This is a genomic window from Chryseobacterium endophyticum, assembly GCF_056333165.1.
In genome coordinates this window covers 1-57,671 of record NZ_JBWGXE010000007.1, presented here as the reverse complement: position 1 = coordinate 57,671, position 57,671 = coordinate 1, and the positions used below count along the sequence as shown (strand labels likewise).

General features: G+C 39.0%; 48 protein-coding genes and 1 pseudogene (1 of these 49 running past the window's edge). 21 read left to right on the top strand and 28 right to left on the bottom strand.

Going from position 1 to position 57,671, the window contains the following annotated elements; translation table 11 throughout:
- The 3 genes from htpG to AC0N32_RS15380 form a co-directional block, all read right to left on the bottom strand.
- Positions 1-618, bottom strand: the 5' end (the start) of a protein-coding gene (htpG, locus tag AC0N32_RS15390) for a molecular chaperone HtpG (RefSeq protein ID WP_476394744.1). The gene continues 1,275 nt to the left of window position 1, outside the view; 618 of the gene's 1,893 nt are visible here — the first part of the coding sequence; the start codon lies at positions 616-618; the stop codon falls past the left edge of the window.
- 255 nt (positions 619-873) lie between these two features.
- On the bottom strand, positions 874-1,875 hold the full coding sequence (gene recA / locus AC0N32_RS15385) for a recombinase RecA (RefSeq protein ID WP_476394743.1): 1,002 nt from the start codon (positions 1,873-1,875) through the stop codon (positions 874-876).
- Positions 1,876-2,067: 192 nt separating this feature from the next.
- On the bottom strand, positions 2,068-3,264 hold the full coding sequence (locus tag AC0N32_RS15380; protein ID WP_476394742.1) for an oxygenase MpaB family protein: 1,197 nt from the start codon (positions 3,262-3,264) through the stop codon (positions 2,068-2,070).
- Positions 3,265-3,393: 129 nt separating this feature from the next.
- Between AC0N32_RS15380 and AC0N32_RS15375 the strand changes: the two genes are divergently transcribed.
- Both AC0N32_RS15375 and AC0N32_RS15370 read left to right on the top strand, forming a co-directional pair.
- A complete protein-coding gene (locus AC0N32_RS15375; protein ID WP_476394741.1) occupies positions 3,394-4,467 on the top strand; it encodes a hypothetical protein in 1,074 nt (357 codons plus the stop codon).
- A 28-nt stretch (positions 4,468-4,495) separates the two neighbouring features.
- The gene (locus AC0N32_RS15370) at positions 4,496-4,753 is read left to right on the top strand and encodes a hypothetical protein (RefSeq protein WP_476394740.1); all 258 of its coding nucleotides are present in this window, start codon (positions 4,496-4,498) and stop codon (positions 4,751-4,753) included.
- A 54-nt stretch (positions 4,754-4,807) separates the two neighbouring features.
- On the opposite strand, the gene gap is transcribed toward AC0N32_RS15370, so the two are convergent.
- The 5 genes from gap to AC0N32_RS15345 all read right to left on the bottom strand — a co-directional run bounded on the left by gap (position 4,808) and on the right by AC0N32_RS15345 (position 10,102).
- On the bottom strand, positions 4,808-5,812 hold the full coding sequence (gap, locus tag AC0N32_RS15365; RefSeq protein WP_476394739.1) for a type I glyceraldehyde-3-phosphate dehydrogenase: 1,005 nt from the start codon (positions 5,810-5,812) through the stop codon (positions 4,808-4,810).
- Positions 5,813-5,844: 32 nt separating this feature from the next.
- Complete coding sequence (pfkA, locus tag AC0N32_RS15360) at positions 5,845-6,831, bottom strand: 6-phosphofructokinase (RefSeq protein WP_476394738.1); 987 nt, start codon at positions 6,829-6,831, stop codon at positions 5,845-5,847.
- 83 nt (positions 6,832-6,914) lie between these two features.
- Positions 6,915-7,793 carry a DUF4846 domain-containing protein gene (locus AC0N32_RS15355; RefSeq protein WP_476394737.1) on the bottom strand — a complete coding sequence of 293 codons (879 nt, stop codon included), beginning with the start codon at positions 7,791-7,793 and terminating at the stop codon, positions 6,915-6,917.
- 60 nt (positions 7,794-7,853) lie between these two features.
- Positions 7,854-8,612 carry a TIGR03915 family putative DNA repair protein gene (locus tag AC0N32_RS15350; protein WP_476394736.1) on the bottom strand — a complete coding sequence of 253 codons (759 nt, stop codon included), beginning with the start codon at positions 8,610-8,612 and terminating at the stop codon, positions 7,854-7,856.
- 230 nt (positions 8,613-8,842) lie between these two features.
- Entirely contained in the window at positions 8,843-10,102 is a 1,260-nt protein-coding gene (locus tag AC0N32_RS15345; RefSeq protein ID WP_476394735.1) for a putative DNA modification/repair radical SAM protein, read from the bottom strand.
- A 146-nt stretch (positions 10,103-10,248) separates the two neighbouring features.
- Between AC0N32_RS15345 and AC0N32_RS15340 the strand changes: the two genes are divergently transcribed.
- Entirely contained in the window at positions 10,249-11,577 is a 1,329-nt protein-coding gene (locus AC0N32_RS15340) for a hydroxymethylglutaryl-CoA reductase, degradative (protein ID WP_476394734.1), read from the top strand.
- 151 nt (positions 11,578-11,728) lie between these two features.
- The gene (locus tag AC0N32_RS15335; RefSeq protein WP_476394733.1) at positions 11,729-12,118 is read left to right on the top strand and encodes a DUF423 domain-containing protein; all 390 of its coding nucleotides are present in this window, start codon (positions 11,729-11,731) and stop codon (positions 12,116-12,118) included.
- A 40-nt stretch (positions 12,119-12,158) separates the two neighbouring features.
- Here the strand turns inward: AC0N32_RS15335 and AC0N32_RS15330 are convergent, their stop codons facing one another.
- The 4 genes from AC0N32_RS15330 to AC0N32_RS15315 are packed head-to-tail and all read right to left on the bottom strand — an operon-like array spanning position 12,159 to position 17,229.
- Positions 12,159-13,565 carry a TolC family protein gene (locus tag AC0N32_RS15330; protein ID WP_476394732.1) on the bottom strand — a complete coding sequence of 469 codons (1,407 nt, stop codon included), beginning with the start codon at positions 13,563-13,565 and terminating at the stop codon, positions 12,159-12,161.
- Entirely contained in the window at positions 13,546-14,862 is a 1,317-nt protein-coding gene (locus AC0N32_RS15325) for an HlyD family secretion protein (protein ID WP_476394731.1), read from the bottom strand. The genes AC0N32_RS15330 and AC0N32_RS15325 overlap by 20 nt, the downstream gene beginning before the upstream one ends.
- A 5-nt stretch (positions 14,863-14,867) precedes the next feature.
- Positions 14,868-16,541, bottom strand: a complete 1,674-nt coding sequence (locus tag AC0N32_RS15320; RefSeq protein WP_476394730.1) for a peptidase domain-containing ABC transporter — start codon at positions 16,539-16,541, stop codon at positions 14,868-14,870.
- Positions 16,542-16,545: 4 nt separating this feature from the next.
- Positions 16,546-17,229, bottom strand: a complete 684-nt coding sequence (locus AC0N32_RS15315; RefSeq protein ID WP_476394729.1) for a TetR/AcrR family transcriptional regulator — start codon at positions 17,227-17,229, stop codon at positions 16,546-16,548.
- A 317-nt stretch (positions 17,230-17,546) separates the two neighbouring features.
- On the opposite strand from AC0N32_RS15315, the gene AC0N32_RS15310 reads away from it, so the two are divergent.
- The 3 genes from AC0N32_RS15310 (at position 17,547) to sucC (ending at position 21,234) form a co-directional block, all read left to right on the top strand.
- Positions 17,547-18,824, top strand: a complete 1,278-nt coding sequence (locus AC0N32_RS15310; RefSeq protein ID WP_476394728.1) for a chloride channel protein — start codon at positions 17,547-17,549, stop codon at positions 18,822-18,824.
- Positions 18,825-18,891: 67 nt separating this feature from the next.
- Positions 18,892-19,839: a hypothetical protein gene (locus AC0N32_RS15305; protein ID WP_476394727.1), complete on the top strand. Its 948-nt coding sequence runs from the start codon at positions 18,892-18,894 to the stop codon at positions 19,837-19,839.
- A 204-nt stretch (positions 19,840-20,043) separates the two neighbouring features.
- Positions 20,044-21,234 carry an ADP-forming succinate--CoA ligase subunit beta gene (gene sucC, locus AC0N32_RS15300; RefSeq protein WP_476394726.1) on the top strand — a complete coding sequence of 397 codons (1,191 nt, stop codon included), beginning with the start codon at positions 20,044-20,046 and terminating at the stop codon, positions 21,232-21,234.
- Between the two features lie 62 nt (positions 21,235-21,296).
- On the opposite strand, the gene AC0N32_RS15295 is transcribed toward sucC, so the two are convergent.
- Complete coding sequence (locus AC0N32_RS15295) at positions 21,297-22,196, bottom strand: mechanosensitive ion channel family protein (protein WP_476394725.1); 900 nt, start codon at positions 22,194-22,196, stop codon at positions 21,297-21,299.
- 95 nt (positions 22,197-22,291) lie between these two features.
- On the opposite strand from AC0N32_RS15295, the gene AC0N32_RS15290 reads away from it, so the two are divergent.
- Positions 22,292-22,927 carry a peroxiredoxin gene (locus AC0N32_RS15290; RefSeq protein ID WP_476394724.1) on the top strand — a complete coding sequence of 212 codons (636 nt, stop codon included), beginning with the start codon at positions 22,292-22,294 and terminating at the stop codon, positions 22,925-22,927.
- A gap of 107 nt (positions 22,928-23,034) precedes the next feature.
- On the opposite strand, the gene AC0N32_RS15285 is transcribed toward AC0N32_RS15290, so the two are convergent.
- The 3 genes from AC0N32_RS15285 to AC0N32_RS15275 all read right to left on the bottom strand — a co-directional run bounded on the left by AC0N32_RS15285 (position 23,035) and on the right by AC0N32_RS15275 (position 26,668).
- Positions 23,035-23,628 (bottom strand): hypothetical protein, encoded by a 594-nt coding sequence (locus tag AC0N32_RS15285; RefSeq protein ID WP_476394723.1) that lies wholly within the window; start codon positions 23,626-23,628, stop codon positions 23,035-23,037.
- A gap of 155 nt (positions 23,629-23,783) precedes the next feature.
- Positions 23,784-24,299: a hypothetical protein gene (locus tag AC0N32_RS15280; RefSeq protein WP_476394722.1), complete on the bottom strand. Its 516-nt coding sequence runs from the start codon at positions 24,297-24,299 to the stop codon at positions 23,784-23,786.
- Positions 24,300-24,385: 86 nt separating this feature from the next.
- Positions 24,386-26,668, bottom strand: a complete 2,283-nt coding sequence (locus AC0N32_RS15275) for a TonB-dependent siderophore receptor (protein ID WP_476394721.1) — start codon at positions 26,666-26,668, stop codon at positions 24,386-24,388.
- Between the two features lie 175 nt (positions 26,669-26,843).
- Here AC0N32_RS15275 and AC0N32_RS15270 point away from each other — a divergent pair, with 175 nt between their 5' ends.
- Complete coding sequence (locus AC0N32_RS15270) at positions 26,844-27,899, top strand: Gfo/Idh/MocA family oxidoreductase (protein ID WP_476394720.1); 1,056 nt, start codon at positions 26,844-26,846, stop codon at positions 27,897-27,899.
- Positions 27,900-28,030: 131 nt separating this feature from the next.
- Here AC0N32_RS15270 and AC0N32_RS15265 read toward each other — a convergent pair whose 3' ends face one another.
- A complete protein-coding gene (locus AC0N32_RS15265) occupies positions 28,031-29,932 on the bottom strand; it encodes an ABC-F family ATP-binding cassette domain-containing protein (RefSeq protein ID WP_476394719.1) in 1,902 nt (633 codons plus the stop codon).
- A 261-nt stretch (positions 29,933-30,193) separates the two neighbouring features.
- Between AC0N32_RS15265 and AC0N32_RS15260 the strand changes: the two genes are divergently transcribed.
- Together AC0N32_RS15260 and AC0N32_RS15255 are read left to right on the top strand one after the other, a co-directional pair.
- Positions 30,194-30,709, top strand: coding sequence for a DUF1761 domain-containing protein (locus AC0N32_RS15260; RefSeq protein ID WP_476394718.1), 516 nt, complete (start codon positions 30,194-30,196; stop codon positions 30,707-30,709).
- Positions 30,710-30,747: 38 nt separating this feature from the next.
- Complete coding sequence (locus AC0N32_RS15255; protein ID WP_476394717.1) at positions 30,748-31,896, top strand: 8-amino-7-oxononanoate synthase; 1,149 nt, start codon at positions 30,748-30,750, stop codon at positions 31,894-31,896.
- Positions 31,897-31,903: 7 nt separating this feature from the next.
- Here the strand turns inward: AC0N32_RS15255 and AC0N32_RS15250 are convergent, their stop codons facing one another.
- Complete coding sequence (locus AC0N32_RS15250) at positions 31,904-32,767, bottom strand: glycoside hydrolase family 25 protein (protein ID WP_476394716.1); 864 nt, start codon at positions 32,765-32,767, stop codon at positions 31,904-31,906.
- A gap of 66 nt (positions 32,768-32,833) precedes the next feature.
- On the opposite strand from AC0N32_RS15250, the gene AC0N32_RS15245 reads away from it, so the two are divergent.
- The 5 genes from AC0N32_RS15245 (at position 32,834) to deoC (ending at position 37,323) form a co-directional block, all read left to right on the top strand.
- Positions 32,834-34,096 (top strand): NAD(P)/FAD-dependent oxidoreductase, encoded by a 1,263-nt coding sequence (locus tag AC0N32_RS15245; protein ID WP_476394715.1) that lies wholly within the window; start codon positions 32,834-32,836, stop codon positions 34,094-34,096.
- Positions 34,093-34,764 (top strand): tRNA (guanosine(37)-N1)-methyltransferase TrmD, encoded by a 672-nt coding sequence (gene trmD, locus AC0N32_RS15240; RefSeq protein WP_476394714.1) that lies wholly within the window; start codon positions 34,093-34,095, stop codon positions 34,762-34,764. The genes AC0N32_RS15245 and trmD overlap by 4 nt, the downstream gene beginning before the upstream one ends.
- Before the next feature lie 376 nt (positions 34,765-35,140).
- Positions 35,141-36,070: an endonuclease/exonuclease/phosphatase family protein gene (locus AC0N32_RS15235; RefSeq protein WP_476394713.1), complete on the top strand. Its 930-nt coding sequence runs from the start codon at positions 35,141-35,143 to the stop codon at positions 36,068-36,070.
- Between the two features lie 34 nt (positions 36,071-36,104).
- Entirely contained in the window at positions 36,105-36,575 is a 471-nt protein-coding gene (locus tag AC0N32_RS15230; protein ID WP_476394712.1) for an Lrp/AsnC family transcriptional regulator, read from the top strand.
- A 4-nt stretch (positions 36,576-36,579) separates the two neighbouring features.
- Positions 36,580-37,323 carry a deoxyribose-phosphate aldolase gene (deoC, locus tag AC0N32_RS15225; RefSeq protein ID WP_476394711.1) on the top strand — a complete coding sequence of 248 codons (744 nt, stop codon included), beginning with the start codon at positions 36,580-36,582 and terminating at the stop codon, positions 37,321-37,323.
- A 39-nt stretch (positions 37,324-37,362) separates the two neighbouring features.
- Here deoC and dusB read toward each other — a convergent pair whose 3' ends face one another.
- Both dusB and AC0N32_RS15215 read right to left on the bottom strand, forming a co-directional pair.
- Positions 37,363-38,361, bottom strand: coding sequence for a tRNA dihydrouridine synthase DusB (gene dusB, locus AC0N32_RS15220; protein ID WP_476394710.1), 999 nt, complete (start codon positions 38,359-38,361; stop codon positions 37,363-37,365).
- A 122-nt stretch (positions 38,362-38,483) separates the two neighbouring features.
- A complete protein-coding gene (locus AC0N32_RS15215; protein WP_476394709.1) occupies positions 38,484-41,696 on the bottom strand; it encodes a hypothetical protein in 3,213 nt (1,070 codons plus the stop codon).
- Between the two features lie 184 nt (positions 41,697-41,880).
- On the opposite strand from AC0N32_RS15215, the gene AC0N32_RS15210 reads away from it, so the two are divergent.
- On the top strand, positions 41,881-42,621 hold the full coding sequence (locus AC0N32_RS15210) for a T9SS type A sorting domain-containing protein (RefSeq protein ID WP_476394708.1): 741 nt from the start codon (positions 41,881-41,883) through the stop codon (positions 42,619-42,621).
- Between the two features lie 61 nt (positions 42,622-42,682).
- Here AC0N32_RS15210 and AC0N32_RS15205 read toward each other — a convergent pair whose 3' ends face one another.
- The 8 genes from AC0N32_RS15205 to AC0N32_RS15170 all read right to left on the bottom strand — a co-directional run bounded on the left by AC0N32_RS15205 (position 42,683) and on the right by AC0N32_RS15170 (position 52,008).
- Positions 42,683-45,499, bottom strand: a complete 2,817-nt coding sequence (locus AC0N32_RS15205; protein ID WP_476394707.1) for a gluzincin family metallopeptidase — start codon at positions 45,497-45,499, stop codon at positions 42,683-42,685.
- 69 nt (positions 45,500-45,568) lie between these two features.
- A complete protein-coding gene (gene pyrF, locus AC0N32_RS15200) occupies positions 45,569-46,936 on the bottom strand; it encodes an orotidine-5'-phosphate decarboxylase (RefSeq protein ID WP_476394706.1) in 1,368 nt (455 codons plus the stop codon).
- Between the two features lie 159 nt (positions 46,937-47,095).
- Positions 47,096-47,443: a YkvA family protein gene (locus AC0N32_RS15195; RefSeq protein ID WP_476394705.1), complete on the bottom strand. Its 348-nt coding sequence runs from the start codon at positions 47,441-47,443 to the stop codon at positions 47,096-47,098.
- A gap of 78 nt (positions 47,444-47,521) precedes the next feature.
- A complete protein-coding gene (locus AC0N32_RS15190) occupies positions 47,522-48,061 on the bottom strand; it encodes a TlpA family protein disulfide reductase (RefSeq protein WP_476394704.1) in 540 nt (179 codons plus the stop codon).
- An 18-nt stretch (positions 48,062-48,079) separates the two neighbouring features.
- Positions 48,080-48,643, bottom strand: coding sequence for a thioredoxin family protein (locus tag AC0N32_RS15185; RefSeq protein ID WP_476394703.1), 564 nt, complete (start codon positions 48,641-48,643; stop codon positions 48,080-48,082).
- A gap of 17 nt (positions 48,644-48,660) precedes the next feature.
- Positions 48,661-49,731 carry a chorismate synthase gene (gene aroC, locus AC0N32_RS15180; RefSeq protein WP_476394702.1) on the bottom strand — a complete coding sequence of 357 codons (1,071 nt, stop codon included), beginning with the start codon at positions 49,729-49,731 and terminating at the stop codon, positions 48,661-48,663.
- Between the two features lie 41 nt (positions 49,732-49,772).
- Positions 49,773-51,413 carry an LIC_10190 family membrane protein gene (locus AC0N32_RS15175; protein ID WP_476394701.1) on the bottom strand — a complete coding sequence of 547 codons (1,641 nt, stop codon included), beginning with the start codon at positions 51,411-51,413 and terminating at the stop codon, positions 49,773-49,775.
- A 52-nt stretch (positions 51,414-51,465) separates the two neighbouring features.
- The gene (locus tag AC0N32_RS15170; RefSeq protein ID WP_476394700.1) at positions 51,466-52,008 is read right to left on the bottom strand and encodes a YMGG-like glycine zipper-containing protein; all 543 of its coding nucleotides are present in this window, start codon (positions 52,006-52,008) and stop codon (positions 51,466-51,468) included.
- Between the two features lie 388 nt (positions 52,009-52,396).
- Here AC0N32_RS15170 and AC0N32_RS15165 point away from each other — a divergent pair, with 388 nt between their 5' ends.
- The 4 genes and pseudogenes from AC0N32_RS15165 to AC0N32_RS15150 all read left to right on the top strand — a co-directional run.
- Positions 52,397-52,672, top strand: a complete 276-nt coding sequence (locus AC0N32_RS15165) for a hypothetical protein (protein ID WP_476394699.1) — start codon at positions 52,397-52,399, stop codon at positions 52,670-52,672.
- A 1,048-nt stretch (positions 52,673-53,720) separates the two neighbouring features.
- Complete coding sequence (locus tag AC0N32_RS15160; RefSeq protein WP_476394698.1) at positions 53,721-55,628, top strand: type VI secretion system Vgr family protein; 1,908 nt, start codon at positions 53,721-53,723, stop codon at positions 55,626-55,628.
- Positions 55,629-55,631: 3 nt separating this feature from the next.
- Entirely contained in the window at positions 55,632-57,248 is a 1,617-nt protein-coding gene (locus AC0N32_RS15155; RefSeq protein ID WP_476394697.1) for a phospholipase effector Tle1 domain-containing protein, read from the top strand.
- Positions 57,211-57,671 (top strand): annotated as a pseudogene (locus AC0N32_RS15150) (hypothetical protein); the annotation flags it as partial. The gene AC0N32_RS15155 and the pseudogene AC0N32_RS15150, both read left to right, overlap by 38 nt.

Sequence of the window (57,671 nt, the reverse complement as noted above, 5' to 3'; positions counted from 1 at the left end):
TGTGCCGAATTTAATTGGAACGGGCATGAACTTGTTGTATTTTAATAACAGCTCACGGATTTTTCCTTCTTCCAGGAATTCGGTAGAATCTTCGGCAATATGAAGGATTATTTCCGTTCCTCTCTCCGTTTTATCGTCCGTTTCTTCTAAAGTAAATTCCGGGCTGCCGTCGCAGATCCATCGTACTGCAGGATCGTCTTTATAAGATTTGGTTAAAATTTCAACTTTCTCAGCTACCATAAAGGCAGAGTAGAAACCCAATCCGAAATGTCCGATAATCCCCGAGTCTTTCGCTGTATCCTTATATTTTTCCAGGAATTCTTCAGCCCCGGAGAAGGCAACCTGATTGATGTATTTTTCCACCTCTTCACCGGTCATCCCGATTCCCTGATCGATAATGTGAAGTGTTTTATTTTCTTTATCAATTTTCACTTCAATCTTCGGATTTCCGTATTCCACTTTTGCTTCCCCGATGCTCGTCAGGTGCTTTAGTTTTAAAGTCGCGTCCGTCGCATTGGAAATTAATTCTCTTAAGAATATTTCGTGGTCACTGTAAAGAAATTTTTTAATTAGCGGGAAAATATTTTCCACTGATACATTAATATTTCCTTTAGTCATAATATTTAGTTTTGATTTTCCTTTTCCTGCTCAAAAAAAATACCGTTTGACATAAAGTGACATTTTGACATTTTTTTTATTAGAAATTAGAAATTAGAAATTAGAAATTAGAAATTAGAAATTAGAAATTAGAAATTGTTTTGATAAACAACCAATTCTTGATCTTTGAAAAACATAGAGACTATTTAGATGGAATTATAAATAAAAAAGACAGCCCTTTCAGACTGTCTCGAATATTTTACAAATTAAAAAAACTTATTTGTTTTTCAATTCTTCCTTGATTTTGTTTTCAAGCTCTTCCGCCAATTCAGGATTGTCTTTCAATACATCTTTTACCGCGTCACGGCCTTGTCCCAGTTTGGTTTCTTCGTAGCTGAACCAAGAACCGCTTTTTTTCACAATTCCCTGTTCAACAGCCTGGTCAAGGATTTCCCCTGTTTTGGAAACGCCTTCTCCGTACATAATATCAAATTCTGCCTGTTTGAAAGGTGGAGCTACTTTGTTTTTAACAATCTTCACTTTCACTCGGCTTCCGATGGCTTCATCGCCCTGTTTGATCGGTGCGCTGGCTTTTCTGATGTCTACTCTTACGGAAGCATAGAATTTCAGAGCGTTACCTCCGGTTGTGGTTTCAGGGTTTCCGAACATTACCCCGATTTTTTCTCTCAGCTGGTTGATGAAAATAACCGTACATTTTGTTCTTGAAATGGTGGCTGTCAGCTTTCTCAATGCCTGAGACATCAATCTTGCATGCAGACCCATTTTAGAGTCTCCCATTTCACCTTCGATTTCAGCTTTTGGGGTAAGAGCGGCTACTGAGTCAATTACCACGATGTCGATCGCTCCCGAACGGATCAGGTTGTCGGCAATTTCCAAAGCCTGCTCACCATTATCCGGCTGTGAAATGATCAGGTTTTCAAGATCGATTCCCAATTTTCCGGCATATCCTCTGTCGAAAGCGTGCTCTGCGTCGATAAATGCGGCAATTCCACCTGCTTTCTGAGCTTCTGCGATGGCATGAAGGGTTAAGGTTGTTTTACCGGAAGATTCCGGACCGTAGATTTCGATGATTCTTCCTCTCGGATATCCGCCTACTCCCAAAGCAATGTCCAGTCCTAATGATCCGGAAGGGATCACTTCAATGGTACTGTCTACAGCGCTGTCGCCCAAAGTCATTACTGTTCCTTTTCCGTATGTTTTATCTAGTTTGTCAAGCACCAGTGCCAGTGCTTTTTTCTTGTCGTCTATATTACTCATCTGTTGTTTAAATAATTTATCAAAAATACAAAAAATTACAGTGAAAAACTAATATTGTGTACCACTAAAACCTATTATTATAGTTAAAAAATTATAAAATTTGAAGCCTTGAATATTTGATTTTTATGAATGGTTAATGTTTTAGTAAAACAGCTTTTTAATTTTGTATCTGGAACATTATCAATGATTTATTTAATGGAAATTCGAATTATCTGTGACGCTTAAATATTGCATAAGTACTTTTGTCTGGTCTTTGTGTCCTTTCCTGATTCTTTGATCCCTGCTTACCAGATTGTCATATATCCTGTTGATGATTCTTTTGGTGAAAGGGAAAGCTTTTCTGTTGGCCACTTCAGGGATCTGAAGTCTTTTACAGATCTCGTCATCCAGTAAAAACCATGTGCAGCAGATATGTAGGTAACGGAGATTTTTTCTTTGAAATTTATACTTTAAAATTGGGTTTTCCAACGATTCATTCAGGAGAGAATGTGCCAAAAGAACGGAATCTTTATCCGCCGGCGGCTGAACGGAGGTCCACAGATAAAAAAACTCCGTGGCCTGCTTTTTATTTTCGGGCATCAGGTGTTCAGGAATTCCCAGGAGGTAGCCTACGTATTTCCAGAGATGGAAAAGACCGGCCTCTTCCTGCTCAGAAAAGGTATTTCCCAGTTTGTGAAGGCTATGGAGAAAAACCAGGCTGAACCCGATATAGGTTGCCATCATATCCCAGGAATTAATGGGCTCACCCCAGTTTTCGGTATCCCAGTTTTTATAATGTTTTCTGATCGAAAGCCTCGCATAGGAATGGATGAGTCTTGTTTTAATGGCAAATTCGTAGCCTTTATGATGAAGATTTAATGCATCATATCTCGTCACATTGACCCAAAAATCCAGCGTTTCCGAAAGCCTTTTTACCGCTCCTTTTTTCAGGGCTTCCGTTACAATGAGCGGTTTGTTGAGGTAAGCAAAGTCATAGCCTCCCATCAGGCAGTAGTCCCTCAGGGAAATCAGCGAATCAAGATTGGCTCTCATGCAAAGCTCGGCACCGCTTTTTAATAAATCATAATCCAGCCATCGGGGAATGGTCTCTGTCTGGGAAAACATTTTTCCGGCACTTGCCGGCGCATTTTCACTTTTGGAAATTCCCTGCCGGATATATCCTTCTATTTCTGCTGATGCCTCACGAAAGCCTTTCGTAAAATAAATCTCTTTTACAACGGCATCTCCTGTTTCATCCACATGGTAGAAATAGGGTGAGAATTTTTCAAAATCTCTGAAGCTTACTTCCGCGCCGGAAAATTCAATCAGTTTTTTACCGTTTCCTTTTGTCCAGAAGTCTTTGAAATGCGAAGAATCTTTAAAACGAGGCTGTAAAACTGTCTTTTCCATTGAATTAAATTTACAATTTTTGAGCCGAAAAAAGAAATGAGATTTGTCATGATCAAAATGTCAAAAATACTACAAACGGGTAATTTACTCCTGTTCATGGATTTTTAAAATTTGTATAAAAATTATGACATGAAAACAAAAATTTTATTATTAGTCTTTTTTTATTTAGCAGCATCTTCAATTATGCAAGCCCAATTTTCCTTTTCTAATCTTAAACAAGGCATGAGAAGTGATAATGAAGCTGTTCCTGAAAAACTATCGGATGAAATGAAAAAAGATATGGTTTCTCTAGTAGAGAAAAATAGCGTTTTAGAGAGTGCTTCAAAATCTGAACTTATTAAAGATGTGAAAAATGCAAATAGTTATGCTGATGTTGAGAATGCAATTGTTAAAAGTTCTTTGAAAGAAGAGGATAAAGATTCCTTGAAAGCACAAGCTTATGATATTTTATCTAAATATAAAGAGCAGAATAATGCTGAAGGTGATGTTTCTTTGAGAAGATTTTTTCCTGCAAGATTTAATGAGAACGGAAGTGTGGTTTCCACTTACTTTTTTGAAGGTAAAAGTGATTATACTCAGATATTTCAAAATAATAACGTTGTTTATAATCCAAATCTTAAAAACCTTTCCTTTAATTCTGAAGTTGTTAATGATTACTTGGGGCCCTTAAGAGTTGGAATCGGATTTCAATTCAGCAGTACCGTGAAAGATGATGATAGTATTGCTGCTGCGGATGTAAAGAAAGATAAGCTAATAGCGTCATTGCAAAACGGTGGAGGAAATTTATTTGTTAATATTCAGTATCCTTTCATTGCTATCGGAGAAGAGTCCGATTCTTTTGGCTTTAAATCTTTCTTTTACCATAACTCGGGGGTTGAGTTGACAAAGATAAATGAGGCTGACAATGATTTTGTTTTAACAAATAATACAGGGATAACTTTGGGGGCTTTTGGTAATGGAAAGAAAAGTAAAATATCTGCCTTTTTAATGGCCAAAGGATCTGTTCTTTACGGAAACTCTAAATACAATAAAATATTAGCAGCAGACGAAGATTTTAAAAAAGCTCTGCTCCTTTTTAATCTTGGCTTAGGAATAAATTTTTCCGATATGTATACTGTAAAAGCAGAATTTTATACAGGAGGAGAATATATAAAAAGAAATTTTCCGGCAACAATATCTTTTGTTATTGTGCCTAAAAAATAATATTGTTAAACTTTAAAATTACAAAATTATGTTACCATTAAACGCAATCGGATTTGCCATGAATTCTCCTCAATTTCATGACCTTATGCAACAAGGGGCTCTTGATCCTAATTATTGTTTGGGAATTAAGATGAGAAAAATTCGTGATGAAGCAGGAGGATTTTCTTATTTTGAAATGTACTTTGATTTTGGAAAACCGGATCTAAGTATTAAGGATGTTGTCGCTACGGTCAAAATTATCGGTCTGGGAGAATTTGAAGTTTTAGGCATGAAGTTTCTTAAATAGCTAAAAAAACCTTCCGATCAGGAAGGTTTTTCATTATTTATTACTCATTACTGATTACAAAGAAGCAGCATGTACCAACATATCCACCAACTTGTTAGAATAACCCATTTCATTATCATACCATGAAACAAGTTTTACGAAGTTTGGAGAAAGCATGATCCCGGCGTCTTTATCGAAGATTGAAGTTCTCTTATCTCCTACGAAATCCTGAGAAACCACCGCATCTTCAGTGTATCCTAAAATACCTTTTAATTCACCTTCGGAAGCAGCTTTGATTACGGCACAGATTTCTTCATAAGAAGCAGCCTTCTCGATTCTTACCGTTAAATCTACTACAGAAACGTCAACCGTCGGTACTCTGAAAGACATCCCTGTCAATTTTCCGTTTAATGAAGGAATTACTTTTCCTACTGCTTTTGCAGCACCGGTAGAAGAAGGGATAATGTTATTCAGAGCAGCTCTACCGCCTCTCCAGTCTTTCATGGAAGGACCGTCAACTGTTTTCTGCGTAGCTGTTGTAGCGTGTACTGTAGTCATTAATCCTTCTACGATCCCGAAGTTATCGTGGATTACTTTAGCCAAAGGTGCTAAACAGTTGGTTGTACAAGAAGCGTTTGATAAAATTTTGATATCGTCTGTAAGTTCAGTATGGTTTACCCCCATTACAAACATTGGTGTATCATCTTTGGAAGGTGCAGAAAGGATTACTTTCTTTGCGCCTGCATTGATGTGCTTTGCAGCATTTTCTTTATCTAAGAATAAACCTGTAGATTCAACGATGTAGTCAGCACCGATTTCGTTCCATTTTAGGTTATTAGGGTCTCTCTCTGCAGTTACTCTGATTCTTTTTCCGTTTACCACAAGATCATTTCCTTCTACAGAAACTTCTCCCGGGAAAATACCGTGTACAGAATCGTATTTTAACATGTAAGCCATGTATTCTGCGTTGATCAGGTCATTGATTCCAACCACTTCGATGTTATCTCTTTCAGTCATTGCTCTGAAAACAAGACGTCCGATTCTACCAAACCCGTTGATACCTACTTTGATTGTTGACATAATAGTTTGTTTTTAAATTATATTAAAAAATATTAGATTGCTAAAATTTCTGAAATCAGCAGAAGATCCTGGTTGATTTCATTGTGTTTTTTAATGGCCTCTTCAATAGGAGTGTACACAAGCTCATTCGAGCGCATTCCCGCCATGACGTTGGTTTGTCCTTCCATCAGCCCGGTTACAGCGCCATATCCTAGCCTGCTGGCCAGAACCCTGTCGGCGCAGCTCGGTGAGCCTCCTCTCTGCATGTGTCCCAAAATTGCCACACGGATATCATAATCCGGGAATTCCTGCTTGGTTTTTTCCGCCAGTTCGTAGACATTGGCCAGCTTTTCTCCTTCCGCGACAACTACGATGCTGGAAGCCTTTCCTGTTTTTTCAGCGTTTCTGAAATTGTTGAAAAGTTCATCGATGCTGTCTTTAGTCTCAGGAATCAAAATATCCAGTGCACCGGTAGCCAATCCGCTGTTGAGCGCAATAAAACCGGCATCACGTCCCATTACCTCCACAAAGAATACCCTGTTGTGTGAAGTCGCCGTATCACGGATTTTATCGATGGCCTCCATGGCTGTGTTCAGGGCTGTATCATAACCGATGGTGTTATCGGTGCCGAAGATATCATTGTCAATGGTTCCCGGTACGCCGATCACTCTGATTCCGAATTCTTCATTGAAGATTTTTGCCCCTGTAAAGGTTCCGTCTCCGCCTATGCAGACCAAACCTTCGATGCCAAGCCTTACACAGTTGTCGTAAGCTTTATGGCGGCCTTCTTTGGTTTTGAATTCCATGGATCTGGCAGATTTCAGAATGGTTCCGCCCTGGTTGATTATATTTTTTACGGAACGGGGACCCATTTTAAGAAAATCTCCGTTTATCAGACCGTTATAGCCTTCTCTTACTCCGTAGCATTCGATATTATAGTAATTTGCGGTTCTCACTACCGCTCTTAATGCTGCATTCATACCCGGGGAATCTCCTCCTGAGGTAAGAACTGCAATTTTTTTTACAGCACTCTCTTTCATCTAGTAAAAAATTTCGAACACAAATTTACAAAAACAAGTTCAGATAATGGCAGGAAGTTTATAAGAGTTTTGAATATAAATTATTAAAACTGTCTAAAATTTGTCGGTTTAAAAATATATCTCGCTGTAGAAGTCTGAAGAGCATCAACATCAAGACTGTACCACGGTGAGATTCTTTTTTGAAAGGGATTTGAAAGGATGTGTACAGACTGTGCCGGTGTAAAGCCTTCGCCCAAAAGATACAGTTTTTCTCCTTTATTATTCCTGCAGGTACTTGCAATAAAAACCACATGGCCGGGACTGCCGGGCGTAATCAGGATGTCTCCTGTTTTGAGTTTGCTGTTTTCCGTTACGGGTTGCGTTTCTTTATTTAGCGAGATCGTTCCTGCATAATTGAAAACCATATCCAGATAATTCCTGAAATTCTTATAGGAATCATCTGCCGGTGCCGTTTTCCTGAAATGAACCGTATTTCCGTTTACCAATGCCCTGATTCCTTTTTTATAGTCGTTCCACGTTGCCAGATCACCACTGGTAAAGTGGAATCTGATCTCGTCAAATTTCTTATTTTTAAATAAATATTCCGCACGTAACCTGATCACGGCATCTGCACATTGCTGAAGATCTCGGCTTCCTGTATCAAGATCGAAAACGGCGTCATGAAGATGTTGTGTGGAAATTGGCGTTCCATCATATTTCAGGATCGGACTTCCGTAAGGTTTCAATGGGAAATTTTCAATGAAATAACCGAAGGAACCGGGGTTTTCTTCAACACATTTATAACCTTCCGGGCTCGGAAAACGTTCTCTGACCGTGTTCTTGTCGGTGTTAATTTCTAATGGATTATTGAGGTTCTGTTTTGTGGTCTGATCGTTCCCGGATGATATTTTCTCCGAAGATGTTTCTTTATGGCAGGCCGAAACTAAGAGAAGGGTTATCATTCCGAAAATAATTTTTTTCATAAATTCCGTTTCATTAAAGATATAAATTCCGTTGGGAATTAGCATGCCATTTAAGGGAAACTACCACTTTTCGGTGAGGTATTTCCAGTATCTTCTTGGAACATGCTGAATGTGAAGCTTGATGTTTTTTCGCTCTACAATATTGGTTTTTGTAAAATAACGCTGCCACAGCGTCTGGTAGTTTTTTTCCTGGTCGTGGAATTTCTCCTCATATTTTTTAAGGTCAATTTTTTCATCAGGATAAAAAAAATCAGAGGTTTCCAGGTCATATAAAATTCCGTAATTCCTGCGTAAGTCGTAGATCATCCATTTCTGATCCTGATAGCGGTCGTGGAAATGTTTTCTGATCAGCGGAAGGACATTGAAATCGGGATCTATTTTAGCAAAAAAAACATCATCCTGCATTTTTTCAAAACGGACGAAAGCTGTCATCCGATGCCTTTCACGGCTTACGGATTTGCATATTTTAGAGATTTTTAAAATATCACCGTCCGCATAATTCTGAAGAATGTTTTCACCACGATATTTTATAGATTGCCTTACCGCTGATAAAATGAGCTGTTCCGCTTCGGGATCTTCTGATAAATATACTTTCAGCAGTTCATGAATGCCTTGTTTGCCAATGCTTTGCTCCAATTTGTTCAAAACCCTTTCCGCCTTGTCATGCTGTGTGATGACCTCATGGATATCTGCGAAAATATTCTCCTGATGAAATCTTTCACGGCTGACAATTTCCACATCTTTATACTTGTATTCAAAAACTTCGAATACTGCCGTGAAAAGTCCGTCGAAACTGCCGTCGTAGAGTAGGGTGGTCATGGATTAATGTAACAATTTATAAGTGGAACAGTGTAGCAATCTAGTAATTTGAAAATGTAATAATTTGAAAATTAGATCAAATCAATATTTAAAAATCCTCTAATTCAAATTTTTATTCTAATGTTAAATGGGTGCAAATAATTTCTTCGCTTCTGTTATAATTATTTTGAGATGAATATCTTACAATAATACAGACGTTCCAACAATCAATTAAATATAAATAAATGTTCTTAAAACAACGTCAGCTGCTGCGAAAACTGATTGTGGAATTTTGAGGAACTTCCGCCGATTAATAATTTTCTGAAGTTTTTATCTGTTAAATATTTCAGGTATGCATTTCCGGCATTAAAATCAATAAAATAACGGGCGCGGTTGACGGCGGCTCCCAACTTGCTGAGGTGATCCATGGTCAGAACCTGAAAGCGTCTTGCGCTGACGATCTTTTTCGCTGTTTTCACGCCGATTCCCGGGATTCTTAAGATCATCTGGTAATCGGCGGTCTGAAGATTTACAGGAAACTGATCCAGATGTCTGAGGGCCCAGCTCATTTTCGGGTCAACTTCAAGATCAAGGAACGGCATGTTCGGATCAAGAATTTCTTCAGCCTTAAACCCGTAAAACCTCATCAGCCAGTCCGACTGATACAAGCGGTTTTCCCGAAGCATCGGAACTTCCGTCGTTAAAGAAGGCAGTCTCTTATCTTCCAGAACCGGCACATATCCCGAATAATATACTCTTTTCAGACTAAAGTTTTTATAAAAATGATCCGCTACCTTAATAATCTGCAGATCGTTTTCATTAGTCGCCCCGACAATCATCTGGGTAGATTGTCCTGCAGGAGCAAACTTCGGAACTTTTCTGAATATCTTTTTTTCGTCTTTGTACTGGGCAATTCCGTTTTGTATATACTTCATCGGATTCAGCATATCCTGGCGGTTTTTTTCAGGGGCCAATAGTTTCAAACCGCTTTCCGTGGGTATTTCGAGATTAATGGATAATCTGTCCGCATACAGAGCTGCTTCCTGCATCAACTCATCACTCGCTCCGGGAATAGATTTTAAATGAATGTATCCGTTGAAGTTTTCTTCCAGACGAAGTTTTTTGGCAACACGTACCAAACGTTCCATGGTGGTGTCAGCATTCTTGAAGATTCCGGAACTCAGGAAAAGTCCTTCGATATAATTTCTCCGGTAAAAATTAATGGTAAGATCGACCACTTCTTCTACGGTAAAAGCGGCTCTTTTGATATCATTCGAACTCCTGGAAACGCAGTAAGCACAGTCGTAAATGCAATGATTGGTCAGTAAAATTTTGAGTAACGAAACGCATCGCCCGTCTTCCGTATAGGTATGGCAGATTCCGCTTGCCGAGCTGTCTCCCAAAGCACCTTTTTTGTTCTTTCTCGATCCTCCGCTTGAAGAGCACGAAACATCGTATTTCGCGGCATCAGCAAGGATTTCAAGTTTTTCTTTTAGACGGTCAAAATTCATTTTTCAGATTGATTATCTTTATTTTAGATAAGATTAATGTTCCAAAGTTAGTTCCTAAATTGATAAATATCAATCTTTTTTGATCGAAGTTATCAACAACTTAAAGTTACAAAATCACTATATTTACGCTTCTTTAAAGTTATACTATGAATCATCAACCGGTTGAAGGTTTTTCAAAACTTTCAAAGCAGCGAAAAATCGATTGGCTAATCTCGGAATATCTAAGTGACGACCGAAGTTATGAGCAGATATTACAGCAATACTGGAATAATAATGCAGAACTGCAGAAGCTTCACGAAGAGTTTTCTGAAAATACCATTTCCAACTTTTATATGCCTTACGGGATTGCACCCAATTTTCTGATCGACGGAAAATTGCTTGCCCTACCCATGGCTGTGGAAGAAAGTTCAGTAGTTGCTGCAGCTTCCAAAGCGGCTAAATTCTGGATCGACAAAGGAGGTTTTAAAACCACCATTATCAATACCGAGAAACTGGGACATACCCACTTTATATTCAACGTAGAATCCCATAAATTATTGCATTTTTTCAACTTCAGGCTGAAGAAAAAACTTCTTGAAGCAACGGAAGAGATTACGGCCAATATGAGAAAACGTGGCGGAGGAATTTTAGATATTAAGTTAATAGATAAAACTTCCGAGATGGCAGATTATTATCAGCTGAAGGCCAGCTTTGACACGGTAGATTCCATGGGAGCAAATTTTATCAATTCCTGCCTGGAACAGTTCGGGAAAACATTGAAACAGGAAGTTGCTGAAAATGCCGATTTTTCACAGGAAGAAAAAGATTCCCTGCAGATCGTTATGAATATTTTGTCAAATTTCACACCGGACTGTATCGTAAGGGCTGAGGTTTCCTGCAAAATTGAGGAGTTAAATGACGACAGCGGGATTTCCAATGAAGAATTTGCAAGGAAATTTAAGCAGGCTGTTACGATTGCTGAAATAGAACCTTTCCGTGCGACAACACACAATAAAGGAATTATGAACGGCGTAGATGCCGTAGTGATTGCCACCGGAAATGATTTCAGGGCAACAGAAGCCTGTGCCCACGCTTATGCGGCAAGAAACGGTAAATATTCTTCCCTGACGCACTGTACGACAGATAACGGCGTCTTCAGGTTCTGGATCGATCTGCCGATTTCCGTAGGGGTTGTAGGTGGTCTTACCAACCTTCATCCCTTGGTGAAATTCTCTCTGGCGCTTCTTGGAAAACCTTCCGCGCAGGAATTAATGAGTATTCTGGCGGTTTCCGGACTGGCACAGAATTTCGGAGCTTTGCGTTCTCTCATTACTACGGGAATTCAGAAAGGACACATGAAAATGCACTTGCTGAATATTCTCAATCAGATGGGGGCAACGGAAGAAGAAAAGCAATATTTCGTGAATTATTTCAAAGATAAAACGGTGAGCCACCACGAGGTGATTACTGAATTTAACAGGCTAAGAAAACAATAATGTTTGGAATCATTATAGCTGCATTTATGCTTGCTTTCGGAGTTTTTCTGAAACTGACTAAAAATCCGGGTTTTGCTCAAAATAAAAAATTTGCATGGATTTTTATTGGTATTGGACTCGTATCATTAATATTCAAGATTTTAAATTATAAATGAAAACAATAACATTAATTTTTGGTGCGGCTTACGGAATGCTTTCCGTTATTTTAGGAGCTTTCGGCGCGCACGCTTTGAAGAAAATATTGTCTGTGGAAAGGCTGGAAAGCTTTGAAACGGGCGTAAGATATCAGATGTATGCTGCCTTTTTTCTTTTAATTGCAGGATACATTTTAAAATTTGAAACCAAAACCGAAAACTGGATTTCCTGGCTGATGATTTTAGGAACCATGCTTTTCTCTTTCAGTATTTACGGTTTGAGTATGCAGGATTATTTCGGGATGAACCTGAAGTTCCTGGGGCCAATTACGCCACTTGGCGGCCTGTTGATGATCCTGAGTTGGGCCTTGCTGATTTTCTATTTCGTGAAAATGAAAGTTAATTAAAAATAAAAAGGAATTCTGCACCCGGAATTCCTTTTTCATTTTACCTTAGAAAATTCTCGTTCAGCCATTTCAGCTTGTTGTAGCTTTTCAGGAATTTGGCTTTCAGTTCGATATTCTTTTCCCGGGCATCCAGTAGTTTATTTTCCCTGGAATTGATCAGGAACAGTGAGCTTTCTCCGTTACTGAATCGTGTTTCTTCCGCATTCAGAAGTTTTTGGTAATTATTCAGATTGTTTGTGGAGATATTGATCTGTGTGACATAATTATTCATTTCATTTTTATACGTTTCAATTTTGGTGCTGAGTTCCCGGCTTTTCACTTGAGAATCCTGTCGGTTCTGTAAAATTTTCAGTTTGGCAATTTCATAATCTGCTTTTGCCTGCCTGAGAAAAATGGGGATCTCCAGTTTCAGTCCGTACTGGAAATTATTGTCAAACAAAGGGAGGAAGTCGGCGCGGTAATTTTCCTTGTTGAAAAAATTATAGGTAAAATCCAGTTTTGGAAGAAAACTTTGCCATTTCAGTCTTTTTTCACTTTCCAGGATATTTTGCTTTTGAAAATAATATTCAAGGAAAGCATGGTCCTGAAGCGGTTTTGATTCCAGATTCTGAACCAGGAATTCATAATCGGTATGTCCTGAATGTTCATCAAGACCGGATGCCGGGAAAATCAGCTGTGAAATTTCATAAAACTGCTGATTTTCTTTCCAGAGATACATCTGCAGTTCCTGGGTGCTCTTCACAAAATTAAGATAAGCATCTCTTTCCTGAAGCTCGAAGCTTTGCAGCTGCGATAAAGCCTCTACTGTGTCGATTGCCGGCCTTTCACCGAATTCATAAGTTTTTTTAGTCAGATCCAGTCTTTTTCTGTTGATTTCCACAGCAGACTTTTGCAGTTTGTAAACCTCATAATTCTTTACCCAGTCCCAATAGGTGTTTTCGGCATTCAAAAGCAGCTCATTGGTGAGAATGATTTGTTCGGCTTCCGTCATTTTCAGTCCGAATTTCGCCTGATCCAGCATAGCTCTTCTTTTGTCATACAAGAGATTTTTAGCCAATGGAACGGTGATTCCGAATTGGTATAATCCGCCCGGTGTTTCACTGCTGTTGAGTCTTTCTCCTTCAATATAATTATAACTTCCGGTAATGTCAACCCCGTACCATGTCGGAATTCCAAGCCCAACATTTCTCTGCTCGTAGTATTTTGTTCCGTCGATGTTTTTTTCTCCGAGTTTTCCTTCAATGACCGGATCAAAATTTCCCCTTGCCTTGGTAATTTCGGCGTTGGCGATTTTATTCTGAAGCTGGTATTTGAAAGCCAGCGGATGATAATTTTTTACAATATTCAGAAACTCCTGATGCGACAACTTAAGGGAATCCTGCGCATGAGACCACTGAATACAAATCAGAAGTAAGAAAAAACAGAATTTAGTTTTTAGACTTTCCATCTTTCGCAGATTTTTCGGTTTTTACTTCATAATAGTCCGGCGGGAATCCGTTGATATTTCGCCACAATTCGTACCAGACCGGTACATCATTCAGGATGGCAATTCCCTGAACGCCGGTTCCCATTTTGATCTTCGGAGGCCATTGTTTTTCGTTTTTATCCTGAACGACCAATGCTTTGAACATTCCGTTGGTGCTGATGTTGTTTTCTACGGCAATCACTTTTCCGGCAAAAGTTCCGTAGCTCGAGTTGGGCCATCCGGAAAAGACAATCGCCGGGAATCCGTCGAAAATACACATCACGCGCTGTCCTTCTTTTACCAAAGGCAAATCAACAGGTTTGATGTAAATTTCTACGGCATAGTCTACTTTTTCGGGAACGATGATTCCGATGCTTTCCCCGTCTTTCAGGATTTCCCCGATTCCGGCTTTATTGATCTGGACGACCTGGCCGTCCTGTGAAGCAATCACGAAATACAGACCTTGCCTCGCTTTGTAATTGGCCACCTGATTTTCAAGTTTGGCAATATCACCGTCGCTGCCTTCGATCTGTCCCATACTCTGGAATCGCTCGCCTTCCGTTTTACTCAGTTTTTCGTTGTAATCCTGAATCGTGGCATTTTGTTCGATGTTTACATTCACAATTTCCTGCCGGGTCTGGGCTAATTTATTCTCGGTGGCCGTTTTTTTAGCCAAAGCATTCTGGTAAGAAACGCTTCTCTGCTGAAACTGGGTGAGTGAAACCAGGCCTTCGTCGTACATCTTCTTTTGCCTTTCATATTGATCCGACGTCATCCTTAGCTCGTTTTTTGCCGCTTCCAGTTCCGCTTCTTCTCCTGCCAGTTTGTTGTTCAGCTGAATGATCTTTACCTTGAGCTGGTTTAATTTTAAATCTCTTGCCGAATTTAAAGCCTGCATCTGGCTGTTGGTGGTTCCTACTTTCGCTTCATAATAATCTCTTACGCCTTTTTTGGCTTCTACCTGCATTTCTGTCCTTTTCACCAAAAGCGGATCCAGGTAATCTTCTTTTACTTCGGAAAGCTGGAGAAGCGTATCTCCTTTTTTAACATAATCACCGTTTTTGACATACCATTTGATAATTCTTCCGGGAATTGGTGAATTAAGCTGTTGCGGACGTTGCTCCTGGTACAGTGTACTCACATTTCCGGTAACCTTTATATTTTGTGTCCACGGCAAAAATAAAACGATGATACCTCCGATAAAGATGAAAAGGAACCATCTTTTAACCCTTGATTTTTTGTGAATCTGATATATTTTATTCACTGACTGCAGTTCCATCTCTTTTAGTTTTTGTTAAATAATTTTTTCACATTTCCGTCTTCTACCTGAAGCTGCTGATCGGCTTCCATGATGAGCTTCTGGTCTTCCGAAACAATAATAATGGTGGTTTTTTCTTTTAGCTTTAAAAGATATTCCATCATTTTAGTTTTGAATTCATCGTTCATTCCGTCCAGCGGATCTTCGAGAATCAATAATCTTCTGTTGCCTGCCAAGGCTCTCAGGAGAAGGATTTTCTTTTTGGCGCTGAATGAAATTTCCGTATCGGTCTCACTGATGTTGGTGAAAAAACCATTGCTGAACTGGCTTGAAAAATCTTCGATGCCTATTTCCTCCGCAATTTCCAGAATATGCTCTGCGGATGTTTCATTCTGTCCCAGAACGATATTTTCGTAAACTGTCCCTTTGATGATGGTCATATCATCCAGATACATCCCGATCTGGCTTCTGAGGGAGATTTTATCAATGTTTTTTAACGGGATTTTATCAAAAAGGATACTTCCGGAAGCCGGTTCATAAAACCCGGTGATCATATTGAGCAATAAGGATTTTCCTGAGCCGAGCTGCCCTGAAATGACGGTTAATGTATTCTCAGGAATTTTGAAGTTGACGTTTTCCAAAATATTGTAATGGTCATTGAACGCAAAGCTTACGTCTTTAAATTCTACTTCAAAACCTTCAAGATGGCGGTCGAAATTGATGCTGCCTATCTTTTCTTCCGGAAGATCGGTCACCTTGTGAAGTTTTGCCAGTGATGCGATCACGTCGTAATAGCTTTCCAGGCTGATGATGAGCTTTTCAACGGCCGCCATAATGCTGAGTACCACGATTTCCGTAGCGATGAATGCCCCGATATTTAACTGCTGGTTTACCAAGAGATAGGTTCCGATCACCAGCATCACCAAAGTAATAATCACTTTAAAAGCAATAATGGTCTTGTACTGGAAAACCAAAACGCGGAAGTGTGATGTTCTGTGGTCCAGGTATTTTACCACTCTTTCGTCGGTACCGGAAAGATGGGCTTCTGTTTTGGAATTCAGCTTAAAAGTTTTGATGGAAGCGGCGATATCTTCGATCCATGAAGCGACTTCATATTTTTTATCGCTTTCTTCAATGCTTGATTTGATCCCGCTTTCCATGGTAAATCTGAAGATAATGACCACGCAGATTACCACCAAAGCCCCGAATACCAAAAACCAGGGGTGATAAAAGGAGAGGAGCAGGATTCCAAAGAGGATCTGGATCAGGGCCGTCGGGATTTCCAGTAATATTTTGGAAATTCCTTTCTGTAAATTCTGGGTATCGAAAAAACGGTTGACCAGCTCCGGGAGGTAATATTTTCTTGTTGCCGAAAGGTTGACTTTTGGAAGCTTTTCAGCAAATGCCAGAGAGAATTCAACAAAAATTTTCTGCTGAATTTTTTCGATGATCTGCATGACTTTCAGCCTGAAATATCCTACGAGCCAGGTTCCCAGAACAACAAAAGCGATCAGGATGTAAATGGATGTTGCCATCGTCGCCCCCATTACAAAGCTGACGATAGACTGTATCCCAAGCGGAACGCTCAGCTGTACAAGACCGTTCAGAATGGCGTAAAAGTAAATATTGGTAACATCTTTCTTTTCTTTGGTAATATACTTGAAAAGATTGTACCCGTGCTGTTTCGCAGTGGTTTCCATGGGTTTACTGTTGTTTTATAAGGTTGAAGGTGATAAAACGCAGATAATCCAAAACATACTTTTTATGATCTATCCTGTCGGTATGATTGTCGGTAAGTTTCGGAAGATGTTCGCTGAAAAACTGCTGGTCGTGTGCCGTTTCCAGGAGCGTGCTTGCAAATGACCTCGGATATGGAAAATCAGGTTTTGCCTGTGAAATAATTTCACCAAAAAAAGTACAGAGGCTTTTCAATGGGCTGAAAACCATTTCTTTATTAATTTCGTCCACTTCTTTCACCAGGTAAGATTTACTGCTTTCTGCAATAACGATGCTGTGAAGTTTTGTAAGGTCATAATCTTCAATTTTATCATCCGTTTCATCATGATGGGTAATGATTTCAAGAATCTTTTCCATTTTTTGCTGAGGTTCTTTTATTTCCTGCAGCCTCAGCTTGGAAATAAACTCGATGTAAGACCAGTACCAATTAAGAATATAGGTTAATAATTTATGTTTTGAAGGGAAATACCTGTACACCGTAGCTTCCGTAGAATTGATTTTCAGTGCCAGCTTTTTAAAGGTAAAACTTTCAAAACCGGTTTCGTAAATCAGTTCAATGGAATGTTTTACAATTGCGCGCCCGATCTCGCTGTTTTCAGGATCCTTTAGGTAAAGATGTTCGTTAACTTTAAATTTTACTTGAAATTCCATAAAGATTAAATAACTATACTTTATGAAAGCAAATCACATACCACAAAATGTATTTATATATTAAATAATAGTAATACTATCATTTTATTCTTTTAGATTTAATTAAAAAAATAAAAAGACGTTTATTTTTAACCTAAAATTTATCTTTGCACTAAATTTTCCACCAGTTTTTAAATAAATTGTTCTCCAGGAATTCATCTAAGTTTACATTTTTATAATGGATGAGGTTCATTTAAAAGGAAAATTAGGGTATTCCGGAAGAAAGAGTTTTTCAGCCTGACAGTTTTCTCTCATCCGCAAACTAAATTTATGAAATAATGAAAATCAACCGAAGAAGACGATTAATACGAACATTCAATCTTTTGGATCAGCCGATCAGGTTTAATCCTTTTGTATTCAGCCGTACTTTTTTCATGTGGGCTATTACCGGGCTGGTAGGGGGAATCATTGCCGGACTGTACTGGATTGTTCTAGAATATTTCATAGAGTTTTTAGCGGAGTTTCAGGGATGGATGGTCATTCCGACCATGGCGGTTTGCGGTTTGCTTGCCGGGCTGGTCATTCATCTTATCGGCGATCCCGGCGAAATTCATCTGATTGTTAACAACATCCGGTTTAATAAAGGAAAACTCGATCCTAAAAATAATCCCTCCATGATCTTGTCGTCACTGTTTTGTGTGGCCTCGGGAGGAAGTCTGGGGCCGGAAGCTCCTTTGGTGCAGGTTACGGGTTCTACGGGGACTTATCTTGGGAAATTATTCAGGTTAAAAGGTGAAGAATTGCGCTCGCTGAGTATTGCCGGGATGGCTTCGGGTTTTACCGCACTTTTCGGTGCACCGCTTGGAGGAAGTTTGTTTTCTCTGGAAATTTTGCACCACAAACACGCCGTAGAATATTATAAAGCGATCATTCCTGCATTAGTGGCAAGCTGCTTCAGTTATTTGATGTTTGCACTGATCATTCATTTAGGGATCGGGGCAACCTGGAACCTTAAGGCGTATCATTATACCGGCGTTTATGATTTTGCCTATGCAACAGCCTTTGGAATCGTCGGCACACTGTTCGGGTGGATTTTTATTTTCGTGGTAAAATTTTTCAAGAAAATTTTCGAGTACAGGAAATTTCCGATTTATATCAAAACACTCACAGGCGGAATTATTCTGGGGATCATCGCGTTTTATTTTCCACTGACCAGATATTTTGGCCACAACGAGATCAACCAGCTGATCAACGGAAATTTTGCCCTGGATTTTTTAGTGATTATTTTAATTTTTAAAATCTTAGCCATAGCCGTTACCGTAACTTCGGGATGGAGAGGTGGTTTTATCATCCCGCTTTTCTTCGTGGGAACAACGTTGGGATTGATTATTCATCAGCTGTTTCCCTCGGTCGATACTACACTGGCGATCGTGAGCTGTATGGCAGCCATTAATGCCTGCGTGACGAGAACTCCGATGAGCACGACGATTATTTTGGGAACATTAACGGGGTTTACCTATTTTGTGCCTATTCTTTTTGCCAGCCTGACAGGGTATTTCTTGGCGCCGAAGATTCCGTTTATCGGTTCGCAGTCAGAAAAACTGGAGGCGGAATAAATTTGAGGTCAATCTGTTTGATTATTGATAAAATAAATACATCTTTGAGGATTAAAAAATTAATCCCATGAGTTATAAAACCTACAATGTTATTGCAAGAATTAATCAGGAATCTGAAAAAGAACAGTTGAAAAACTTTTTGAGTGAAAGTTTTAAATTTTATAACATCAGGGAATTTCATACCCCTTTTATCGGTATTATCTGCCAGGCTAATGATAATTTTAAAAGGTACGAATTTGATAAATTTCCCGATAATTTTTTCAGAGACCAGGATGCAGTGGAAGACTATTATGCTTTTTCGGAAAATCATGTGATTGAATTTTCAAAACAGCACGGCGATCTGGATATTGCTTACATAGAAGTCGATTGTTTTGGTGGCCAATGCTCATCCAACGGCTTTGTGATCAGGAATGGCGTAAAAATATCGAACGAAGACGTTTCTCATTCAGCTCATATGAAATTGCTTCATGCGATTGATTCCAACTATGATTCCTGGCATTTTTATCCTTTTACCAGAAGCTTTTTTACGGATAAAGGCGGGATCAACGGAGAGATTCTCAACTTTACTTTTCTGGCACTGTTGATGGCGTTCAGTATGGAGGTGGAAAATAAACCGGATTATGAGTTGAATGCTGCCGAAAACGAGATGCAGATTCTTTATAAAGAACAATTTGAACTTTATCTGATGAACTTCGGACGGGAACGGGTGAAAGTATTAGGAAGGTTATTCGATACCAGTGCGGAAACAATTGATGAAATAAAAAGTCTTCTGAGCGAAGCATTAACAGGATTGGAATATTATGTTGAGATCGATAATTTTGAGAATGGGGAGAAAGATCTGGTTTCAAGTATTTCTAAAGAAAAATTCCAGAGCATTGCGCGAGTAAGTTATAGGGCACAGCCTTTTAATGAAAGAAAAATCGAGTTTTCGCCGGAGGTTGAAAATGCAGGAATGGCGCCTGAAAAAAAGGAAAGTTTTTTTGGCAAACTTTTTAAAAATATTTTTAGAAAGTAAACGCCGGTTATCACCATTTATCATATTTTCATAATGGCTGAAATGCAAATTGAATTTATCATCTGCGCTTAATTTTATATTTTATTAAACTGACAAAAAGCATCCTTACAAGCCAATGCTTTGTTTAAAATAAACGTTGGTATTTCATCTGTTTTTATTAAATTTGTCAACCTTTAAATATTAAAATAAAATAATAAAAATAATATGAATCTTCACGAGTATCAATCAAAAGAGATTTTATCAAAGTATGGAGTAGCTATCCAACGTGGTTTCGTTGCAAACAACGTAGATGAAGCTGTAGCTGCTGCTGAAAAGCTGACTGCTGAAACCGGAGCTCAGGCATGGGTTGTAAAAGCACAGATCCACGCGGGTGGTCGTGGTAAAGGTGGCGGTGTAAAGTTCTCTCCAAACATGGATAAGCTTAAAGAAAACGCTCAGAACATCATCGGAATGCAGTTGGTAACGCCACAGACTTCTGCTGAAGGTAAAAAAGTAAATTCTGTTTTGATTGCAGAAGATGTATATTATCCGGGAGAATCCGAAACAAAAGAATTCTATGTTTCTATTCTTTTAGACAGAGCTGAAGGTAAAAATACAATCGTATATTCTACGGAAGGTGGGATGGATATTGAGCACGTTGCGGAAGTGACTCCTCATTTGATCCACAACGAATTGATCGATCCGGCTTTGGGTCTTCAGGGGTTCCAGGCCAGAAAAATTGCTTTCAATTTAGGACTTGAAGGGAACGCTTTCAAAGAATTCACAAAATTCATCACTTCTCTATACAATGCTTATGTAGGAATTGATGCTTCTCTTTTTGAAATCAACCCTGTATTAAAGACTTCCGATAACAAAATTATTGCTGTTGATGCTAAAGTAACATTGGATGGCAACTCATTGTTCCGTCACAAAGATCTTGAAGCACTTAGAGATACAAGAGAAGAAGATCCTATCGATGTTGAAGCGGGTGAAGCTGGTCTTAACTTCGTGAAGCTTGATGGTAATGTTGCCTGTATGGTAAACGGTGCCGGTCTTGCGATGGCAACGATGGATATTATTAAATTATCCGGAGGTAATCCTGCCAACTTCCTTGACGTGGGTGGTACTGCCGATGCTCAGAGAGTACAGACAGCTTTCGGAATCATCTTAAGAGATCCGAATGTAAAAGCAATCCTGATCAATATCTTCGGAGGTATCGTAAGATGCGACAGAGTGGCTCAGGGTGTGGTTGATGCTTATAAAGCGATGGGAAGCCTTCCTGTTCCGTTGATCGTAAGATTACAGGGAACGAATGCTGTTGAAGCTAAGCAGTTAATTGATGACTCAGGTCTTCCTGTACATTCTGCTATTACGCTTGAAGAAGCTGCCAACAAAGTGAAAGAAGTTTTAGCTTAAGACTGAAATAAATAAAGTCAAAACCGTTGCCTGAAATTCTAGGGCAACGGTTTTTTTTGTGATTATATCTTGTCTTCTATATTGATTGCTTTATCAGGATTGATATTTTCTCCTCCTGTAATGCTTATGCTTGTAGGCGTCACCAGCTGTATGCCTTCTGAATCCAGGCGTTTTTTGATTTCAAGATAGGAAATGCTCTTCAGCAGCATCATGTCTGCGCCAACCACCATAGGAAATTTGGCCTGCAGATTGAAGATCCCCTGCTTAAGATCCGTGATAACTACGGTTGCTGTTTCCGGCCGGTCGACATTATCGAGTTTCTGTACCACTTCCAGAACGGCCTGTTGTGCTTTTTCTATATCCTGATCTGCGGGAATTTCAAAATTTAAATAAATTTTCCTTTGAGGAGATGCTGTAAAATTGTAGAATGGAGAATTGAAAATCACCTGATTGGGAATGTACACCTTTTTTCCATCATCACCGATTACTTTGGTGGTCAAAAATCCAATTTCTGATACCGTACCCGAATTGTTTCCTATCGTGACATAATCTCCCACTTTAAATGCTTTGTCGATGCCGATCAGCAATCCGGAAAAAATACTGGATACCAGATCTTTTAAAGCCACCCCGGCAATAACCCCGGCTACTCCTAAACTTCCGATAAATTTCCACAAAAACCCGCTGAAACCCATGATTTCCAGGGCGATGAACGTTCCCATTACCATGATCAGAAACCTGAATACACCAATAAGGGTTACCAGGGAGCTTTCTTTTTTGCTTTTCGGAAAGAGTTTGTGAAATATTTTTACTGAAATCTGACTCAGATATTTACTGGTAAAGAGGAAAAAAGAAAATACAATAATTCCGACAACAAGCTTCGGCGTGATTTGCGCAAACTTGATATACCAATTTTCCAGAACATTATAAACGACATCAACATAACTTAAACCATTTTTCAGCATGAATAAATTTTTAATAATTACTTATTTTTTTTAACAAAAATTTTGCCAGTTTCAAAAACTCTACTAAATTTGTAGACTAATAAGAACAAAATATTATGTCAATTAAACTAGGAGATTTAGCACCGGATTTTGAGGCGGACACGTCTTTGGGAAAAATCAGTTTTCACGAATACCTGGGGGATTCCTGGGGAATCCTGTTTTCCCATCCTGCAGATTATACACCGGTCTGCACCACAGAGCTTGGATTTACATCAAAGCTTAAATCTGAATTTGATAAAAGAGGAACCAAAGTCATTGCGCTGAGCGTGGATGGAGTAGAAGATCACAAAAACTGGATCAAAGATATCAATGAAACCCAGGATACTGATGTGCAGTTTCCCATCATTGCAGACAAAGATCGAAAAATTTCTGAGCTTTATGATTTTATACATCCTAATGCTTCAGCAACGGCTACCGTGCGTTCTTTACTCATCATTGATCCTGAAAAAAAAGTAAGGCTGATTATTACTTATCCGGCTTCAACAGGAAGAAATTTTAATGAAATTCTCCGAGTACTTGACTCTCTTCAGCTGGTTGACAATTATAAGATAGCCACTCCTGTGAACTGGAAGAACGGTGATGATGTGATCGTGCCTCCCGCTGTTTCTACGGAAGATGCAAGAAAGATATTTCCTAAAGGGGTAACGGAGGTAAAACCCTACCTGCGGTATACGCCACAACCGAATACATGATTTATTTGATTTTTTATAGTTTAGTTTTAATTTGTAAGAAAATCGCCGCAGAAATATTTCTGCGGCGATTTCGGTTTTACGTGTATATAATGTGTGTGAAGTGATTCTTATTGGGTAACATCATTCGCTACTTGCTTAGCTTTTGAAGTTGGAATATAAATGCTGAAACCTACGTTGAAAGTAATATTTGAGTTAAGTCCTTCGCTACCGAAACCTGCTCTGCCTCTGTATTTTACCAATCCTTCAAGACCGATATTCGGAGTGATGAAATAAGAGTAACCAGGACCAACGCCGAAATCCAGACCTGTTGTGGAATCTGCATTTTCAACAGATCTTCCGCCTACTCCTACATTTCCTTCAAGGAACCAACGTCCGTGATTCAATAGATTGTCAACACCTTTTTCTCCGGGTGAAACATAGTAACGTCCTAAAGCACCTACGCCATAAGTGAATTCTGTCGGACTTCCATTGGTTACCTTGTTGAATCCTAAATCAACATAGCCTCCCAATGCAACATTATCTTCAATGAAATATGCTCCTTTCGGCTGTATAGCAATATTGTAACCTCCTCCTGTGTTTAATCCGAAGTTACTTGAAATTAAACTACTTCCTACCAGCCAGTTTCCTTTTTGAATTTGAGCATTCATGGTTGTAGCTAAACCTGCTACCGCTAGTATTCCTGATAAAATTAGCTTTTTCATAATTTATTATTTTGATATTTAATGTTTATCATTTGTGGTTTCTGAAAAACAATAAATGTGCCATACTAATCAATGTTTAGTGAATTCGCCGGCGATACATACTATCGGAAAAACCTTGAAATTTGACTTTCAGGATCTAAACAAGGAAAATCTTATCAGATCAGCAATAATAGTATGGAGACAATGAGTCCGGCTACGGTAAATACCATACCTCGTTTAAAGGCTTTTGTTTTGGGATTGAACATCCAGAAACTTGAAATCACGAAAAAGAACAGCGAGATTCCGAAAAAGGTGTTCAGAGGTGATAAGGTGTCTTTCGATTGTGCCTTGTGCAGTTTCGTCATTTTATCCAGCAGGAAAGGGAGTTCCTTTTTAGTGTATTTCGCCTGCCCCGTCGCAGAATCGTAAGTCCCCTGTTTGAATTTCAGAACGGTACCTTCCGTTTCTTTTACTTCGAAATTTTTTATTTTTAATTCTTTACCAAGGGCTTTTTCATCCAGATTCTTGCCGATGACTTTATCGTAATTCTTTTCTTTTTTCAGAAAATCGGTGTCCCTGTAAATCAGGAGAACCCCACTCACTGCGTATATCGCCATCATACCGGCGAGAAAATAACCGAGATACCGGTGGGTGATTCTCATAAAACTTCTTGTGTCCTTAATCTTATCCATATTTATTATTGTTTTTAAATCTCAAAAGTGGAAACTGCAAAAATGCAATTCCCACTTTAAATGAAAAAATTATTGTTAAATTTTTTTTACAGTTTATAAGTTAACGTGAAATAGTAATTTCTTGGCGTAATCGGATTCACGGAATAATTTTCGTGAACATTATAATTGACGACATCAAACAGATTTCCCACTCTTCCCTGGATCATGAATTTTTTCCATTCGTAGCCAACAGACAATGAAACAGTTGTGTAGTCTTTCAGTTCAAACATTCTGCTGATGCCGTTTCTGGATGCTAAGCTGTTGCTACCTGTTTTAGTATCGTTCCATCCTGCTATTCTATTTCCGATATAATAAATTCCAGCTCCTACTTTTAGCCCCGGAATATATTTGGTGAATTTATAAAATACTGATGCATTTGCTGTTGTTGCAGGAGTTCTTACTAATCTTTGATTCTCCACATATCCGAAAAGTTCAGGAGTATCCAAGTATACAGAATTATTGTAAGAAAAACCTCCGATAATAGAAAGGTTTTCGGTTGGATTTCCTGTAATATCAAGTTCTACACCTCGACTTCTCATTTTTCCTGCAAAATCTTTGATCAATCCATTAGGATCAAGCTGCTGCCCTGCATCATTTAATGCGACCTGATAATAGTTTCGGTAAAGGATCTGATAGACTGTAAGATTTATAGCTAAAGCATTGTTCCAAATATTTTTCTTCGCTCCAATTTCGTATTGGTCAATATTAGTAGGATTTAAAGCTTCATTATCTCTGGATATTCCTGTATTCGCTACAAATGAATTTGTGTATGTTGCAAAAACGGACAAATTATCGTTTGGTGCATATATTAATCCTACTTTTGGTGATACGGCCTGATTAGCGGAAGAGCTGTTGTCGACAAGGCTCTTAGTGGTAGTAGAATTCATGTCAACAATTCCGTTTTTACTGGTCTTAAATTTTGTATTGATAGTAGGCATATTTTCAATATAAGACCATCTCAATCCTGCAATTACCTTAAGTTCTTTTGTAAGACTTACAAGATCCTGTGCGTATACACCAATTCTTCTCGTATTAATTCGGTTTTTTTCCAATCTTTGCGCATCAGGGATGCTGCCGCTGGCCCATGATGAGGGGCTGTCAAGATAAAGGATCCCATTGCTATTTCCATTGGTTCCATATAAATAGTTGTTTCCATACGCTAATTTATTGGCAGGATTATAATATGTATACGAATCTGCAGCACCATAATCTGCATCCGCACCTATTAATACTTTATGATTTATCTTGCCGGTATTGAATTCGCCATTCAGATTTATTTGTGCTGACGTGTAATTTTGTTCGTTGTACGTTCTGTTCAAAGGTCTTTTCCAGGTTAATCTATCACTTACATAACCCCACTGAACTCTTTCGGTTGAAAAATAATCTTTAGTGTAATTCTGGTAAGAAGCTGTTGCGTTTAAAGACCATCTTTGGTTAATCTGATGATTGAAAGTAACGTTTGTTGTGGCCTGTTGTGTATTCTGAAACTGCCAATCTGCACCTAAGAAAGAATTTCTCGAAAGAAGTTCGTTAAGTTGATAAGTGTAACCATCTTTCTGGGTTATTGAGCCAATCCCAAAATCCGGAGTAAAGTCATTTTTAAGATAATCCGCTTCTACAATCAATTGTGATCTGTCACTTAAATTAAATAAGAAAGATGGATTAAAGTAGTATTTTTCAGATTGTACAACATCCCTGAAACTCTCAGCATATTCATAGACTCCGTTTACCCGAAATGCGATGTTTTTTGATAATGGTCCATAAATGTCAACCATTGGTTTGTAAGAGTTCCAGCTTCCCGCATTCATTCCTACGCTTCCTCCAAAGTTGAACTTAGGCTTTTTCGTGATCATGTTAATGACCCCTCCTGCAGCAGTATTTCCGTAAAGCATGGCATTGGCGCCTTTTAAAACTTCAACTCTTTCCAGCCCGCTTACTTCTGGAAAGACACCACTGTTTATTCTGGAGCCGTTTTTGAAAATATTGTCATTTCCTAGTATAAAACCTCGTCCGCCAAAGCTATCTTGGGAATTTCCTCTTGATGAAGTGATATAGATTCCATTGACATTCTGAAGAACATCGCTCAACTGCTTTGCCTGCTGCTGCTCAATGATTTCATGGGTGACAATGGCGATCGGCTGTGGCGTTTCCATGATCGTCAGGTTTGATTTTGTAGATAATGGTCTCGCTTTATTAGGATTTCCCGTTTTATGAAGATTAACGTCTTCGATCGTCTGGATCTTAACGGTATCAGCTTCAGTATTTTTCATTTGTGCACCCAAGGAAATGGCTGTGAACAATAATCCTAAGGTTACTAGCTGTTTTTTCATGATAGCTTATGTTATTTAGAGTGGTTTTAAATAAGTGCAAAAGTATATTATTATTTAGAATTAATAAAAATTAAAATGTGATATTTATCATATTTAATATGGGTAAAAGCAAAAGTCTCCCGAGATTGGCTGTGATATTGCTGCTTTTATGAATAACTTTGATAAAAAATAAACTATGCAATTGATAAAAACAGGACTTTGTGCCTTCGGAATGAGTGGAAAAATATTTCATGCCCCTTTTTTAAAAGAACATCCGGGATTCTTCTTATCTGCCATTGTTGAAAGGAATAAAGAAGATTCTAAAGAGAAATATCCCGATGCAACCATCTACCGCTCGGTAGAAGAGATGCTCGAGCAGGCAGATATCGAACTTGTCGTTGTCAATACGCCTGTACAAACGCATTTTGAATATGTTAAAATGGCGATTGAAGCTGGTAAAAACGTCATCGTGGAAAAGCCTTTTACGGTAAATGTCGCTGAAGCGGAAGAGCTGGTACAGATGGCAGAGGAAAAAGGACTGTTTCTGAGCGTTTACCAGAATAGAAGATTTGACCGCGATTATCTCCAAGTACAGAAAGTAATTAATGAGGGAAAATTGGGAAATATAAAAGAAGTGGAAATCCGATTCGACAGATTCCGGACAGATCCCAGCGGGAAGGGTCATAAAGAAGATCCTGAAGCTACAGGTTCCGGATCGTTGCACGATCTGGGTTCTCATCTTATAGACCAGGCTACACAGTATTTTGGAACTCCTGAAAAACTGTTTGCCGATGTGTTTTCAATGAAAGGAAAAGAGTTTGCCAATGATTATTTTGAAATGATTTTATTTTACCAGAACAATCTCAGGGTAAGACTGAAATCTTCAGTATTCACAAAAGAAGCGCATTATGCCTACGCTGTTCACGGAGATAACGGAAGTTTTTTGCAGGAACGGACCGACAATCAGGAAAATGAACTGGCCGCAGGAGCCCTTCCTGAATATGGAAAAGATTGGGCGCAGCCTCTGCAACAACCTGATGGAATACTTAATTTCTTAAATCAAAATAAAGAAACAGAAAGAATTCTTACTTGCAGTGGACCCGGAAACTACATGAATTATTATCAGCAGATCTATGAATTCATCGTATTCGGATATGCCTTACCTTCTCCTGCCGGTGAAATTATAAGAAATATGAAAATCATTGACACTGCAATAGAAAGTTCCGCCGGAGAGAAAGTGGTTTATTTGTAGAGTCAGAAGGGTTTTAGAGTTTGAGGGTATAAGAGTATATGAGTATTAGAGTTTTAGATTAAATATTCATTTTAAATTACCCTCAAACCCTCAAACCCTCAAACTCTCAAACTCCCAAACCCTCCAACACCTTACGCTTCTCCGAGCATTTCCTGAAGTTCCAGCCAGCGCATTTCGTGGTTTTCCAGTTTTTCAGAGATCATTTCTAAGTCTGAGGATAATTTTGATATTTTTTCGTAGTCGCTTTCATTGTTCAGCTGATCCAGAATTTTAGCCCGTTGATCTTCCAGTTCTGGCATTTCTTTCTCAATGGTTTCCAGCTCTCTCTGTTCTTTGAATGAAAGTCGTTTCTTTTTAGCTGTATTTGGTGGAGTGACCGCAGCCGGAATGTTTTCTTTTACATTTTCGGTTTTTGGAGATGCAGACTTTCCTAATGCCTCCTCTTTGCTTTTTGCCTCGCGGTATTCTGAAAAATTGCCTACAAAATCCCTGATCTTTCCGTTGCCTTCAAAAGCAAGGGTATGGTCAATAATCCGGTCCATAAAATACCGGTCGTGCGAAACGATGATAAGCGATCCCTGGAATTGCTGCAAGAAGTTTTCAAGTACGGTTAGGGTAGGGAGATCAAGATCATTGGTAGGCTCGTCAAAAATCAGGAAGTTGGGGTTTTGATATAAGATGTACATCAGGTGTAATCTTCTTTTTTCACCACCCGAAAGTTTTGAAATAGGAGAGTACTGGGTCTGGTCATCAAATAAAAATAATCTCAAAAACTGTGAAGCCGAAAGACTTTTTCCGTTGGCAAGAGGGTAATATTCGGCCACCTCTTTGATGAAATCAATCACTCTTTCATCTTCTTTATAGGTAAGTCCTTTTTGTGAAAAATATCCGAAATGAATGGTTTCCCCGGTTTCAATTTCGCCGTTATCTGCTTTTTCAAATCCCTGGATGATATTCAATAGGGTCGATTTTCCGGCGCCGTTTTTTCCTACAATTCCTACTTTCTCGCCGCGTTGAAACTGATAACTGAAGTCTTTTAACAAAACATTATCTCCGAAGCTTTTATCAATATGTTTCAGTTCAAGAATTTTATTGCCCAGCCTTTTCATTTCAAAATCCAGTTCAAGGCCCTGTTTGCTGGTGTCGGTTTTGGCTACTTTTTCCGTTTCATAGAACGCATCAATTCTGGATTTTGATTTGGTGGTTCTCGCTTTCGGCTGCCGGCGCATCCATTCCAGTTCTTTTCTGTACAGGTTGTTGGCTTTGTCTATGGTGGCATTCATATTGTCTTCGCGGATCATCTTATTTTCAAGATAGGTGGCATAAGAACCGTTATGAACATACAGGTTTTTGTCTTCCATTTCCCAGATGATGTCACAAACACTGTCGAGGAAATATCGGTCGTGCGTCACAAGGAGAAGCGTAATTTTTGCTTTATTCAGATAGTTTTCCAGCCATTCTACCATTTCGACGTCGAGATGGTTGGTGGGTTCGTCCATAATTAATAGAGTATGCCGGTGTTCGGCTCTGGTTTCTGTCAGAAGTTTAGCCAGTGCCACACGTTTGATCTGGCCTCCGGAAAGGGTTCCCATTTTGGCATCAAGATCTGTGATTTTAAGCTGTGAAAGAATCTGTTTCATTTCATTTTCCAGATCCCAGGCCTTATGAGCTTCCATTCCGGCTAAAGCTTTTTCGATAAAATCGTTATCTGTAGAATGAAGAGACAGGTGATAATCCTTTAAAGCCCTGATCGGTGCGGAGTCCAGGGTCATCATGAATTCGTCGATGCTCAGCTGCTGGTCAAAATCAATTTCCTGGTCAAACAAAACAACCTGGATGTCTTTGTTGATGACTACGGTGCCGCTGTCTGCAATTTCTTTTCCCATTAAAATCTTGAGCAGGGTAGATTTTCCACTTCCGTTTTTGGCAACAATTGCAATTTTATCGCCTTCATTGACGTGGAAAGAAATGTTTTCAAACAAAACCTTGATGCCGTAAGATTTTGTGAGGTTTTCTGCAGAAACGTAATTCATGTGGAGTATTGCTTTGATTTAAACTTTGTCAGGCCGCAAAAGTACGAAATTGTAATAAGACATTCATGAAGCAACGAATATCATTTGTTTTGATAGAGATATTTACCTTTTTACAGCCAGAATATGGTTGTTTTAAATTATTAACCGTTTAATGGTGTAATGTTTAACATAATATAATTGATTTTGAATTTTTATTGTGATTTAATTATTCATTTTGATTTTTTTATTAATTTCATGTAGTTAACATTTAAACTTATAATTATGATGCAGATTAACTTTTGGGCTATTTTATTAGCAGCCCTTGTCCCATTGATGATGGGGTTTTTATGGTATCATCCTAAAGTTTTCGGAAAAGTGTGGATGCAGGAAGCTGATTTGTCTGAAGATAAAATGAAAGGACAAATGGTGGGTGTTTTTATATTTTCGGTGATTCTTTCCGTGTTCATCGCTCTTTTTCTTCAATTTGTCACTATTCACCAGTTTGGTGCGCTGGGGATGATAGGTGGCGACGAAATGAATGCAGGAACATCCTATTATGATTTTATGAGGGATTATGGTTCCGCTTATCGCTCTTTCGGACATGGTGCCTTTCATTCCTTTATGACCGGGTTTTTATTTGTTTTTCCTGTTGTTGCCATTAACGCCATGTTTGAAAGGAAATCCTGGAGGTACACAATGATCAACACAGGCTACTGGACACTTACCATCACCATTATGGGAGGGATCGTCTGTGGATGGTACGCTGCGGATAGCTTCAATTGGGTAACGCAGAAATAATTAATGAAAAGATAAGGCCGTTTTGATTGGTCTTTTGTATGTCATATCATCTGAAAATATACAGGTCAGCTTCCGATTTACCAGGAAACTGGGAATTAATAGTCGGAAGCCATCATGTCATGCTTTCCGGGAATTATTTTCATGCGCTTCAGGAGTCGAAGCCGCAAAATATGGAATGTTATCTGGTCGGATTTTTTCAGGAAAATGAATTGGTCGGAGGGGCTTTATTTCAATATCTTGATTTCATCGGGCATCAAAAGACTACTGATCATCACTTCAGAATGCGGATTAAAAATCTGGCGGCAGGAATGATTGTAAAAGACATCATGATTCTGGGGAATAATATGCTTACCGGCCAGAATGGGTTTTATTTCGATTTTTCTAAAATACAGTCAGAAGATGCTGTAAATCTATTACACAAAGCAATCCGCAAAATGCAGTGTGAAATCAGGAAAACGTCGCTGATCGTAGGTAAAGATTATCAAAAGGCTTTTGCAGGAAAGTTTTTCGGAAAACCGGAAGAAGGATATTTTCAATTCGCCGTTCAGCCTAATATGAAATTGGCAATCAGAGAAAGCTGGAAAACGTTTGAGGATTACACGGACAGCTTTTCAAAAAAATACCGGGCCAGGGCGAAAGCCGCCAAAAAGAAACTGCAGAATATTGAGAAGCTTGAATTGAATTTAGAATTAATCAGGAATTACCGTCTGGAAATGAAACGGCTTTATCAACATGTCGCCGAAAATGCCTCTTTCAACACATTTTTTCTTGCTGAAAACCATTTTGAGAAAATGAAGGAAAATTTAGGGGAACAATTTAAAGTGTTCGGATATTTTTCAGAAAAACAGATGATTGGTTTTTATACTTTAATGGTAAACAACACGGATGTTGATACCTACTTTTTAGGCTACGATAAAATACACCAGAAAGAAAAGCAGATCTACCTGAATATGTTGCTGGATATGGTAGAATTTGCTGTCAGCCATCAATTTAAAAGAGTGGTTTTCGGCAGAACGGCACTGGAAATAAAATCGACCGTCGGAGCTGAGCCTGTTGAGATTTATATATTTATGAAGCATACCAATAGCATACTGAATAAATTTACCGATAAGATTTTTGCATCATTTGCCCCAAAAACAGAATGGACACAGCGGAAACCTTTCAAAAAAAATCCGGATGAGCTTTAAATTAAATCTAATCTAAAGTTAATCTTTTTAGGGACCATAAGCTCCCGTTATAAATATCCAGGTCTACTTTGGCGTTGATTCCGTGAACGATCCCGTTTTCCGTAAACTGCCAGAAATCCCAGCCGGAATCCGGAGATGGCGCCGGAACGTCATTGTAATTGGCCAGCCAGAGCGGATAGTCATCAAACTCACCCTTCAGGAAGTCTTTATAATAATGATAATAGGTATAAATGATGGGCTTTTGTCCGTATGTTTCCTCCACGATGCGGCACCATACTTTAAGGTCTTCAATCAGTTTTTTGTTGGTCTTGCGCTTCGGAATTTTTTCGATATCTAAAATCGGAGGCAGGTCCCCACTCTCGAGTTTTACGTTTTCAAGGAAATTATTGGCCTGCATCACCGGATCTTCATCGGCCCTGTAAAAATGATAGGCCCCGCGGATCAGTTCCTGTTTCTTTGCCGTTTCCCAGAAATCATCAAAATGTTTGTCGGCATGGCGGTTTCCCATCGTGGCGCGCATAACGACAAATTCCAGAGGAATCGTTTTGTTGCCTATGCTCAGGCTGTCCCACTTTATGTCTTCCTTATTCTGGTAATGGGAAATATCGAAGCCATACGTTTTATCCAGGTTGTCTGTTATGATTTTCTGAATTCTATGGGTCTCCGTTTCGGTATTATGCAGTTTTTTATGTACAAATTTGTTAAAGTAAAGCGCGTAATAATAGCTTACCGTCTGTTTGAGGTAAAAGCCCGTGCCGATAAGCGCAATGAAAAGTATGGCCAGTACCACTTTACGTCGGAAAAAATAACTCTTCCGGCGGCTCTGATGAATCTTTTTGGCGGTTTTTTTGCTGTACTTTTTAGGTGGCATAAAGTTTTGCAAAACTAACTTTTTTCGCTGCCAAATGCTAAAATAAAATCAGTAAATTTGTGTACTATGGAAACACGCGAAAAGATCATCATTATAGGAGGAGGTTTTGCGGGGCTGCAACTTGCGAAAACATTAAACAACAAAAACAAGAAAGTAATTGTTTTAGACCGGGTAAACCATCATATGTTTCAGCCTCTTTTTTATCAGGTAGCGTGTGGACGAATTGAACCGTCCAACATTTCTTTCCCATTCAGAAAAATCTTTCAGCGTTCCCGGAATACGCAATTCAGGCTTACCGAAGTTAAAGAAATTGATACTGCAAATAACAAGGTGATTACCGATGAAGCGGAATTCAGTTATGATAAACTCGTGATTGCTACAGGCTGCAAAACCAATTTTTTCGGAAACAAAGATCTTGCAGGCAGAGCTTTCGGGATGAAAAACACGCAGGAAGCGATCGGTATCAGAAACCATGTGCTGATGACCTTTGAAAAACTGATTCTGGAAAAAAGCCGCAGTGACGACGGAAACTGGAACATTGTTATCGTAGGAAGCGGCCCGACCGGCGTAGAATTGGCCGGTGCGTTTGCCGAAATGAAAAAAGATATTCTTCCGAGGGACTATCCGTACATGAATTTTGATCACCTTCAGATCATATTGGTAAGTTCTACCGAAAAACCGCTTGCCGTGATGAGTACTGAAGCTCAGAATAAATCCGAGGAATACCTGAAGGATCTTGGTGTTACTTTCCTTAGCCAGGAATACGTCACCGACTACGATGGTGATAAAGTATTCATGAAGAGCGGTAAAACCATTCCGTCCAATAATGTCATCTGGGCTGCGGGCGTCATCGGAAATGTCGTAAACGGTTTTCCACAGGAAACACTGGTGAAAAACAGGTATAAAACAGACCGGTATAATAGAATAAAAGGCTACGAAAATATTTTTGCCATTGGCGATATTGCTTATATGGAAACCCCTAAGTATCCGCAGGGGCATCCGCAGGTGGCCAACGTAGCGATTAATCAGGCGAAAAATTTAGGCAAAAACCTCCTGAAGAAAAATCTGGCCGACTGGATAGAATATGAATATGAGGACAAAGGCTCGTTGGCGACTATTGGCAAGCACCGGGCGGTCGTCGATCTGCCATTCATCAAATTTCAGGGATTTTTAGCCTGGTATTTCTGGATGTTTCTGCATTTAATGTTAATTTTGAGCGTCCGAAACAAGCTTGCCGTATTCTTCAACTGGATGTGGAGCTATTTCAACAAAGATTCTTCTTTACGATTAATCATTTCGCCAAACAAAAAAAACGAAACTTTACAATGAGAATTGATATCATAAGCGTGCTTCCTGAGCTGATGGAAAGCCCATTCAGAACTTCTATTTTAAAAAGAGCAATGGATAAAGGGCTTGCCGAAGTACATTTTCATCATCTGAGAGACTGGGCCATCAACAAGCACCGACAAATTGATGATGAACCCTACGGTGGCGGCGCAGGCATGGTCATGATGGTGGAACCTTTGGATAAATGTATTTCCGAACTGAAAGACCAGAGGGAATACGATGAAATCATTTATTTGACGCCGGACGGGGTTACATTAAACCAGAAAATAGCCAATACGCTTTCCATTAAACAGAATCTTATTTTTTTGTGTGGCCATTACAAAGGCATCGACCAGCGTGTGAGGGATCTTCACATTACAAAAGAGATCTCGATCGGAGATTATGTACTTACCGGTGGTGAGCTTGCAGCATGCGTTCTTGCAGATGCGGTGATTCGTCTTCTTCCCGGGGTTTTAAATGACGAACAAAGTGCCCTTACGGACAGTTTTCAGGATGATCTTCTTTCTCCTCCGATCTACACAAGACCCGAAGTTTATAAAGGGCTTGAAGTTCCCAAAATACTGCTGAGTGGAAATTTTGCCAAAATTGAAGAATGGCGCCATGATGAAGCTTTAAGAATAACACAGGAAAAGCGCCCCGATTTACTTTAAAATAACCTAACAGGTGAAATGATTACCGTTTACAAATTTTATGTTTAATAAAATAAGTAAAATCGGAATAATAATTGTTATTTTGTATTTAATGGTTTAAAATTTTAACTATATTAGACTAATTTTAGTAATTTATTCTATAGAAATTTAGTTTTACTGATTAAATTATTTTTAATATTTTTCCTGTGACGTAATTATAATTTAAATTTTTAATATCGTTAATGGATTTAGTTTAAATTTTTCACCTGAAAGTTTTTATTTAAATTAAAAATTAAGGTAAAAAATTTGCGAAATAATTAATGATTTATTAAATAAAATAATAAATTTACATCCTGAAAATTAAAATGAAAGTTTTAATAATTAGAAAAGCGTGCTGATGGAGCTGTTGAGTTTTTACAATGTTGAAAATTTATTTCTGCCCGATCCTGAACCAAAACACAGGCTGGATCCTACAAATTCAGGGTTAATGAATTGGGACGAAAGAAAATATGAAAACAAGCTTCTCAAAATAGCAAATGTTTTTCAGATGATAAAGGAACAGAAAGGTATTCTTCCCTTTATTATCGGTCTTTCAGAGGTTTCCGGAAAGGAAGTTCTGGAGGAACTCATACAGATGCATCCGTTCAATTCTGAATACGGCATTGTACATTACAATTCTATGGATGAAAGAAAAGTAGACGTTGCCCTGCTGTATGATAAAAGGAAAGTTGACGTGATAGACTCAGAAGCTATTACATTCTTCTTTGAAATTAAAAATAAAAACACAGAAAATTACGATACAACGAGAGATGTACTTTATTCAAAACTGAGATATAAAGAAGAGATGATTCACGTCTTTGTTGCGCATCTTCCCTCTAAGCGCGAAAAAGATGTTAACCGTCCGAAAAGGCTTTTTATCCTTAATGAAATCCGGGAAAGGATTCTGAATATTGTAAATGATGACGGGCAGGTGATCTTGTGTGGTGATTTTAACGAAAACCCAGATGATGAAAATTTAGTAAAAATTCTCTATGGCAATTCGCAGGAAAAGATCTTGGAAAATCCTTTTCAGCAGTTGTTTTCTACAGGAAATTATTCTACTTTTCATTACAAGTCCGGATTGCTGTTTGATCAGATCATATTATCGGAATCTTTTTTTAATGAAGATCATATGCTTTCTTTTCAAAGTGCGGAGGTATTCAATGCTCCAAAAATCAGCAGCCGTGACAAAAGATTCGAGGGCAGGCCATTCCGTACGTACTCCGGAACACGGTATTTGGGTGGTTACAGCGACCATTTTCCGGTTTTTGTGACGCTCGGTAAGTAAAAAAACAAATGTGAAAACATAAATTAAGTAGAGAATGAAAAATTCAGACAACACGAGTTATCAGTTAGATTCGATCGACAAAGAAATTATTTACATGCTGATGGATAATTCCAAGACCTCTTTGGCACATATTTCCAAAGCGATAGGCATTTCTACCACCGCAGTGCACCAGCGGATAAAAAAACTCGAGCAGGCGGGAGTGATTGAAAATTCAATTTCGTTTCTTAATCCTAAAAAAATAGGATATAAAGTGATCTCATACATCGGTGTGTTTCTCGATAAACCCAGCCATTATCCCGATATGGTAAAGGCGCTGAAAGAAATTAATGAAGTCGTGGAAGCGCATTACACAACCGGAAATTATACGATTTTCCTGAAAGTACTCTGCAAGGATAATGATCACCTCATGCAGATTCTCAGCAAACTTCAGAAGCTGAAAGGGGTGACAAGAACAGAAACTTTCATATCTTTGGAACAGGGTATTTACCGACAACTGAAAGTATAAACTTATGAATATTGCGCAATATTTAGATTCAACCTATCTGAAAACTCCGGAACAGTCCGGAATGTCATCTGAAGAAACTTTGCAGAAAGATAAAGATCTTGCCCGGGAAGCAATCGATTACGGGATTTTTGCCGTTATGATAAGGCCTGATTATGTTTCTGAGATCAAAAAATATATTAAAGAACAGAATTCAAATGTTGCAGTAGGCACGGTCATCGGTTTTCATGAAGGTACTTATTCCACGGAAGAAAAACTGAATGAAGCGGAGAAAGCAATTGCCGACGGCGCGGATGAACTTGATTTCGTGATTAATTACAACGCTTACCTGAAAGGGGAATTGGATCTGGTGAAAAATGAGTTCATAGAATGCACCCAACTATGCATGCAGCATGATAAAATTGCAAAATGGATCATAGAAATTGCAGCACTGAATGATACGCAAATTGCAGACCTTACGAAGAATATATCGCAATGGGCTAAGGAATATTTTTCAGAAAATGAATGGCCTAAAATATTTGTGAAGTCATCTACCGGATTTTTCGAAACGGAAAACGGAAAGCCTAACGGAGCAACCTTTGAAGGAATCAAAATAATGCTCGACAACGCAGATGGGCTTCCTGTAAAAGCGGCCGGCGGTGTAAGAACTCCTGAAGATGCCGAAAAAATGATCAGCATGGGAGTAAAAAGGATCGGAACTTCCTCAGCCCTGGCTTTGATAAATAATAAGACTACACAAGAAGGATACTAAATATAAAACCATCAGAAATACACTGATGGTTTTTGTTTTTTAAGCCTGTGAAGCTAAATATTCCGAATAGAATTCTCTTGTCTCATGAATCAATGCATCCATTTCTTCCAGGGTGAAAACTTCTAAAAATTTCTTCCTGAAATCCTTGAAATGGGGAACACCACGGAAGTAATTGCTGTAGTGCTGTCTCATTTCAACCAATCCCAATCGCTCGCCTTTCCACTCTGCACTCCACTCTGCGTGCTGGCGGACAGCCAATAATCGGTCTTCTATCGTAGGCGCAGGTAAATGTTCGCCGGTCCTGAAGAAATGCTTAATCTCGTTAAATATCCATGGATACCCGATGGCTGCACGGCCAATCATGATGCCGTCGCAGGCATATTTCTGTTTATATTCCAAAGCTTTTTCGGGAGAATCGATGTCGCCGTTTCCAAAGATCGGAATTTCAATATTAGGATTTTGCTTGATTCTTGAAATATGCTCCCAGTCTGCCTCGCCCTTGTACATCTGTGCACGTGTTCTGGCATGAATCGTTAATGCTTTGATGCCTGTTTCCTGAAGACGCTCTGCAACTTCGTCTATATTGATCGAGGTGCTGTCCCAGCCAAGACGGGTTTTAACGGTTACCGGTAAGCTGGTAGAGCTTACGACCGCTTTTGTAAGGCGTACCATGAGATCGATATCTTTCAAAACTCCGGCACCGGCTCCTTTGCAGACCACTTTTTTTACTGGGCAACCGAAATTGATGTCTACCAGATCAGGGTTTACAGTTTCGACAATTCTCGCAGACATCGCCATTGCTTCCTCATCACCTCCGAAGATCTGGATTCCTACAGGTCTTTCATAGTCAAAAATATCCAGCTTTTTTCTGCTCTTGATCGCATCACGAATTAATCCTTCTGAAGAAATAAACTCAGAATACATTAAATCTGCGCCATGCATTTTGCATAACCTTCTGAAAGGCGGGTCGCTCACGTCTTCCATTGGTGCCAGTAAAAGCGGAAATTCCGGCAGTTCTATGTTGCCAATTTTTATCATGGCGCAAATTTACAAAATTCCGGCAACTTCAAAATATGATAGTATCTATTAACGTAAATGATGATTGTGCATAAGGGAAAAACATTTAACTTTAAACTCTAAAACTCTAAAACTCTAAAACCTTAAAAACTCGCCTTCACCTGCATACTTCCGATATGGATCGTGCGGTCTCCTGAATTTCGGCCTTCGTAATTTAAATTTAATTGAAGGAATGAATTGATCGCCTGCTGAATAAATACGCTCCAGACCTGGTTTTTTCCGGGCTTAAGTCCGTCGAGCATCTGGTTGCCGACAATGCTGAAATTGTTTCCCGTAAAATTGTTGTTGATAAATGAAAAGTTTCCCCTGATGGAAGTCTTTCTGCGTTCCCACTGAATGGTTCCCGTAATATCGAATGCCTTGAGAAGCTCTTCGCCGTCGATCCTGTCTTTTTGCCGGAAAGCAGAAGAAAGCTCAGCCTGGATCGCATCGGTAAATTTGTACGTGGCTTTGGGTTTTGTTTCAAAATTATTCAGGCGGTAATCCCTGGTGGTGAACAGCTGCGAAGAATTCCGGATGTCGTGAACGGAGTTTTCCCAGTCGATCCTGAATTCTTTATTAAACCAATACCCTATATTCAGAAAGTGTGAAATCTGCTCCCGTTCTTCATTACTGAAATTGGCATTGATGAGGTTGTCGTTTGAAATAAACCGGTAGTTACCGTTCCAGCCGGATTTTTCCGTCGGGCTGAATTGTGCGGATGCCAGAATGTTCTGATTTTTAAGAATCTGATCATCATTTTTTTCAAATGGATTTAAAACGAGAACTTTATCCTTTTTGTAGAACGAGTTTTGAGAATTTAATGAAACATTAAAATTCCAGCGCTTTAAAAATTTATTTTCCGAATTGAAAACGATCGAAGGATTGACAAACAAAGCCAGCTGAATTTTGTTTTTGTTGGAAGGAATATACCGTACGGAATTGGTGTAAATCCTGATGTATTGTGCCAGATCCGAGTATTCTGCGATTTCAAATTCGTCGAGCTGCTGAACACCGTCCCCGTTGTAATCGGTCCATTTGTAAATACCTTGCCCGTCCGTTACCTTTATATACTGGAATTCCCGTTGCGCTTCCTGCCCGTTTCCGAGTTCATAGAAAGCCTGAAGACGCATTCCGTTTCTGAAAAGCTGCTGGTTGTACAGAATATTCCCTACGACGAAATCATTGTTTCTGGAAGCATCGGCATCCTGATTCTGGTAAAAGAACTTACGGTAATGGAGCAGGGCATTCAGTGTCGTTTTTTCTGTTTTAATGATCTGGCTTTCCGCCATAAATCCCAGGATATTGTTCATGCTTTGAAGCCTGTTGTCGCGTACCGAATCATTGTCCCTCATATATACTTTGGTCAGTAGCTTTGTTCTCGCGCTGTCTCCGATCTTTTTCTGAACAAAAATTTCTCTCCAGCTAAAGCTGGTGACATCCATCAGCTGGGTATCGTTGTATTTTTTTTCGTTGTGTTCCATGCTTCCGCCGACTGCCCAACTTCCTTTTTTGCCGGTAAATTCAGTAGATACACCTCCGCGGATGAATTTTGTATCCTGGAGAACAGCATTGGTATTCAGGTAAGAAAGATTTCCTTTGGTAAAGAATTTTCCACTGATCCACCCGAAATCGAGATCATTCTTTATTCCCTTATAAGAGTCCTGTTCGTCAAGGTAATTGATCCTGTAATTTAAGGTTGATTTATTATTCCATTTATTTAAAAAGCTGAAAATAAACCTGTTCTGGGTTCTGCCGCTGAATTCCTGGGCGAGGTTGAAATCCCTGGAAAATTCTACATCGTTGATCCTGTCTAAAATATGAAACTGCCGGTCGATGTACTGGTATTCAAAATTCGGAGTACCTTTCCAGTTGTTTTTGGTGAATGTTTTATTTCCGAAAATGCGCCACGCATATCCGATGTTCTGGTCAGAATCTTTAGAGGAGAAAAGATTGACATCATAGTTGCTTAAGGAGATGTCTGCCCCTATTTTACCGTCCTTCAACGCATATTCGGAATTTAATGAGTACACCTGCGACTTTTCCGGCGAAGGAAGTTTCCGCACGGCCCGGTAATCTCCCATATTTGGCCCTGCATATTCGAAAACGCGGCCGTTATTCGTGGTTTGTGTAATTTTATAATCTCCCAGGTTGGCCCCAAAATAAGTAAAGGAAACGGTATATAAAGTCTGGGTAGCATCCGTTGAGAACTGATAATAATTCCCGGCCGGATCCTGAACCATCCTGTAAAGAATTTTATTGACATCATATTCCGTAACGACACCGGAAGGGGCGTACATCAGGTTGGGATTATTTCCTGCCTCTGCCAGAATCTGCTGATCTTCAGGGGAGAGATTCAGGGCCAACGGCGCATTTTTATTGTCGTTTTCCATAAACCAGTTGAGCCCGAGTTTCAGCTTTTCTCTTTTGTGCTCAACTTTTCCGGTGAATAGATATCTGGAATAATTCCGGTTGGTATAATTGTATGAAATCGTAATGAAATTCTGCTGGAAAATAGGTCGGAAACTGGTAAAGGTCACTTCACCCGTATTGTAATTGATGATGTAATCCTGGTTTTCTCCGCGCTTCATCAAAATTCCGTCAATGAAAACCTGTTCCGAACCTGAGATCAGGGTAATAAACTGTTCCCCGTTTTTTCCGGTAAGACGGTAAGGTCCCTGGTTTCCTTCAACCCCCTGGAAACGGATCCTGTGAAATTCACTTCGTGCCACTCCCATTGAGATATCGACGAATGTTTTATTCTCTTTCCCGAATTCGGTCTGGAACTCAAGCCCCATGCTTCTTCGCTGATATTTGGCAAAATAATTTTTGGCTTCCACGAGATCGAGATGGCCGGCTCTCAGGATCGATTTATCCTTAATATTGAGCTGCATATAGATCTTGTCGAATTCTTCAAGAGTTTGGGTATATCCGTCGGCTTGGATAGGTAAATTGTGATCTGAAATACTGGCCAGGATCGTTACGTCTTTAGATAGTCTCCCTGAGATTTGCAGATCCATGGAACTTTGTACCGACTGGCCCTGGTTGTTTCCAAAGGTAATTCCGCGGATGATGGATCCTTTGGAATTTAACTCTCCTAAAAATCTTTTTTTATCATTTTTGGCCAGAACTGCTTCGTCAACGATGATCCGGTTGCTGGTTTTCACAAAATCCATCGTGTCTTTTACGAAAATATCCTGCTCGAATTTTGCGGCCAGTATGCTATCCTGCCGGATGCTGTCCTGTCTGATGCTGTCCTGCGGAAGGTTCGGATTTTTCCACGTGAATATCTGAGCATTTCCGGAGAATATGCCCATAAAAATAAACACGAATATCAGGATGTAATTCCGCAAGCCTTTAGAAATAATCGGTAAAAATACTTAAAATTACTTAGATAATTTGTCTGAATGTGATTAACAAAAAATTAACGTATTTATTGCGTAATATTGAAAAATTAGTGTATTTTCGCAGTGAAAATTAATAATTATTAAATTTTAACACATGAAAAAAAGTTATTCTCTAATGGCCGTGGCAGTCACGGCTTTTCTATCCGCCCAGGGTTCCGAATCATTCACTAATTTATCAGCGACTTCTTCCTCGTATACCAGCGGCAGCTATAACGGTGACAATGCGGTAACCTGGACTTTTTCAGGAGCACGGAAAGTGACAAGTACCGACAATATCACAGCAACATCCGTCGGTTTCGGCGAAAGCGGAACAAGAAAAATCAGCGCAAATTCAGGGACAAATGGAGTAGGGAGTCTGACATATACCGTCAGATCGTATTTTACATCCGGGACAGCGTCCAACAGAACTTTAGAAGTCTATGTAAACGGCACCAATGTCGATACGTATACCCTTGCGGCTATGAATACGAACTATACCCGAACGGTCAATGTAGATGTCTCCGGTGATGTTCTTATTGAATTCCGGTCGGCAGGATCGAAACAGATTGTTCTGGATGATGTTTACTGGACGCAGTTCTCCGGGAGTCTGGCCGTCAGTAATTTAGCTAAAAATAAAGACTTTTTCGCGAAAAATTCATTCGTGAAAAATGGAGAAATTACATTCGGAGCCCAGGCTAAAGATGTGAAAGTATTCGACATGTACGGGCAAGTTGTAAAAACGGGTTCTGTAAAAGAAAACGAATCACTGGATGTTACTGAATTACAGAAAGGGAATTATATCGTAACGGCTACCGTAAACAATCGGCCGGTTTCTCAAAAAATACTCAAAGACTAATTTAACATTAAAAACGAAATGCCTCAGATCAATCAGCTTGAGGCATTTTTTTTGTTTTAATTTAATACCATCCTCTTCTGGCGGCATTGATAATAGAGCTCAGATTAAGGACCAATGTATACCGTATGCGTTTGGCATAGTCTTTAAAACCGGGCTCAAACCCAAGTGAGGATTGTACGGGAAAATAGATTTCAAGAAAATCAGGAATCACCCGTACTTTTATACCGCTGTCCCAGATAAATTTCGTAGGCTGATTTTTGTTGTCATAAATTCCGGCATCTGCATACACATGGAAAATTTTCCATACACTGGTGTCCACGTTTACTGAAGTGATCCATTTATTGACGGTTCCGGGGATAAAAGACTTAAACCCGCCGTCTGCGAGGATAAACTGCTGTGAAAGAATTCCGCCGGTTGCACTCTGTCCCAGGAGGTTGTAGGAAAAAGAGTAATCGGAAACCCTAGAAATCCCATAATCAAAAGTGCTGTTGCGCGTGTTGTTTTTCACAAAATATCCGGCAAAAAGACGCACACTGAGCTTTTGTCTGGGCGCAAACTCCCAGCGGTAAAAGCCCTCTGCCGTTACTTTATGGAAATCTTCCATCCATTGGGTGCTTACGCCGAGGCTTTTCTCATGGATGCTCTGGCTGTCATTATATCCGTAACCGATGCTCCACAGGCTGTATTTGTCATAATCGTTATTCGCTATCATCAGCGGACTGAGATCCCGTTCAAAATAATTGTACGAAACCCCGAGACTTCTGCCAACTGTGCTTCGCGGATTTTTCCTGAAGTTGAAATTCGAATATACGGAACCTTTGCGGTACGCCAGGTCATAATCATAATGAAAGTAAGATCCCGAAACACCGAAAGTCAGGCTTCTGAATATGCTTTCTGCGGGAAGGAAAGAGTAGGCGACTGCTCCTGAGCCGGTAAGCTGTCCCGTTCCGGTACTGTAGGTCGGCGTAAACGAGTACAAAAACTTCTGATCAAAAAAAGACTGGTTTTTAAAATTAAATCCGATCAGGAATTTATCGTAGGTGTTGTTGAAACGTACTCTGGGGCTTACATAGATTTCGTTGAACTCAGGGTTCGGAATATCTTTGATCAGCTTGAGCTTAATTTTTCTCATGTTGGAAAAAAATCCTTTGGCATACAGGAAGTTATCCCTGTAGTTTGCTTCCGGGAAAATATACTCGTCGTTCAGCGTAATTTTATGGGTGTTGAAATCCGGAATCGATATCACAGCATTCTTTTTATTTTCTTCCGTTTCTACCCAGTATTCTTTTTTCTCCCCTTCTTCCGATTCGGTTTCAAGTTTCACAGGAATGTTGGAAGGCGTGTTTTTCTGAATTCTTACCGTAAGCGAATCTCCTTCTTTTTTAAATCTTTTAAGCTTAAAATTTACCCTGTTCTTATGTTGTAAAAACTCTGACAGGTAAGCGGTTCTTTTGTCTTTTTCGGCTAATTCTTTTATGAAATCATTAGGGTCGGTTTCTTTGTCCGTGTGCTTTGCGATGAAACTCTGAACCAGCGCATCAAAATTTTCATAACCCATTTTATCCGCTGAGTAATTGAATAAAGTCCCTGTTTCAAAACTGCTGATGGCCATGTCGTTAAAATTGCTCAGGACCGCATATTTTTCAGTGATTTTCTGGTCAAGATTCTGCGACATGATATACTGGTAGGTAAGTCCGTATCGCTCAATGAGCTTTACTTCCGAGGCATGGAAGAGTTTTAAAGGCTTTACCCCGAAAATTTTAGTTTCCGGCAATGTGCCTAATAATTTGGTATCTGAATAAAATTTCTTTAAATACTGGATTTCCAGATAAGATTTTAATCCGTTTTTAAACCAGTGGTTATTCTGTTTGTCTGTAATGATGCTTTCATCCAAAACCTTTTTGGCCACAATGCCGAAATAATCCATATCAGTCTTCTGTTCATCCGTAAACAGCTGGAATCGGAATTTCCAGAACGTAATGTCATTGTTTCCGAAAAAATCTTCTTTCGCCCTGAATTTATCCGAAATAAAAATTCTTTCGGGAATCGTTCCGATCCTGTCTTTGATAAATTTCAGGTGAAGCGGGAGGTAAAATTCCAGATTTTGTTTTTCTTCCGGTTTCAGATTATAGCCGAACTTTATTTCGGTTTTTACATCCGCCGTGTTGATATTGATGGACGGATATTCATTCTGCGAGATGAGGAATTCGGGATCAGAATCAAGATATCCCTTAAAAGAATTCATCTGAAACTGCCGTAGATTACTTTCAATAAAAGAATTGACGGGAAGATCAAAATTTACCGTCCAGTATGTATTAAAGCTCACCGATTCTTCAATATCGTGGTAATCTCTTTTGGAAATATTGTCCGGATCAAAATGATCCGGAACAATAAAGAAATATTTTAAAGCAACGTTCGTATCGGAAGTTCCGTACCCGGTAAATTTTTTATCGGGAAGCTGGATTTCGTATTGCAGATTTAATTTTACCTGTTCGCCAGGTTTTAACACTTCTTTCAGCGGGATGAAAAAATTTTCATCTGAAGTACTGCTTACCGGAATTTCCTGGTCAGCGTTTTTTATATTTAAGTTTAATAATTTTCCAAGCTCGCTTTTTTCTGCAAAATGGAGATCTGTATTCCGGTCTTCGAGTTTTCGGTAGACCAGTGAAGTGCCTCTTTTTTGGTAGGCGGATACCCAATTCAAAAGCTTTACCGTATTAAGGTCGTGCTTTGAATTGTTATAATAAACCATTTCCTGGCTAACGCTGAGCCTTTTTTTGTCGGAAGACAGTTTTGCTTCAATATAAATGCTGTCTTTCTGTGCAGAAACTTCTGCAACACCCAAAAACAAAGCAAGACCAATACAAATATTTCTCAAGTAACTGTGATATGGTTCAAATATAACTTATTTTGCAGAAAGTTTGTTGAATTTTAAATTAACTCTGGGTTAGTTTTTTGGCAGAGAATTCAAATAGGCATTCCAGCCTTCGTTTTTGTACGTAACGGCAGCTTCAGCAGGATCTTCAGATTTGTAAATACCCCTTCCTACGATGATAAAGTCTGTATGCAGTGTTTTAAACACATGCTCAGGCGTGTTGTACTGCTGGCCTTTTCCGTCCCCCGAATCTGCAAGATTTACTCCCGGAGTGAATAACAGCATTTCTTCAGGAAGCGGATTCTGGGATACCCCTCCGATAACATTAGGATGTGAAGCTGCCACTTTCAGAGCCTCCTCTCTATACGCACTCGTCGTTAAAGTCCCTTTCGATGACATCCCGATAATGGCGACAACGCCTACATTTTTGAAGCAGTCTAACGATTCGAAGCCCCCGATAACCTGTGAGGTTACGAAATCTGCCCAGTCTGTAATTTTAAATACTCCGCTTGTAAACTGCAGTTCCTGGGTATTTCCGATGTCTGCAAATTTACGGTCTTCCATAAGGAGGAAATTATGTTTTGCGGCCAAAGCTTTTAGCGGCGTAATGGTCTTTTCGTATTCGAAATCAGAAATAATATCGATATGCGTCTTTAAAGCAATCACATGCGGACCCACTTTTTCAGCCAGATCAAGCAACTCCTGAGTGGTGGTAACATCGGCGGAAGCTATTAAATTCGATTGCTTAGCCAGTGCGGTTTCAAGAAGCTTTTTAGACACGGAATGCTGTCCTGCTGAAAGTTTTTGCTCATAAGATGCTCTTTTCTCCTCTTCAAACTGGATGTGATTTCCATGTAAAAAATCCTGGATTCTTTTCACTTCGTCGTCAGACAGTTCTCCGTTCTCCTGGAGAATAGTACATACTTCAGAGATGTTGAATAAGGTATGAACGCGATATCCTTTACTTTCGAGAAGTTCTTTTCCGCCCTGTTCGCGGTCTAGAACAACAACGATGTCAGCAACTTTGAGGTCTTCCTGTTCTACTTCTGCGATCGTTTCGATCAGAGATTTTCCTGATGTGATGACGTCTTCCACCAAAAGGCAGTTCTGTCCTTTCTGATAAATTCCTTCAATCAGTTTTTTCGTGCCGTAATTCTTGGCTTCTTTTCTTTTTATAATTAATGGAATATAGCTTTCAAGAGACATGGCTGTGGCCATCGGAAGGGCAGCGTAAGGAACTCCGCAGATCAGATCGAAATTATCCAGCGGAAGCATTTCCAGAAGGTAATTGGCCAGGTTTTTTAAAATTTTCGGATCTGAAGCCAAAGGTCTTAAGTCAACATAAAAAGGACTTTCGATGCCGCTTTTTAATGTAAATCTTCCAAATTTGATGATGCCCAGTTTATAGCACTCTAAAAAGAATTCTTTTTTACTTTCCATTATTTTTTATTAGATGTTGCAAATTTAAGGAAATGATGTTGAAAGTCAATTGCGAATTTTACTTCGTCAGTCAATTGTCAATTTTTTTGATGTTAAATTTTAAATTAAGCCATTGAGTTATTCATTATTCATAAAAAAACATCCCAAAGGATGTTTTTATTATTTTACAATTTCGGCATCGATCACTTTCGTATTGCCGTTACTGTATTTTCGTTCGGCCTCCCACAGCAGGAATTTGTCTACTTCCCTGATAAGCTTTGGAATGGTAATCGATAAAACAGCAAGATCATCCAAAACTCCGATCACCGGAACGGCGACTTCCGGCAGAAGGTCGATGGGAGAGATAATATATAAAACGCCCAGCAACGGAAGGATAATATCAATGGATCTCATCGGGTATTCTCCTTTTCTCCACATTCTTACCATTCTGAAAATGTCAGGGATTTTTCTGACAAAACCTTTATGATTGATGGCCTCTTTAGCGAGGCTTAACTTTGAATATTTCATTTTGTGCCTGATTTAATAATTCTTCAATGGTACTTATTTGACAAATTCCATACCAAGGGATTCTTATTAAAAGTTAAATTATTTAATGATATTATCAATAAACTGATGTACCGATTCTGTATTCCAGTCTCTTGAGGCATCTTCTTTAATGATGATTCTTCCGTCTTTGTCAAGCAGATACGTTGTCGGGAAAACTTTCGGCAGGATTTTCTCAGAAATCGGACTTTGGGCAATATAAACGGGAACGCTATAGTTATTTTCCTTCAGGAATTTTCTTACGGCATCTTCTTGGTCATTCATGGCGATCAGGACAAAATCGACATTGTCTTTGCGGGTATCATACAATTTTTGGATCGAGGGCCATTCTTTGCGGCACGGCGGACACCATGTTCCCCAGAAATTCAGGAATACGGCCTTGTCTTTAAAAGCTTTAAGATTGGTGCTGGGAACATTGATTCCCTGAAGGTCGATATCGTAATCTTCATCACTGACATGCACTGCATTTTCGATCGTTGCAATCGGGAAAAAGGTGTCCTGAAGTTTTTCCTTCACGCCCGGAACAAATGCAATGACTGCAATAACGGCGATCAATACAAGATAAATGAGATTTTTTTTCATTTTATTAAATGATTTAAACTATAGCAATTCCAAAATTTCCTGCACGGCATCTTTACCTCTGTTTTTGGCATAATAGATCTGCAGATCGTTGTAAAACATATCTTTAGTGTACGTTTCCGGATCGGCTTTGTACTTGCCCAGCAATTCTCTACCATATTCAGGACGCGGTCCCCATGAATTTTTTACCTTAAAATCTTTATCCAGGATAATCACTTTCGGAATAGATTCTGTTCCGTTGGTCAGGAATTGATTAATTAAGCTTTTATCACTGTCTCTGAGAAAGATCCTCACTTCATTTTTTCCTTCGAAAAACTTCACCAGAGCCGGCACGGTAGCACTTGCGTCACCACACCATACTTCCGAGATGATCAGGATTTTTCCGTCAAAGTTTTTTGCTTCAAGTTCTTTCAGCTGACTTTCATCGGGAATATATTTTTTCAACGTTCTGTCGATTCTTTGTAAGCCAAGCTCGTAGTATTGTTTATAGTCGGCCTCCTGTTGGCTGGCGGGATTTTCCAGTCTATTTTTTCCTGTTTTTACATACTCTTCGAAAGAGATCCCCTGTGCCCAGTAATTTTCCATTACTTTGAATGTTTGTATTAAAAATGATTGATATTTCTTGTTTTGTTAATGAGATAGAGATCCGCCAGCACAAACGCTGCAAGGCTTTCCACCACAGGTACCGCCCGCGGAAGGACACAAGGATCATGACGGCCTTTTCCTTCGACAATAACAGGGTTTCCTTCCTGGTCAATACTTTCCTGCGGTCTCAGAATAGTCGCCACAGGCTTAAATGCCACCCGGAAATAAATGTCCATTCCATTGGAAATACCGCCCTGGATTCCTCCTGATAAATTGGATTTTGTTGTAAAATCTTCATTAAAAAGATCGTTATGTTCCTTGCCGGTCATTTTGGCGCCACAGAATCCGCTTCCGTATTCAAAGCCTTTTGCGGCATTGATGTTCAGCATGGCTTTGGACAATTCTGCCTGCAGTTTTGAGAAAACAGGTTCCCCGATTCCCACCGGAACATTTTTGATAACACAGGTAATGGTCCCGCCGATCGTATTTCCTTCTTTTTTGATCTCTTTTATTCTTTCGATCATTTTCTCTGCTGTTTCAGAATCTGGACACCGTACTTCATTGCTTTCTGTTTTTGAAAAGTCAAGCGCCTGGTAGGGCTTTTCACAGAAAATGTCGCCGACGGAGGAAACGTAAGCATTGATTTCGATACCCGATAAAAGCTGCTTTGCCAAAGCTCCGGCAACCACCCAGTTCATCGTTTCGCGCGCTGATGATTTTCCGCCTCCGCGGTAATCCCTTAATCCGTACTTCTGGTCATAAGTGAAATCTGCATGGCTTGGGCGATACGACCCGGCAATATGATCGTAATCCTTTGATTTCTGATTTTCATTTTCGATGATGAAACCGATAGGCGTTCCGGTTGTTTTTCCTTCGAAAATACCTGAAAGAAACTGTACCGTATCGCTTTCTTTTCTCTGGGTGACGATGGCCGATTGTCCAGGTTTCCTGCGATTAAGCTCGTATTGTATTTTATCGAAATCCACCGTTAAACCTGCCGGAAAATTATTGATGATACCCCCATAAGCCGGGCCATGACTTTCTCCAAATGTTGTAAGACTGAGAAGATTACCTAAAGTATTTAACATGATACAAATTTACAGCTTTTTCTTCAGATAAAGAACGATGGTTATTTGTTCTGATGATAGCTATTTTCTATAGAATGAATGATTTTTTGAGCTTCTATTTTCTCTTTTGAATTCAATGTTTTCCAGACAAAACCTTGGTATATATTTTTTTCATCTGCCATCTGTGGGAAAATACCGGCTTTTACATCATCAAAAATATAGCTTTCGGAAATGGCAGGTAATTTAGTGTCGAAATTATAAGGATATTTTCTGGAGATATGGAATGATAAATTTCCTACTTTATATCGGCTGTATTCCTGGTCTTGATAATGGGAAGGCATATAAATCTGCTCTTTTTTCATCTGGCCCATAAAAATTCCCAACCTGAAGCTGGGAATATAATTTTGGAGAACAGCCGGTACAGAAAAGAACCCGACGATAATGATGCTTAAAACTGAAAATAAGGCAACGGCCCTTGTTCTGTTAAAGTAATCGGTAAATAGTATAAAAAAGATGACAAAAAATACATCCACAAAGAACCGGTACTGTGCTGAAAATAAGATCACCAGGAGGCTTTTGACTACGATCGAAATACAGATCAGACTGATAATCCTGTTTTTTTTAATGAAACTGAACGCAATAAATATAACCAGGCTGATGATTAGAGAAATATTGATAACCGACTTTATTCCGTTCAGAAACAGCCAGTTTTTAATATAGTCGACTGCTGAAAATTTTGAAATTTCCTGGCAGGAATACTGCATGTCGTAGGTTTTCTGAATAGCGAATTGAGAAGAAATTTTTAATATTTCATTATTCGGTTTCCAGTGTACTCCCACATCTCCTACAGCAATGGGAAAAACAGGATATCCGAAGGTCCAGATATTTTTAATGAAAAATAAAATCAGAATTAAGAATCCGGGCAAGATCGATTTAACGGGCGTTTTGCTAGACTGAAATGAATAAAAAAAACTGACGGCCGGAAGCCAGATCATGGTCGGTTTTATCGCAAATACGAAAACAGAGCATGCAAATAACTCGGTGGCAGCTTTGTTTCCGTTTAAAATTTCATTTAAAATAAGCAAAGAACATAGGATAACTGGTAAATCAGGGCTTGGAGACTGCGAAAACAACAGCAATACAGGAACAAAACATAACTGGATCCAGCTTTTATTTTCTACAATGTATAAACTATAAATGATCAACAATAGTGAATTAATCCTAAGAAAAGGATCTGAAATATTTGAAAATCCTGCCTGGAAGATATGCCAAACCGACATCTGTCCTAAGGTCAGATCCAGATTTGCGATTCCTTTTACGATTCCGAATTCCGTGAGCCATTTGATGGTCGGAACATAATAACCGAAATGATCTAAAATAAAAGGGTAGCATGATCCGCAAAGTAAAATGACAAGAATACAGACGAGCAATAAGTAATTGTCTGATTCTTTATAAAGCAGGTTTTTGTATTCTTTGTTTTTAAAGAAAAAAAATAATCCTGTCAATATTGTCGGAATCTCTACGTGTGCGTTTAATGGAGTGAAAAAAGCCAGCACTGTCCATAAGATACTTATGCCCATAATTCCGTGAACTGCCTTTCCGGCGATACCGTTAAATGGGTTTTGCAGGAAAATATTCACCATGTTTCCCCAGCCCACCAAAGCAGGGATCAGAAAAACAGAAGAAAGGAGAATTAAAAGCATAAAAAAAGATTGCTTAAAAATAAGCAATCTTTCTAAAATATTGTAAAAAAAATTAATTACGTGGCTGTACTCTTCCGCTTTTTCTATCCTGTGCTCTACCCAGCGTATACCCTGTGGCACCACCGATTACACCACCAATAGCAGCACCGGCACCCGGACTTTTCTTATTCACGATCGCACCTAACGCAGCTCCACCTACGGCACCGATAATTGTTCCTTTAGCGGCTTCACTCATCCCTTTTTTCTGGGTTGTTCCCTGTGAAGCAGTACTTCCGTTATTAGCGTATGTACCATTGCTTGAACTCGAACTAGGTCGATCTCTGTACACGGTATGTGTCTCCCGAATGACCTGAGGTTTTGAATTGGCTGCAGCCGTTTTAGCTTTTTCAATATCAGCGATGCTGTCTGCCTTTTTCTGTGCTTCATAAGCCATTTTTTCTTTTTCAATGGCTAGTTTCTGCTTTTCAATTTCAAGCTGCCTCATCTGGAATTCCATTTTCTCTTGTTCCAGTGACTTTTCGGCAATCTGATCATCTTTTTTACAGGCTGTCAGTAAGAAAACTGATAGTACCCCTGTTAACACTATACTTTTCATAATTCAAATTTTAATAGGGTCCAAAGACGGACTTTGGTAGTATGGTATTTCCAATTATGAAGCCAAATTAATTTAAGAAATGTTAAATTTTTAGAAATAATCTTAAACATAAATGGTTTATTATTGACAATATCTTATAAATAGTGGGTTTTTGAGCAGTATGGAAATTATGGATTATGGCCAGATTTTGTTGATTTTTATGGTTGAATTAATGATCCCGGATCTGTTTATTCCGGCAAATCGTTTATTTGATGAGTATTCTGTTTAAAACAATTAATTAGTATTGACAAGTAAATCTACATATTTCATCTGATTATGATCTCGCTCATATGATGATTGTTTTTTTGTATATAATTTTGGCTTTATATCACACACCAAAAATTATTATATGAAAAAAATAATGCTTTTAGCACTAGGATTAAGTGTATTTGCAGTGAGCTGCAATAAGAAAGAAACGCAGAATGAAAACAATTCAATGAGTGATTCTGCTTCCACCGGAACAATGTCACCGGATAATACGACAACCGGAACATCGATGGATACAACGGCAAGCGTGAGAGACAGTGCTATGAATCAGGGTGCCGGAAACGGCAGTAATGCAACAACAGCTGACGGAGCCAACGGATCCAACCGTTCCGGAAACCGAAGTGATTCGGCAAGATAAGACACTTTTTTAGACCCCATATACCCTTTTTTAAACTCCTCACGACCCTTGAGGAGTTTTCTTATGCCATCAATTCAGTAATTTTTAATGTTATGTGATCCGGATCATAAAATTTGATACCCTTGGGTATTAATTTTACCTGAGAATTAATTAATTGATTCTATAAAAATTTTTTTTCATCATTTGTATTTTTTTCAAGGTCTCCGATTGGGGACCTTATTTCTTTGGCTCACCGTCGCTTTATTGTCTGGATCCTTTGGGATCATAGTATTCTAAATAAATAAGATCGTCATCTTCTGTCTATATTTTTTTAATTATCACATTTTCAAATATTTATAAAATAGAGTGAAAGCTATGACCGCGATTGACATGTTCTGACCGGTTTTGACCTGTTCCGGAGGTGCTTTCTTCGGGTCTTCTTCGGATCACCTTCGGGAAGGCTTCGGAAAAACGGTACTTTTTCCGAAGCCTTCCCGAAGAACTCCCGAAGGATAGCAAAAGAATCCGGATTTTTTTTTTGAGAAATTTTCTGTGTTTTTCTGTGTTTTGTTTTTTACTTTATTTTCATTTATTGGAGATTAATTTCAGTTAAAATTTATTTGGATAAGAATAAAAATAACCTGCTGTTGATCAGCTGTTAATATTATTCAAAAGAGCTTGGGTTCGGAATTTTCCATTGCTATAAATTCTTTAGTAATCTATGGTTGTGGTATTTTATTTTTTTCTAAATTCGTTTCAGGTTTAAAAAACACAATCAAAATTTAACAACCAAAAACGTAATCTTTTATCATGATCAAAGTGTTTTATGACCTTAAATGAAAGATTATTTGTGAACAAGTTGGTATTTGGATGAGAAACCTAAAATCTGTAATGTAAAGGTTGATTTTGAAATGTTTGTGTTGAAATAGTCTCTAGTTTGCAGATGTTGCGGATTTTGTTTGATAAGATTTAATGGCATGACGGATTTGTAATCCTTATTCACTAATGAAATATCAGTAATGAATAATGAGACATGGAAAGAATCTACATTCGTCAATAAAAAAACAGTATGGAAAAAGAATTTTTTAATCCCTCACAATCGGGTTCATCCCGCATATTTGAAGACTGGCTTCACGATAAGACCAATCCTCTGGTGTATTGCCTTCTCACTTTGGAAGGCAAAGAATTTTTAAGAAAAAACAGCTGTTCGGTAGAACTTATTCAGAAAACCAATGACCACGATAGCTTTACGATCGTTGTTCCGGATGACGCTTTAGACAGTTTGCACGGTTACGTCATGGAAAACTCAAAAAATCTTCTGGGTAAGGAGATCGGCATCGCTTACTGGTGTTTTGGAGAACTGCGGCATTACTTCAGGGGTATTGTCGGCAGGATCAGAAATAAAAAGGACGAAGGCGGTGGCTATGGAGATCTTTATATAACGGGATATGCCCCAAGTATTTTGCTGGAAAGCGGAAAAGACTGCCAAAGTTTCGAAGATAAAACCCTTGAGCAGATTGTAAAACAGGTAACCGAAGAATATTCCCAGGAAGCAAAAGTGGAAATATCCTCCAATTATTTGAATGAATACAACAGGAGAAGGCTTCCCTATACGGTTCAATATAAGGAATCCGATTATGAGTTTCTGCAGAGACTGGCAAAACGCCACGGCGAATTTTTCTATTACACCGGTGAAAAGCTGGTTTTCGGAAATGCGGTTCAGCCTCTTATAAAACTCGGCGAAAATGTAGATTTAATCGATATTGAACTTGAAATGCGGATGCAGGCTCAGGAATTTGTCTTCACAGGCTATGATGCTGTAAGCGGGTTGAAAATGGAAAAGGATAGCGGCAGTGAAAAGTCGGAATTCAAGGAAAGTCCGTTTCAGAGTATTGCAGTAATTGCATCCGGAAAGACTTTCAGGAAAAAGCCTAAAATGCATTTTAACCATACGGGGATCGGGGAATGGTCGGAAGATCATTTGAAAGAGGCTGTGCGTTTGGAAAAAGAAAAGCGTGAGAACCTGATGCAGGTAAAAGGAAGAAGCAAAACGCCCGAACTGAAGATCGGAGGCAGGGTGAAACTTTCGGATATCAACGGCAAAGCGATGGAAACCTACCGGATCTTAGAAATCAGGCACGTCTATGAGCCTGGTGATTATTACAATGAGTTTGTAGGGATCCCGGATCTGTTCAATGCCGCCCCATACATAGACATTGAAGCGGTACCGAAAGCCGAAGACCAGCCTGCAAGAGTGGTGGATAACAACGATCCGCTGGGAATGGGCCGAGTGCGGGTACAATTTCCGTGGCAGGAAAACAAAGGCCTGAAAACGCCCTGGATCCGACTGATACAGCCGCATGGCGGAGCCGGTAAAGGCTTCCATTTTATTCCTGAGATCGGTGAAGAAGTTCTCGTAAGCCACGAATCCCGGAATGCCGAGAAACCTTTTGTGACAGGAACGCATTATAACGGCTCGGAGACAAGCTCGTATCATACCAGTGGAAATGACAAAAAAGTGATTCACACCCGCAGCGGAACCAGGATTATTCTGAATGACGCGGAAGGTTCTGTTTTTATAGAAGATCCAAGTGGAAATACGTACCTGATGGATGGACAGGGAAATATCAATGTGAATGCACCGAAAAGCTTTACCGTGAATGCAGGAGAAAATATAAATTTTACAGCAGGAAAAAATATGAATATCAATATTGGAATGAACTCTAATGAAACTATTGGAATGAACAAAACTGTTGGCGTGGGAATGATGAAAATGTTATCCGTTGGAACAGATTTTATAACCAATGTCGTAGGGAAGCTTTCTCATTATGTAAAGGGAGATTTGGAAACTTATGCTGACAAAGAATATAAAACAATTGCAATAAAAGGTTTAAAAGTAAGTAGTGAAAGCACTATACAGCATCATGCAGAAAAAGAAGTACAAAATAATAGTGGTGAAAAGTCAAAAAATCATTAAAAAATGAGCATAGAATATTTTGTAGAAGGTAAAATAAAAACGCAGGTAAAAGGGGATTACCTAATATTTTCGAAGGAAAATATAGTCTACAACAGCTCTGCTTCAATAGAACAGCAAGGAAATAAAGCTGGTGTACAATATAAAGGGGCGAAGAAAATAAATCCAAATGATATTCCTAATAATTTAATTGAGGTAAGTCTAAATCTTTTCTTTGATGGTACCCAAAACAATAAAACAAATACTGAAGCAGGTAAAAATTATAAGAAATCTAATCATGAAGATGATAGCTACACTAATGATTATTCTAATGTAGCAAAGGGGTACGATGCACTAGACACTGCTGTTGAAAACCAAATTCGTATTTATATAGAAGGAATAGGAACCCAAGATTTGAAAAGTGATACGGTTTTACCAGGAGTAGCTTTAGGAATCGGAGATACAGGCGTAGAAGCAAAAGTAACAAAAGGATGCATACTGTCTGCTAAGAAACTTGCCAAATATACAGGTCAGCATATTCATCTGAAAGTAAATGTTTATGGTTTCAGCAGAGGGGCAACTGCAGCTAGACATTTTGTACATATTGCCACAACTCCTGCAATAAGAGCATATACCCAAGGAGGGCAGAAAATACAGGTTTCTCCTCCTTATGATAGGGGCGAAAAGGAGGAAAGCTATTTATTTACAGACAATGATGGCTCAAAAGATGCCTTTTTATCCAAATACGGATATTTCGGGGCGTGCTTATTGAAATCTGAAGTTTTGCCTAAAAAACTTACGATTAATTTTATCGGACTATATGATACCGTGGCATCTTTTGGAATTAATCATAGAGGAACTTTATTTGGCATAGACTTATACGGAAATGATACTAAGGACTTGGGGTTAGACTCAATCAATAAAGCATATTTTGTGCTGCAAATAGCAGCAGATGATGAATTCAGGGATAATTTCGATTTGACAAATATTCAGAGTGCGGGAGTAAAAGGTTTAGAATTTACATTACCGGGTGTTCATTCCGATATCGGAGGATGTTATGTAAACGAAATGCCAGAAACTGTGGATTTGTACAAAGAATATGGCAGTAAAAAGCAATGTGAAAGATATCGGAGTATATTGATAGAAGAAGGCTGGTACCAACCGGAAGAACTTAACATCCGATATATTCCTCCAGTTGCACGTGAGGCGAATGAAAGTTATATTTTAGTAGGTCATAGAAAAAATGTTTTTAATACGTATGACAAAGTTTCATTGAATACCATGTTATATTATTCTGCTCAGTTTAATGTTAAATATAAAAAAAGTAGAATAGAAAAGGATCATCAGATTAAAGACGAATTTTTAAGACGAATTTATAATAACCTGTTAGACTATATGTCAGCGTGTGGAACACTGAGAAATGATTATGTCGCAGCATATAATAAGACAGGTAGTTCTGGTGATTACATAGAAAAGATTAAGAAAATATGCTATGAGGATTTTTTCACAAATCCTAATGATTTAAAGACTTTGAGAAATAAATATCTGCATTGGTCTTCAAGCGTTACCAAATTTGGATTGGGCCCTAAGACTGGAAAGGTATCCAATGGAAAAGAACGTAAAAGAAACATACAGAATGGATAGTATAATTTACAAAATTACAGATTTGGTAAAGCAGCTGATACTTTTCACACTGTGCTTTAATCTTACACAATGTCAACAAATGAAAGAAAATGATCCTAAACTCGCTTTTCAGGTGGAGATTTGTAATCCTGTGGGAGAATATGATGTAACACCTGTTTATGATCAGATAAAAACTTTAGAAGGTACTCATGCTGGGCTTCCATATGGAAGTTCGTCAGGATGTTGGGGAGATTCAGGAGCAATATGGACAGAGCAATACGGAACACCTATTGGAGCAGATATAACCTACTATGCTGATTACGAAGATACATTTTATCGTTTGGATGTCAATTTTCCAATCGATACTATAAAAGATTATATGGAGCGGGCATATTCCCGCTGGGATGATCTGGACGGAGAAACTAAAGAATATAAAAGATTAGG

Bases quoted from the DNA above. Each gene is read 5' to 3' on its own strand.
- AC0N32_RS15310 (WP_476394728.1), top strand. From the start codon at position 17,547: ATGAAAATCAACCGAAGAAGACGATTAATACGAACATTCAATCTTTTG.
- AC0N32_RS15255 (WP_476394717.1), top strand. From the start codon at position 30,748: ATGTCATATCATCTGAAAATATACAGGTCAGCTTCCGATTTACCAGGA.
- pyrF (WP_476394706.1), bottom strand. From the start codon at position 46,936: ATGGAAAGTAAAAAAGAATTCTTTTTAGAGTGCTATAAACTGGGCATC.
- sucC (WP_476394726.1), top strand. From the start codon at position 20,044: ATGAATCTTCACGAGTATCAATCAAAAGAGATTTTATCAAAGTATGGA.
- AC0N32_RS15280 (WP_476394722.1), bottom strand. From the start codon at position 24,299: ATGGATAAGATTAAGGACACAAGAAGTTTTATGAGAATCACCCACCGG.
- AC0N32_RS15320 (WP_476394730.1), bottom strand. From the start codon at position 16,541: ATGGAAACCACTGCGAAACAGCACGGGTACAATCTTTTCAAGTATATT.
- AC0N32_RS15270 (WP_476394720.1), top strand. From the start codon at position 26,844: ATGCAATTGATAAAAACAGGACTTTGTGCCTTCGGAATGAGTGGAAAA.
- AC0N32_RS15260 (WP_476394718.1), top strand. From the start codon at position 30,194: ATGATGCAGATTAACTTTTGGGCTATTTTATTAGCAGCCCTTGTCCCA.
- AC0N32_RS15210 (WP_476394708.1), top strand. From the start codon at position 41,881: ATGAAAAAAAGTTATTCTCTAATGGCCGTGGCAGTCACGGCTTTTCTA.
- AC0N32_RS15250 (WP_476394716.1), bottom strand. From the start codon at position 32,767: ATGCCACCTAAAAAGTACAGCAAAAAAACCGCCAAAAAGATTCATCAG.
- AC0N32_RS15265 (WP_476394719.1), bottom strand. From the start codon at position 29,932: ATGAATTACGTTTCTGCAGAAAACCTCACAAAATCTTACGGCATCAAG.
- AC0N32_RS15160 (WP_476394698.1), top strand. From the start codon at position 53,721: ATGGAAAAAGAATTTTTTAATCCCTCACAATCGGGTTCATCCCGCATA.
- AC0N32_RS15370 (WP_476394740.1), top strand. From the start codon at position 4,496: ATGTTACCATTAAACGCAATCGGATTTGCCATGAATTCTCCTCAATTT.
- gap (WP_476394739.1), bottom strand. From the start codon at position 5,812: ATGTCAACAATCAAAGTAGGTATCAACGGGTTTGGTAGAATCGGACGT.
- AC0N32_RS15235 (WP_476394713.1), top strand. From the start codon at position 35,141: ATGGAGCTGTTGAGTTTTTACAATGTTGAAAATTTATTTCTGCCCGAT.
- recA (WP_476394743.1), bottom strand. From the start codon at position 1,875: ATGAGTAATATAGACGACAAGAAAAAAGCACTGGCACTGGTGCTTGAC.
- aroC (WP_476394702.1), bottom strand. From the start codon at position 49,731: ATGTTAAATACTTTAGGTAATCTTCTCAGTCTTACAACATTTGGAGAA.
- AC0N32_RS15245 (WP_476394715.1), top strand. From the start codon at position 32,834: ATGGAAACACGCGAAAAGATCATCATTATAGGAGGAGGTTTTGCGGGG.
- AC0N32_RS15340 (WP_476394734.1), top strand. From the start codon at position 10,249: ATGAATCATCAACCGGTTGAAGGTTTTTCAAAACTTTCAAAGCAGCGA.
- AC0N32_RS15315 (WP_476394729.1), bottom strand. From the start codon at position 17,229: ATGGAATTTCAAGTAAAATTTAAAGTTAACGAACATCTTTACCTAAAG.
- AC0N32_RS15165 (WP_476394699.1), top strand. From the start codon at position 52,397: ATGAAAAAAATAATGCTTTTAGCACTAGGATTAAGTGTATTTGCAGTG.
- AC0N32_RS15175 (WP_476394701.1), bottom strand. From the start codon at position 51,413: ATGCTTTTAATTCTCCTTTCTTCTGTTTTTCTGATCCCTGCTTTGGTG.
- AC0N32_RS15330 (WP_476394732.1), bottom strand. From the start codon at position 13,565: ATGGAAAGTCTAAAAACTAAATTCTGTTTTTTCTTACTTCTGATTTGT.
- AC0N32_RS15155 (WP_476394697.1), top strand. From the start codon at position 55,632: ATGAGCATAGAATATTTTGTAGAAGGTAAAATAAAAACGCAGGTAAAA.
- dusB (WP_476394710.1), bottom strand. From the start codon at position 38,361: ATGATAAAAATTGGCAACATAGAACTGCCGGAATTTCCGCTTTTACTG.
- AC0N32_RS15170 (WP_476394700.1), bottom strand. From the start codon at position 52,008: ATGAAAAGTATAGTGTTAACAGGGGTACTATCAGTTTTCTTACTGACA.
- AC0N32_RS15190 (WP_476394704.1), bottom strand. From the start codon at position 48,061: ATGAAAAAAAATCTCATTTATCTTGTATTGATCGCCGTTATTGCAGTC.
- AC0N32_RS15215 (WP_476394709.1), bottom strand. From the start codon at position 41,696: ATGGGCATATTCTCCGGAAATGCTCAGATATTCACGTGGAAAAATCCG.
- AC0N32_RS15350 (WP_476394736.1), bottom strand. From the start codon at position 8,612: ATGACCACCCTACTCTACGACGGCAGTTTCGACGGACTTTTCACGGCA.
- AC0N32_RS15275 (WP_476394721.1), bottom strand. From the start codon at position 26,668: ATGAAAAAACAGCTAGTAACCTTAGGATTATTGTTCACAGCCATTTCC.
- AC0N32_RS15335 (WP_476394733.1), top strand. From the start codon at position 11,729: ATGAAAACAATAACATTAATTTTTGGTGCGGCTTACGGAATGCTTTCC.
- AC0N32_RS15305 (WP_476394727.1), top strand. From the start codon at position 18,892: ATGAGTTATAAAACCTACAATGTTATTGCAAGAATTAATCAGGAATCT.
- deoC (WP_476394711.1), top strand. From the start codon at position 36,580: ATGAATATTGCGCAATATTTAGATTCAACCTATCTGAAAACTCCGGAA.
- AC0N32_RS15290 (WP_476394724.1), top strand. From the start codon at position 22,292: ATGTCAATTAAACTAGGAGATTTAGCACCGGATTTTGAGGCGGACACG.
- AC0N32_RS15345 (WP_476394735.1), bottom strand. From the start codon at position 10,102: ATGAATTTTGACCGTCTAAAAGAAAAACTTGAAATCCTTGCTGATGCC.
- AC0N32_RS15230 (WP_476394712.1), top strand. From the start codon at position 36,105: ATGAAAAATTCAGACAACACGAGTTATCAGTTAGATTCGATCGACAAA.
- trmD (WP_476394714.1), top strand. From the start codon at position 34,093: ATGAGAATTGATATCATAAGCGTGCTTCCTGAGCTGATGGAAAGCCCA.
- AC0N32_RS15325 (WP_476394731.1), bottom strand. From the start codon at position 14,862: ATGGAACTGCAGTCAGTGAATAAAATATATCAGATTCACAAAAAATCA.
- AC0N32_RS15185 (WP_476394703.1), bottom strand. From the start codon at position 48,643: ATGGAAAATTACTGGGCACAGGGGATCTCTTTCGAAGAGTATGTAAAA.
- AC0N32_RS15285 (WP_476394723.1), bottom strand. From the start codon at position 23,628: ATGAAAAAGCTAATTTTATCAGGAATACTAGCGGTAGCAGGTTTAGCT.
- AC0N32_RS15295 (WP_476394725.1), bottom strand. From the start codon at position 22,196: ATGCTGAAAAATGGTTTAAGTTATGTTGATGTCGTTTATAATGTTCTG.
- pfkA (WP_476394738.1), bottom strand. From the start codon at position 6,831: ATGAAAGAGAGTGCTGTAAAAAAAATTGCAGTTCTTACCTCAGGAGGA.
- AC0N32_RS15355 (WP_476394737.1), bottom strand. From the start codon at position 7,793: ATGAAAAAAATTATTTTCGGAATGATAACCCTTCTCTTAGTTTCGGCC.
- AC0N32_RS15375 (WP_476394741.1), top strand. From the start codon at position 3,394: ATGAAAACAAAAATTTTATTATTAGTCTTTTTTTATTTAGCAGCATCT.
- AC0N32_RS15195 (WP_476394705.1), bottom strand. From the start codon at position 47,443: ATGAAATATTCAAAGTTAAGCCTCGCTAAAGAGGCCATCAATCATAAA.
- AC0N32_RS15380 (WP_476394742.1), bottom strand. From the start codon at position 3,264: ATGGAAAAGACAGTTTTACAGCCTCGTTTTAAAGATTCTTCGCATTTC.